The organism is Kordiimonas lacus (assembly GCF_001550055.1).
GTDB lineage: Bacteria > Pseudomonadota > Alphaproteobacteria > Sphingomonadales > Kordiimonadaceae > Kordiimonas > Kordiimonas lacus.
The window spans coordinates 452,091-509,204 of record NZ_LRUA01000002.1; the positions used below are offsets into that span (position 1 = coordinate 452,091).

55 protein-coding genes (2 of these 55 running past the window's edge) are annotated in these 57,114 nt (G+C 55.5%); 29 read left to right on the forward strand and 26 right to left on the reverse strand.

Annotation, left to right across the window (positions count from 1 at the left end; all coding sequences use genetic code 11):
• Positions 1–988: the 5' portion of a cystathionine gamma-synthase family protein gene (locus KORLAC_RS03220; protein WP_068302865.1), read on the reverse strand. It extends 305 nt beyond the left edge of the window; only the first 988 of its 1,293 coding nucleotides appear in the window; it begins with the start codon at positions 986–988; its stop codon lies beyond the left edge, outside the window.
• 271 nt (positions 989–1,259) lie between these two features.
• On the opposite strand from KORLAC_RS03220, the gene KORLAC_RS03225 reads away from it, so the two are divergent.
• The 7 genes from KORLAC_RS03225 to KORLAC_RS03255 all read left to right on the forward strand — a co-directional run bounded on the left by KORLAC_RS03225 (position 1,260) and on the right by KORLAC_RS03255 (position 9,242).
• Positions 1,260–2,147 carry a hypothetical protein gene (locus tag KORLAC_RS03225; RefSeq protein ID WP_068302868.1) on the forward strand — a complete coding sequence of 296 codons (888 nt, stop codon included), beginning with the start codon at positions 1,260–1,262 and terminating at the stop codon, positions 2,145–2,147.
• Positions 2,148–2,208: 61 nt separating this feature from the next.
• Positions 2,209–3,807, forward strand: a complete 1,599-nt coding sequence (locus tag KORLAC_RS03230) for a hypothetical protein (RefSeq protein ID WP_068302873.1) — start codon at positions 2,209–2,211, stop codon at positions 3,805–3,807.
• A 30-nt stretch (positions 3,808–3,837) separates the two neighbouring features.
• Positions 3,838–5,040: an MFS transporter gene (locus KORLAC_RS03235; protein WP_068302876.1), complete on the forward strand. Its 1,203-nt coding sequence runs from the start codon at positions 3,838–3,840 to the stop codon at positions 5,038–5,040.
• Positions 5,041–5,064: 24 nt separating this feature from the next.
• Entirely contained in the window at positions 5,065–5,835 is a 771-nt protein-coding gene (gene yaaA, locus KORLAC_RS03240; protein WP_068302881.1) for a peroxide stress protein YaaA, read from the forward strand.
• Positions 5,836–5,926: 91 nt separating this feature from the next.
• Positions 5,927–6,394, forward strand: a complete 468-nt coding sequence (locus tag KORLAC_RS03245) for a hypothetical protein (protein WP_068302883.1) — start codon at positions 5,927–5,929, stop codon at positions 6,392–6,394.
• Between the two features lie 107 nt (positions 6,395–6,501).
• Positions 6,502–6,972: a (2Fe-2S)-binding protein gene (locus tag KORLAC_RS03250; protein ID WP_068302885.1), complete on the forward strand. Its 471-nt coding sequence runs from the start codon at positions 6,502–6,504 to the stop codon at positions 6,970–6,972.
• Positions 6,969–9,242, forward strand: coding sequence for a xanthine dehydrogenase family protein molybdopterin-binding subunit (locus tag KORLAC_RS03255; RefSeq protein WP_068302886.1), 2,274 nt, complete (start codon positions 6,969–6,971; stop codon positions 9,240–9,242). Before KORLAC_RS03250 ends, KORLAC_RS03255 begins: the two co-directional genes overlap by 4 nt.
• A gap of 66 nt (positions 9,243–9,308) precedes the next feature.
• Here the strand turns inward: KORLAC_RS03255 and KORLAC_RS03260 are convergent, their stop codons facing one another.
• From KORLAC_RS03260 to KORLAC_RS03270, 3 genes are all read right to left on the reverse strand, one after another.
• Entirely contained in the window at positions 9,309–9,824 is a 516-nt protein-coding gene (locus tag KORLAC_RS03260) for an outer membrane protein (RefSeq protein ID WP_068302890.1), read from the reverse strand.
• A gap of 108 nt (positions 9,825–9,932) precedes the next feature.
• Complete coding sequence (locus KORLAC_RS03265; RefSeq protein WP_068302895.1) at positions 9,933–11,507, reverse strand: PH domain-containing protein; 1,575 nt, start codon at positions 11,505–11,507, stop codon at positions 9,933–9,935.
• Complete coding sequence (locus tag KORLAC_RS03270; RefSeq protein WP_068302900.1) at positions 11,494–12,030, reverse strand: PH domain-containing protein; 537 nt, start codon at positions 12,028–12,030, stop codon at positions 11,494–11,496. The genes KORLAC_RS03265 and KORLAC_RS03270 overlap by 14 nt, the downstream gene beginning before the upstream one ends.
• 173 nt (positions 12,031–12,203) lie before the next feature.
• On the opposite strand from KORLAC_RS03270, the gene KORLAC_RS03275 reads away from it, so the two are divergent.
• Entirely contained in the window at positions 12,204–14,024 is a 1,821-nt protein-coding gene (locus KORLAC_RS03275; RefSeq protein ID WP_068302903.1) for an ATP-binding cassette domain-containing protein, read from the forward strand.
• Positions 14,021–14,821, forward strand: a complete 801-nt coding sequence (locus KORLAC_RS03280; RefSeq protein ID WP_068302908.1) for a DUF817 domain-containing protein — start codon at positions 14,021–14,023, stop codon at positions 14,819–14,821. Before KORLAC_RS03275 ends, KORLAC_RS03280 begins: the two co-directional genes overlap by 4 nt.
• Here the strand turns inward: KORLAC_RS03280 and KORLAC_RS03285 are convergent.
• From KORLAC_RS03285 to KORLAC_RS03295, 3 genes are read right to left on the reverse strand one after another with little or no spacing between them, the layout of a single operon-like run.
• Positions 14,795–15,175: a DUF4112 domain-containing protein gene (locus KORLAC_RS03285; protein ID WP_068302909.1), complete on the reverse strand. Its 381-nt coding sequence runs from the start codon at positions 15,173–15,175 to the stop codon at positions 14,795–14,797. The genes KORLAC_RS03280 and KORLAC_RS03285 overlap by 27 nt on opposite strands.
• 13 nt (positions 15,176–15,188) lie before the next feature.
• Entirely contained in the window at positions 15,189–15,974 is a 786-nt protein-coding gene (locus KORLAC_RS03290) for a formate/nitrite transporter family protein (RefSeq protein ID WP_068302912.1), read from the reverse strand.
• An 18-nt stretch (positions 15,975–15,992) separates the two neighbouring features.
• Positions 15,993–17,420, reverse strand: a complete 1,428-nt coding sequence (locus tag KORLAC_RS03295) for a YfcC family protein (RefSeq protein ID WP_068302918.1) — start codon at positions 17,418–17,420, stop codon at positions 15,993–15,995.
• Positions 17,421–17,542: 122 nt separating this feature from the next.
• On the opposite strand from KORLAC_RS03295, the gene KORLAC_RS03300 reads away from it, so the two are divergent.
• On the forward strand, positions 17,543–18,025 hold the full coding sequence (locus KORLAC_RS03300) for a GNAT family N-acetyltransferase (protein WP_074519360.1): 483 nt from the start codon (positions 17,543–17,545) through the stop codon (positions 18,023–18,025).
• A 422-nt stretch (positions 18,026–18,447) separates the two neighbouring features.
• Here KORLAC_RS03300 and KORLAC_RS03310 read toward each other — a convergent pair whose 3' ends face one another.
• Both KORLAC_RS03310 and KORLAC_RS03315 read right to left on the reverse strand, forming a co-directional pair.
• A complete protein-coding gene (locus KORLAC_RS03310; protein WP_068302923.1) occupies positions 18,448–18,912 on the reverse strand; it encodes a hypothetical protein in 465 nt (154 codons plus the stop codon).
• A gap of 5 nt (positions 18,913–18,917) precedes the next feature.
• A complete protein-coding gene (locus KORLAC_RS03315; RefSeq protein ID WP_068302929.1) occupies positions 18,918–19,358 on the reverse strand; it encodes a GFA family protein in 441 nt (146 codons plus the stop codon).
• A gap of 233 nt (positions 19,359–19,591) precedes the next feature.
• Here KORLAC_RS03315 and KORLAC_RS03320 point away from each other — a divergent pair, with 233 nt between their 5' ends.
• The 9 genes from KORLAC_RS03320 to tolB all read left to right on the forward strand — a co-directional run bounded on the left by KORLAC_RS03320 (position 19,592) and on the right by tolB (position 26,525).
• Positions 19,592–20,344: a YebC/PmpR family DNA-binding transcriptional regulator gene (locus KORLAC_RS03320; RefSeq protein WP_068302933.1), complete on the forward strand. Its 753-nt coding sequence runs from the start codon at positions 19,592–19,594 to the stop codon at positions 20,342–20,344.
• A gap of 63 nt (positions 20,345–20,407) precedes the next feature.
• Positions 20,408–20,905: a crossover junction endodeoxyribonuclease RuvC gene (gene ruvC, locus KORLAC_RS03325; RefSeq protein WP_068302935.1), complete on the forward strand. Its 498-nt coding sequence runs from the start codon at positions 20,408–20,410 to the stop codon at positions 20,903–20,905.
• Positions 20,902–21,549: a Holliday junction branch migration protein RuvA gene (gene ruvA / locus KORLAC_RS03330; RefSeq protein ID WP_068302937.1), complete on the forward strand. Its 648-nt coding sequence runs from the start codon at positions 20,902–20,904 to the stop codon at positions 21,547–21,549. The genes ruvC and ruvA overlap by 4 nt, the downstream gene beginning before the upstream one ends.
• Complete coding sequence (gene ruvB / locus KORLAC_RS03335) at positions 21,546–22,589, forward strand: Holliday junction branch migration DNA helicase RuvB (protein ID WP_068302940.1); 1,044 nt, start codon at positions 21,546–21,548, stop codon at positions 22,587–22,589. Before ruvA ends, ruvB begins: the two co-directional genes overlap by 4 nt.
• Positions 22,589–23,068 carry a YbgC/FadM family acyl-CoA thioesterase gene (locus KORLAC_RS03340; protein ID WP_068302943.1) on the forward strand — a complete coding sequence of 160 codons (480 nt, stop codon included), beginning with the start codon at positions 22,589–22,591 and terminating at the stop codon, positions 23,066–23,068. The genes ruvB and KORLAC_RS03340 overlap by 1 nt, the downstream gene beginning before the upstream one ends.
• Before the next feature lie 18 nt (positions 23,069–23,086).
• A complete protein-coding gene (gene tolQ, locus KORLAC_RS03345; RefSeq protein WP_068302946.1) occupies positions 23,087–23,809 on the forward strand; it encodes a protein TolQ in 723 nt (240 codons plus the stop codon).
• A 2-nt stretch (positions 23,810–23,811) separates the two neighbouring features.
• Positions 23,812–24,252: a protein TolR gene (tolR, locus tag KORLAC_RS03350; protein WP_068302954.1), complete on the forward strand. Its 441-nt coding sequence runs from the start codon at positions 23,812–23,814 to the stop codon at positions 24,250–24,252.
• Positions 24,253–24,269: 17 nt separating this feature from the next.
• A complete protein-coding gene (locus tag KORLAC_RS03355) occupies positions 24,270–25,151 on the forward strand; it encodes a hypothetical protein (RefSeq protein ID WP_074519361.1) in 882 nt (293 codons plus the stop codon).
• Between the two features lie 15 nt (positions 25,152–25,166).
• Entirely contained in the window at positions 25,167–26,525 is a 1,359-nt protein-coding gene (gene tolB, locus KORLAC_RS03360; protein ID WP_068302964.1) for a Tol-Pal system beta propeller repeat protein TolB, read from the forward strand.
• Positions 26,526–26,558: 33 nt separating this feature from the next.
• On the opposite strand, the gene KORLAC_RS03365 is transcribed toward tolB, so the two are convergent.
• The gene (locus KORLAC_RS03365) at positions 26,559–28,031 is read right to left on the reverse strand and encodes a flavin-containing monooxygenase (protein WP_068302967.1); all 1,473 of its coding nucleotides are present in this window, start codon (positions 28,029–28,031) and stop codon (positions 26,559–26,561) included.
• Positions 28,032–28,249: 218 nt separating this feature from the next.
• On the opposite strand from KORLAC_RS03365, the gene KORLAC_RS03370 reads away from it, so the two are divergent.
• Complete coding sequence (locus KORLAC_RS03370; protein ID WP_068302970.1) at positions 28,250–29,542, forward strand: DUF3422 family protein; 1,293 nt, start codon at positions 28,250–28,252, stop codon at positions 29,540–29,542.
• Positions 29,543–29,557: 15 nt separating this feature from the next.
• On the opposite strand, the gene KORLAC_RS18620 is transcribed toward KORLAC_RS03370, so the two are convergent.
• The 3 genes from KORLAC_RS18620 to cysQ form a co-directional block, all read right to left on the reverse strand.
• Positions 29,558–30,289: a substrate-binding periplasmic protein gene (locus KORLAC_RS18620; RefSeq protein ID WP_074519362.1), complete on the reverse strand. Its 732-nt coding sequence runs from the start codon at positions 30,287–30,289 to the stop codon at positions 29,558–29,560.
• Between the two features lie 119 nt (positions 30,290–30,408).
• Positions 30,409–31,032, reverse strand: a complete 624-nt coding sequence (locus KORLAC_RS03380; RefSeq protein ID WP_139167525.1) for an NnrU family protein — start codon at positions 31,030–31,032, stop codon at positions 30,409–30,411.
• A gap of 44 nt (positions 31,033–31,076) precedes the next feature.
• Positions 31,077–31,892: a 3'(2'),5'-bisphosphate nucleotidase CysQ gene (cysQ, locus tag KORLAC_RS03385; protein WP_068302983.1), complete on the reverse strand. Its 816-nt coding sequence runs from the start codon at positions 31,890–31,892 to the stop codon at positions 31,077–31,079.
• A 143-nt stretch (positions 31,893–32,035) separates the two neighbouring features.
• Here cysQ and KORLAC_RS03390 point away from each other — a divergent pair, with 143 nt between their 5' ends.
• From KORLAC_RS03390 to KORLAC_RS03415, 6 genes are all read left to right on the forward strand, one after another.
• Positions 32,036–32,689, forward strand: coding sequence for a histidine phosphotransferase family protein (locus tag KORLAC_RS03390; RefSeq protein ID WP_068302986.1), 654 nt, complete (start codon positions 32,036–32,038; stop codon positions 32,687–32,689).
• Positions 32,690–32,844: 155 nt separating this feature from the next.
• Positions 32,845–35,922 carry a chemotaxis protein CheW gene (locus KORLAC_RS03395; protein ID WP_068302989.1) on the forward strand — a complete coding sequence of 1,026 codons (3,078 nt, stop codon included), beginning with the start codon at positions 32,845–32,847 and terminating at the stop codon, positions 35,920–35,922.
• On the forward strand, positions 35,919–36,404 hold the full coding sequence (locus KORLAC_RS03400) for a chemotaxis protein CheW (protein ID WP_068302992.1): 486 nt from the start codon (positions 35,919–35,921) through the stop codon (positions 36,402–36,404). Before KORLAC_RS03395 ends, KORLAC_RS03400 begins: the two co-directional genes overlap by 4 nt.
• Before the next feature lie 60 nt (positions 36,405–36,464).
• Positions 36,465–36,830, forward strand: a complete 366-nt coding sequence (locus KORLAC_RS03405; protein WP_068302995.1) for a response regulator — start codon at positions 36,465–36,467, stop codon at positions 36,828–36,830.
• 77 nt (positions 36,831–36,907) lie between these two features.
• The gene (locus KORLAC_RS03410; protein ID WP_068303171.1) at positions 36,908–38,131 is read left to right on the forward strand and encodes a protein-glutamate methylesterase/protein-glutamine glutaminase; all 1,224 of its coding nucleotides are present in this window, start codon (positions 36,908–36,910) and stop codon (positions 38,129–38,131) included.
• The gene (locus KORLAC_RS03415; RefSeq protein ID WP_074519363.1) at positions 38,128–38,970 is read left to right on the forward strand and encodes a CheR family methyltransferase; all 843 of its coding nucleotides are present in this window, start codon (positions 38,128–38,130) and stop codon (positions 38,968–38,970) included. Before KORLAC_RS03410 ends, KORLAC_RS03415 begins: the two co-directional genes overlap by 4 nt.
• A gap of 61 nt (positions 38,971–39,031) precedes the next feature.
• Here the strand turns inward: KORLAC_RS03415 and ctrA are convergent, their stop codons facing one another.
• Complete coding sequence (gene ctrA, locus KORLAC_RS03420; RefSeq protein WP_068303000.1) at positions 39,032–39,733, reverse strand: response regulator transcription factor CtrA; 702 nt, start codon at positions 39,731–39,733, stop codon at positions 39,032–39,034.
• A 331-nt stretch (positions 39,734–40,064) separates the two neighbouring features.
• On the opposite strand from ctrA, the gene fliI reads away from it, so the two are divergent.
• The 3 genes from fliI (at position 40,065) to KORLAC_RS03435 (ending at position 43,340) form a co-directional block, all read left to right on the forward strand.
• Complete coding sequence (fliI, locus tag KORLAC_RS03425) at positions 40,065–41,411, forward strand: flagellar protein export ATPase FliI (RefSeq protein ID WP_068303003.1); 1,347 nt, start codon at positions 40,065–40,067, stop codon at positions 41,409–41,411.
• 9 nt (positions 41,412–41,420) lie between these two features.
• A complete protein-coding gene (locus KORLAC_RS03430; RefSeq protein WP_068303006.1) occupies positions 41,421–41,870 on the forward strand; it encodes a flagellar export protein FliJ in 450 nt (149 codons plus the stop codon).
• A gap of 90 nt (positions 41,871–41,960) precedes the next feature.
• Entirely contained in the window at positions 41,961–43,340 is a 1,380-nt protein-coding gene (locus KORLAC_RS03435) for an aminotransferase (RefSeq protein WP_074519364.1), read from the forward strand.
• Here KORLAC_RS03435 and KORLAC_RS03440 read toward each other — a convergent pair.
• The 12 genes from KORLAC_RS03440 to sciP all read right to left on the reverse strand — a co-directional run.
• Entirely contained in the window at positions 43,337–44,239 is a 903-nt protein-coding gene (locus KORLAC_RS03440; RefSeq protein WP_068303014.1) for a DMT family transporter, read from the reverse strand. The two genes, KORLAC_RS03435 and KORLAC_RS03440, sit on opposite strands and share 4 nt — an antisense overlap.
• Before the next feature lie 81 nt (positions 44,240–44,320).
• Positions 44,321–46,561, reverse strand: coding sequence for a hypothetical protein (locus KORLAC_RS03445; RefSeq protein ID WP_068303022.1), 2,241 nt, complete (start codon positions 46,559–46,561; stop codon positions 44,321–44,323).
• 38 nt (positions 46,562–46,599) lie between these two features.
• Positions 46,600–47,388 carry a MinD/ParA family protein gene (locus tag KORLAC_RS03450; RefSeq protein WP_068303024.1) on the reverse strand — a complete coding sequence of 263 codons (789 nt, stop codon included), beginning with the start codon at positions 47,386–47,388 and terminating at the stop codon, positions 46,600–46,602.
• Complete coding sequence (locus KORLAC_RS03455) at positions 47,385–48,404, reverse strand: flagellar biosynthesis protein FlhF (RefSeq protein WP_068303026.1); 1,020 nt, start codon at positions 48,402–48,404, stop codon at positions 47,385–47,387. Before KORLAC_RS03455 ends, KORLAC_RS03450 begins: the two co-directional genes overlap by 4 nt.
• Positions 48,405–48,450: 46 nt before the next feature.
• Entirely contained in the window at positions 48,451–50,556 is a 2,106-nt protein-coding gene (flhA, locus tag KORLAC_RS03460) for a flagellar biosynthesis protein FlhA (protein WP_068303031.1), read from the reverse strand.
• A 35-nt stretch (positions 50,557–50,591) separates the two neighbouring features.
• A complete protein-coding gene (gene flbD / locus KORLAC_RS03465) occupies positions 50,592–51,992 on the reverse strand; it encodes a sigma-54-dependent transcriptional regulator FlbD (RefSeq protein ID WP_068303033.1) in 1,401 nt (466 codons plus the stop codon).
• Between the two features lie 91 nt (positions 51,993–52,083).
• Positions 52,084–52,848 carry a motility protein A gene (locus KORLAC_RS03470; protein ID WP_068303034.1) on the reverse strand — a complete coding sequence of 255 codons (765 nt, stop codon included), beginning with the start codon at positions 52,846–52,848 and terminating at the stop codon, positions 52,084–52,086.
• Between the two features lie 30 nt (positions 52,849–52,878).
• On the reverse strand, positions 52,879–53,238 hold the full coding sequence (gene fliN / locus KORLAC_RS03475; protein ID WP_068303035.1) for a flagellar motor switch protein FliN: 360 nt from the start codon (positions 53,236–53,238) through the stop codon (positions 52,879–52,881).
• An 11-nt stretch (positions 53,239–53,249) separates the two neighbouring features.
• A complete protein-coding gene (locus KORLAC_RS03480) occupies positions 53,250–53,948 on the reverse strand; it encodes a FliH/SctL family protein (RefSeq protein WP_068303036.1) in 699 nt (232 codons plus the stop codon).
• Between the two features lie 17 nt (positions 53,949–53,965).
• Positions 53,966–54,973, reverse strand: a complete 1,008-nt coding sequence (gene fliG, locus KORLAC_RS03485; protein WP_068303039.1) for a flagellar motor switch protein FliG — start codon at positions 54,971–54,973, stop codon at positions 53,966–53,968.
• 39 nt (positions 54,974–55,012) lie between these two features.
• A complete protein-coding gene (fliF, locus tag KORLAC_RS03490) occupies positions 55,013–56,788 on the reverse strand; it encodes a flagellar basal-body MS-ring/collar protein FliF (protein WP_082714483.1) in 1,776 nt (591 codons plus the stop codon).
• 103 nt (positions 56,789–56,891) lie between these two features.
• Positions 56,892–57,114, reverse strand: partial view of a CtrA inhibitor SciP gene (gene sciP, locus KORLAC_RS18625; protein WP_074519365.1) — the 3' portion only. It continues 50 nt past the right edge of the window; 223 of the gene's 273 nt are visible here — the last part of the coding sequence; its start codon lies off the right edge, out of view; it ends in the stop codon at positions 56,892–56,894.

The window sequence follows — 57,114 nt, forward strand, 5'->3', positions numbered from 1 at the left end:
GGTGGTCTTCCTTCAGGAAGCCCAGATAGTGGACCTTCTTCACCTTCGGGTGGTCGCGCAGGTAAACCGCAATCTGTTTGGCGTTCTCTGCCGCCGCAGTCATGCGCAACTTCAGCGTTTCAAGGGACCGCATCAAAAGCCAGCCGGTATGCGGGTCACACATGGTGCCCAGGATGGTACGGAAACCCATCACCGGTCCCATCACATCCATGTTGCCGATGGCCGCACCGGCCACAACGTCGGAATGGCCGCCAACATATTTTGTCAGGCTGTAGATCACGATGTCCGCGCCGTGCTCCAACGGGCTTTGCCACACAGGGCCCAGGAAGGTGTTGTCTGTCATGATCACAGGGCGGTGGCCGGTGTCTTCGCCCAGCTTGTCCGCAAGGTCGCGGCAGGTGTGCAGGTCAATCAGGCCGTTCGTCGGGTTCGCCGGTGTTTCGGTATAGATTACTGCCACGCGGCCCAGTTTCTTGGCTTCCTCGATTGCGGGTGCCAGCGTCGGCTTGTCGCCGCCAGCTTCGAATTCCACCGATTTGATGCCGAACTCAGGCAGGATGTTACGGATCAGGAATTCGGTGCCACCATAGATGGGCGCGGAATAGACAATCACATCACCCGGGCGCAGGTAGGCCCACAGGCAGGTGGAAATCGCAGCCATGCCCGAGGAGAAGGTCAGGCCTTTTTCCGCGTCTTCCCAAAGGGCCAGGCGGTCCTCAAGAACTTCGAGGTCCGGGTTGTTGATGCGGGAATAAATCAGGCCCGGTTCTTCACCTTCTGCCGCCTGGCGCTTGCCGTAGGCCAGTTCGAAAAACTCTTTGCCGTGCCTGGCGCTTTCAAACACGAATGTGGAGGTCATGAACACTGGTGGCTTCAGGGAGCCCTCGGAAAGCGCGGGGTCATAGCCATAGCCCATCATCTGTGTTTCCGGGCTCAGCTTGTGATTGCCGATCATTTTTTTGCGGTAGTTTTTCCGGCTTGCGGTCATTGGGGCGTCCTTCATCAAATTATTCTTGTGCGTCTGACGACAATTTCTTTGGCGTCTTTGTCTGCGAAAAAGGACGAATGTGCAACCAGATTTTGGAATGGCGGCCATTAAATTCGCAAGGCTGGCTGCGGCTTTGGGGATTTTAATGAAAATAAGGCGCCCGCCGCAAAATGCCGACATCATCCGATCACAATTACCCGGCATTCATGAAGGGTAACCTGTTTTGGGTGCATATCGGGGAGTTGAGAGGATGAGGCAGCTTTGGACAGCAATGGGGCGATTTTTTCAGATGCTTTTCGGGCGGTCGACCAGGGACCCGTTCCTTGACATGGCGATACGGTCGCAGTCGGGGAAGCCCATCAGAGCCGATGCTGCCCTGAAGCAAGCTGACCCGCCCATTTTTCCTGAGTTCACCGACAAGCTGATTCTCGACTTCCGCAAGAATCGCGCATGGTATCAGGACCGCAGCCATACCGATCATGCCTGGCGTCATAGTGGCGGCAAAACAGGTCTGGTTGTGCCCACAAGTGTGGAAGCGCTTGCGGCTTGCGGCCCGGAATTGCTGGCCGACCTTCAGGCCAAAGGCTTCACCGGCTGTTTGCATTTCCATGTCCTGAATGCAGAGGGCAAAACCCTGCGCCTGTGCCGTGATTTGGACCGCTGGGAGAAGCGGATTGGCCTGCCGTGTGACATCACGTTTGAAAGCAACGCCTGCGCCGTGCTGAGCGAAGCTCACTGGAACGCCGTTCTGGCTGTCACCGGCTTTGTGCATCTGGAAGCCTATCTGAAACGATATGACAGCCTATGGCTGGCGCCGCCGCTGACAGACACGCTTTCCTTGCCCAACTGGCAAAATAAAACACCGATTGAGGTTGCGGGTGCCGGCACGGACCAGATGTTTATCAAAGTTGAACAAGGCTCGCTCGGTTCACGGTTCACGGAGCTTTTGAAGGCCTATATTCTGGCGGCGATGGCGGCGAATTTGCCCGCCCGGCCCCCGGTTGGATTGGGGGCTCATGCTGTCAGGCTGTGTGCCGACCGGTTGCGCCGCAGTACCATCAGGGCAGGGGCGGGCGGGGGCCGGCGGCCTTCAGCCAGCAATGCGCCTGCCATCCCGCGCCCGTCGCACGCCTCCCATGTGGACACTAGGCAGGCGTGATCGGCTGTAGTAAAGCTGCCTCCAGAAGGCAACTTACAGCAAGATCACGTGGGGGCATTTCATGGAGCCTGTGGCAACAGGACAGATATCCGTTTTGAAACAGCAGCTGGCAGGCATCGCTGGGGGGCTGCCGGCGGCTGATGCCCTGCGGGTGCTGCATGACGCTGAACTCGGCGCGCAGGAAGCCTATGACTGGCCCTGGCAGTGCTGGCCTGTTTATGTGGCAGAGACGCCAGCGTTGGCGGATGAAGTTGCCAGGATTTTCGAGCAAGCCGACACGACGCGTTTGAACGAATTTGAACTTGGCATTTTTCGCAATGCACAAGGTCTAAGGCGCGCAGATCCGGACCTGCAGGCTCTGGGGAATTTCCTGGGAAATCCGGGCTTTGTGCTTGGGCAGATCGGCACGTTGGCCCCTGCTTTCCTGGTTGAGCTGGCGCAAATGGCATTTGCCGAGAAGCGCTGGCGGATTGTTGCGGCGGCGGCGGGAAAGCTTCTGAGGGAGCGCCCGTGGGCGGAGCAAAGCCCGCAGATGGCGCGGCTGCTGGACCTGCTGTTCGAGATGCTGTTTTTCGCCACCTACCGACCCGCGATGCCGCTCTATATTCGCGACCCCAGCGTGCTGCTGGGGCAGTTGGATGCGCTTGCCGCCGCGCCGCACCTCCAGGATATCCTCGCTCGGGACAGCATAACCGCACATGTGTTTCGCGCCGGGCGGCTGGCGCTTGAAGGCAAGCTGGATGAAGCCCTGCCGCTTTATACCAAAGCCAACAACAAGCGGGGCTTTTCCACTCCTGTGATCCGGCAGTATCAGACGGTTCTGGAAACCGGTGCCATAGAGGGGGATGAGGCTGCGGCCCTTGAAAGCTGGTACGCCGGCAGATCCCATGTCCGGCATATGTTCCGGCACGAGGGGGCCAAGCATGCGCTTCTGGTCGGCTGTAACCAGCATTATTTTGATCTCTATGCCGCGCTGTATCTGGAAAGCGTTGGCGTGATGAGCCCAGGGGCGCTGGTGCATCTTCATATTTTGAATGGCGACATGGCACCTGCGGACCTTGAAGCGCAATTGGACGCGTGGGAGGCAGCTTATGGTGTGCAGCTCAACTATAGCCTTGAGGCGAATGAGATTGCGGCTGATCAGCCGGAGTATGTGCCCGCCATCAGTGCCTGCGCGCGGTATCTCTCGCTGCCTGATTTCCTGGATGCATACGACACTGTCACTATCACCGATATTGACGGCTGGGTTGATGCGCCGCACTCAAGCATGACGGTGGACGAAGGCGATGTCCGCATCAGCAGCTGGATCTGGCGCAAAGGGGGCGGCTATTGGCGGCTGCCCTGGAGCAATTTGGCGGCCGGGCTTTTGTCGGTCAAGGCAACCGAAGCGGGATGTGCTTTCGCGCGCCGGGTGCGGCATTATCTCATAAATGTGACCCGTACTAATGTGGCGCTTGGGCGCCAACTGTTTTACATGGATCAGGTCGCGCTATTCCTGACACTCAGACAGATGGCTGACGCGGGGGATATTCACGTCGGCTTCCTGCGGGGTGGGTTTGAGCAAAGCGAGGAGCAGCGCTTCGGGGTGCGTCACGAGGGCAAGCGTCAGGCCATGGTCAAAAAGATTGAAGAACTGCGCCAGCAGGTGAGTACCAACTAGCGCCTGAAGGCGGTCAGCGAAGGACAGTGTGTGGATCAGTACCGGAATGTGATTTTATTGGCTATGGCGCAAGCCTGTTTCCTGGCCACCAGCATGACAATGGTGACCTTCGCAGGGCTGGCGGGGATTGCGTCCGCGCCCGACCCGAAGTTCGCCACACTTCCGGTGACGCTGGCGATCGTCTCAACTGCGCTGACTACCGCGCCCATGTCCATGATCATGCAGCGCACATCGCGCCGCTTCGGCTTCCGCTTGGGCGCTACCATCGGGCTCATGTCTGCACTGATGATGGCCTATGCGGTCCTCAGCGCCAGTTTTATCCTGCTGTGCGTGGGTGCGCTGATGGTTGGGCCTTTCCAGTCCAGCGCGCAATATTACCGCTTCGCGGCCGCGGAAAGCGTGCCGCCCGCCATGTCGCCAAGGGCGATTTCGCTCGTCCTCATTGGTGGGCTGGTGGCGTCGTTCTTCGTGCCAACCCTGTGGCGCTTCTTCGGTGGCCTGTTCGAGGGTGTCGACTATCTGGGCGCCTTCATTTTCGCAGCTGTTGCCATAGGCTGCGTGTTTGTGCCTGTGGCCTTCCTGCGGCCACTGGATGAAGCCTTTCATGTGGACGATGGCGAAGGGGTGCCCGCGGATGCCCGCCCGATGAGTGCCATTGTGCGCCAGCCTGGGTTTATTGTTGCGGTGATCAATGCGGCGCTCGGCTACGCGATGATGAGCTTCGTGATGACGGCAACACCGCTCGCCATGGAGATTTGCAGGATTGGCGAGGCAAGCCCCGAGGTCATCCAGCAGCATGTGATTGCCATGTTCCTGCCCAGCTTGTTCAGTGGCTTCCTGATCCAGCGCTTCGGCCTGTTCCCCATTCTTGTGGTGGGGCATATGGCCTTTGCCGTGGCCTTCATGACGGCCTTGTCGGGCATCGAAGTGATGCATTTTTCCGTGGCGCTGATCGCGCTTGGGCTTGGCTGGAACTTGTGTTTCGTTGGCGGCACCACACTGCTTACCCGCGTGCACACCCAGGCCGAGAAGGGCCGGGTGCAGGGTTTGAATGAATTTCTGGTTTTCTCCACCACCGGGGTTGCGTCCTTCGCCGCGGGCCTTATCTTGAACCTCTATGGCTGGCAGACCGTGAACCAGGCCGCCTTCGTCATGCTTGTGATCGCTTCCAGCATCACACTCGTATGGGGTTTGGCCGGGCGGGTACGCAAGGTTCGCGGGCCACAGCCATAAGTATTTGTTTCAGGGAGCTTTTTTATGATCATCGTTCTGTCACCGGCCAAGAAGCTTGATTTCGAAAGCGAAAACATGGCGTCTGACGCCGGCACGCCGACATTGATGGCTGAAGCTGAGGAGCTGGCGAGCTATGCCAAGAAGCTGAAGGCGCATGACCTGAAGGCGATGATGGGCATTTCCGATAATCTGGCGGACCTGAATGTGGCGCGCTTCAAAGCGTTCGAGACGCCCTTCACACCTGCCAATGCCCGCCCGGCACTCGATGCCTTCCAGGGCGATGTTTATGTGGGGCTTGACGCGAAATCGCTCAGTGAGGACGACCGTGCCTTCGCGAATGATCATGTGCGCATCCTGTCGGGCCTGTATGGCGTTCTGAAGCCCTTGGACCTGATGCAGGCTTACCGGCTGGAGATGGGTACCAAGTTCAAGACCAAAAAAGGCCCGAACCTCTACAGTTTCTGGGACACCAAGATTGCCGAAGCGCTGAATGAAGACCTTGATGGTAAAGACGACGTGCTGATCAACCTGGCTTCGAACGAGTATTTCAAGGCGGTGAAGCAGAAGGCGCTCAAGGCCCGGGTGATCACGCCTGTGTTCAAGGAAATCAAGGAAGGCCGCGCGCGCGTAGTTTCCTTCATGGCCAAGAAAGCACGCGGTTTGATGACCCGCTTTGTCATCGATAACCGGTTGACCAACCCTGAAGACCTGAAGAAATTCACCGTCGGCGGTTACCAGTATGACGCCACCGCTTCGACGGACGACCAATGGGTCTTTTCGCGCCCACAACCGTGACGGTGGCTTTATCGTCCTGCACACAAAAAGAAGCTGCAATCTGCGATAGCTTGTTATAACGTCCCACCAGTAATTTGGCTTGGGGGTAAGCATGAACAAAAAAGGTCTTCTTTTCGGAGCGGCATTGGCCCTGGTTGCGTTACCGGTTTTTGTTGCGCTGTCCGAGCTGCCTGAGCCTGCACCTGTCACAGAGGAAACACGCGACAGTTACCGCGCCAAGATCGCTATCGAAGGCCTTTTTGCGGGGCGGGGCACAGCGGGTGAGCAGGCAGGTATGCCGCTGGTATGGTTCAAGTTGCGGAATAATGGCCAGCGCACAGTGACCGAAGTGCGCGTTCATGTGAATTTTCTGAACGAACACGGCGATATTGTGCATGAGGCCGATTTTTACCCCGTGCATGAAGACGATTATGGCATCGACCGGAACAACAAGCCATTGGGACCAGGCGATGTGTGGCAGATGTCGAACATCCGCTACTATATGCCCCAGGGGGTTCCCCACACTTGGAAGCCTGGTGCTGTGACTGCCCATGTGGAAAGCATCCGTCTCAAGGATTAAGTCGGTTCGTCGCAGCAGGTGCTCGAGTAAACAATTGTTGTTTAGACAGCTCAATCCTGAGCGTTATACTCCCGCTCACGAACAAAGAATCAGTGAGGGGAATTCCAATGGACTTTAAGTTGAATGGCCAAACCGTCTCGTTCGACGGTGACGGCGAGATGCCGCTTCTGTGGTATCTGCGCGACCTGGCGGGCATGACAGGGACGAAGTTCGGCTGCGGTGCCGGGCTGTGTGGCGCCTGTACAGTACATGTAGACGGCATGGCGGCTCGCTCTTGCCAGACCTGGATGGAAGACGTTGCAGGCACAGAGGTCACAACCATCGAAGGCCTCGGCGACGGCGATACACTTCATGCGCTGCAGATCGCCTGGGCCGAAAATGACGTACCTCAGTGCGGTTATTGCCAGTCTGGCCAGATCATGCAGGCTGCGTCCCTGTTGAAGGACAACCCCAACCCGACGGACGCCGACATTGATCAAGCCATGTACGGCAACATCTGTCGTTGCGGCACCTACCAGCGGATCAAGAAAGCCATCCGCGACGTGGCGTCGGGCAAAGTCAAGGGAGGCCAGCTATGAGCATTGCACTTGAAAATATCTCCCGCCGGGCCGCGCTGAAAACCCTCGGCATTGCCTCCGGCCTGGTGGTTGCAGCCCCGATTTTTGCCAAAGGCGTGCGGGCAGAAGCCATGGGCACAGCTGGCCAGCTTGAAAATTCCGCGTACCTGACGATTGATCCCGACGGCACTGTGCATATTTTTATTCACCGGGTGGAAATGGGCCAAGGCAGCCGCACCGGCCTGCCGCAGATTATTGCCGATGAGCTCGAGGCTGATTGGTCGCGTATCGTTTTCGAGCCGGCTTTTGGTGATCGCAAGTTTGGCGACCAGAATACGGATGGCTCAACATCAATCCGCAAATTCTATGATGCCTTCCGCGCGGCAGGTGCCGGCGCTCGCCACATGCTGGAACAGGCGGCAGCAAACCAGTGGGGCGTAGCAGCCAGTGACGTGGAGGCGAAAAATCACCGCGTCCACAATAAGGTGACTGGTGCGTCGGAAGATTTTAGCGCCTTTGTTAAGGCCGCATCGAAGCTTAAGGCACCAGCAGGTGAGGCGCTCAAGCTCAAGTCCAAGCCGGATTGGAAGCTGATCGGCAAGCCTGTACGCAATATCTATATGAAAGACATCGTGACGGGGTCCAGCACGTTCGGGCAGGACGTGCGGCGTGAGGGCATGCTGTTTGCTGTGGCGGCGCGCCCGCCTGTAGTTGGCGGCAAGGTCACAAGCTATGACAAAGGCGCCGCCATGGCGGTCAAGGGCGTCGTGGATGTGGTGGAACTGCCTGAGCTTTCCCTGCCAGCATCCTTCAAGCCGCTTGGCGGTGTGGCAGTTCTGGCAACCAATACTTGGGCAGCGATGAAGGGCCGCGAGGCACTAGAGGCTCAGTTTGAAGGTGGTCAGAACAGCACGTACGACACCACCGAATATGAAAAGACTCTGTGGGCTTCCATTGACGGCGCGGACACCACCCACCTGAACAGGGGTGACGCGGCAGCGGCGATTGAAGCTGCCGACAAGGTGGTGAGTGCCGACTATTTCGTGGCACACCAGCACCATATGACCATGGAACCACCTGCCGCGACGGCGGAATGGCAAGGCGAAGACCTCAAGATGTGGGTCTGCTGCCAGGACCCGCAATCGGTTCAACAGACAGTTGCCGGCTTTGTTGGCAAGAAGCCTGACGAAATCTATGTGGAAGCAACGCTTCTTGGTGGAGCGTTTGGCCGAAAGTCGAAACCGGATTTTGCCGCCGAAGCAGCCATTCTGGCGAAGCATGCGAAGAAGCCGGTCAAGATGGTCTGGACCCGTGAAGATGACGTGCATCATGGTTACTATCACACGATCGCCGCCCAGCGGGTTACTGCAGGTTTGACAGGCGCCGGCAAGGTGACCGCCTGGAAACACAAGGCTGCTTATCCATCCATTGGTGGCACCTTCAATCCGGCGGCCGACGGCCCTGGTAGTTTCGAGCTCGGCCTTGGCTTGCTGGACTTGCCGTTCGAGGTTGAAAACCTGCGAGTGGATGCTGGGTCCGCCAAAGCACATGCCCGCATCGGTTGGCTGAGGTCTGTGGCAAATATCCAGCAGGCGTTCGCCACAGGCTCCTTTGTCGACGAGCTTGCCCAGGAAAGCGGTAAAAGCACCGTCGACATGTGGATGGAGCTTATCGGCAGTGACCGGCAGATGAACCCAACCGAAGACATGCCGAACCTGATGCAGGGCGAGCAGAGGTCCAGCTATTCCAACTATGGGGAACAGCTTGACCGTCACCCGGTAGACACTGCCCGCCTCAAAGCTGCGCTTCGGAAAGTGGCTGACATGTCCGGCTATGGCAAGAAGATGCCGAAAGGCAGGGGCATGGGCATCAGTGTGCACCGTAGCTTCGTGTCATATGTGGCCTGCGCCATGGAAGTCGAAGTGTCTGATGGCGGTGCGCTCAAGGTGCACAACGCCTGGATGGCGGTGGATTGCGGCGTAGCCGTGAACCCGGACCGGGTCAAGGCCCAGATGGAAGGCGCCGTTGTGTTTGCGCTGTCGCATGCTTTGCATGGCGAGATCACCTTTGAAAATGGCGCGGTGGTGCAGGGTAATTTCGACGGCTATCCCGTCTGCCGGATCGACGAGGCCCCTCATGTAGAGACGGTGATCCTGGAGTCTGACCATGTGCCTGGTGGTGTGGGTGAACCAGGTGTGCCGCCAGTGGCACCAGCGCTTGCGAATGCCATTTTCGCTGCAACTGGAAAACGCATCCGTCGCCTGCCGGTGAAGGATCAGTTGATAGCCTAGGCCCCAAAAAAACAGACGAGGAAAAAGGCGCCAAATGGCGCCTTTTTCAGTTGAGCCGGAGATGCCTCAGAAGCGGAAGACAAAGCCCAGGCTTGGAATGAACTGCTTGAATTCATAGGTGACCACGCGGGCCCGCAGGCTGATAAGGTCGTCAAACGCATGCTCATATCCCACCATGCCAGCGACTACGCCATAGGAGGCGTCAGTACTCTCGCCGCCATAGACATAGGATGAGTTGGCACGCGCATACCCGCCACCGACGACGAACAGGTTGCGGCCGTTGGCGTATCCTGCGGTAGCGAGCGCCGTCCACTGGCTTTTATAGAAATCTTCGGAATCGGACTCGTCATAGTAAGTCCCAACGGACGTGGTCCCGAACGAGCCCTCAAGGCCGAAAACGAAATTATTGTTGTCCTGCCACCGGAAGCCGGCAAAGCCGCCATAGTAGGCGCCGTCTGGCCCATCGCCGGTCAGGTAACCGCCTTCACCTGCGATATAGCCACCATCAAAATGTTTGGTGTCGTCCGCGTGTGCGGTGGTGGCAGCGGCCAGAATGGCCCCTGTTGTCAAAAAGAGTTTCATCAGATTTCCCCAAAAATCGTGCATCAGTAGATAAGGGACGTTGCCGCTTGGCAGTACCCGCCACAGAAAACACAGTCATAGGGAGTATTTTTTCCGTAAAGAGGGATTTTACATCCACGCCTTCCTTGATGTCTCCACTTCATAAAGGATGCGGTCCCGCCATGCTTCGGCGTCGGCAAGCGGCATGTAGGGAATGGTCAGTGTCTGTCCCGCCAGTTGAACCTTCAGCGTTGCCAGTTGCCAGCGGCGCTGGCTTGGGCTTTGCGTCAGGGAGACGGTCTGGGCTTTATGAAACGGGAAGACAGTCATGCGTGTCCCCACAAAGCCCTGCCGGACAACAGCGACCTTGCCGTCGCTCCAGTAGCCGAAGCGCGCGTGGCGAAGTATTACGAAGGGAATTGCCAAGAAGGGAAGGAGTAGCGGTGCCAGCCCGGCCATGCCGACATTGGCAGCGAGTGGAATGGTCGCCAACATGGCAGGCAGCAGGGCAAAATAGAAAACGGTCTTCCAGACATAGAAGCGCGAAATGGCGCGCAACTGCATCGTCTGCCAATCCATTTGCCCAAACAGCCTGTTGGAAAGTGCCTGGTAGAAGGCTGGCAGCACGCTGGGGATAATGAAGTTCGATTTACGGTTCTGCGCCGGGTTGTTTGTGCCACCAAAGCCGACTTGTTTCATCACCAGGTGCCAGCGCCCCAGCAGCAGCGCCGGCCAGGGCTGGTTGATTTGCAGGCTTTGCACCTTGGTTTCGGGCACGCTGGTTTCAAGCCGCTCGAACAGGCCGGTTTCCCGGTGGTAACGTCCGTCCGCATAGGAAAGCCTGAAGCGGTAATAGACAATGATCGCACCAACGACTGAAAAGAGGGTCAGCAACAGCAGCACCGTGACCAGTCCAGCGGCAAACAAAAGCCCGAGGACGGTAGAATCATCGCCCGTTACCGGTATAACCGACGCTTCGATAAAGGCTTCGGCGTCCTCTTCCCAGGCGTCAAACTGCTGGAAGATCGCACCAACCACGATACCTGCAACCACCCAGATATTGTTGTTCGACAGGCCATAGCGCGCCAGCTCTGACACAGGCTGTGCCAACAGTAGTTCGCTGTCTTCAGTCTTGGTCTGGGGCGCTACATCGGGACCTTTGCTTTCACTGCGCTCAGATGTGGGCGCGGTCGCGGCGGGCTTGCTGCGGCGCTCCAGCACCGCGCGGCGGATGTCCTGCGCGAGCGATGTAGGAATGCCTGCCAGACTGACTTCTTCATCGCTTGAGCCCGCGCTTTCCAGCGCCAGTGCAACAAGGCCGAAGGGGCGGAAATAGAAGGGTTCCTTGACCACCACATTCTGGATGCGGTCAAATGACAGGGTCAGTCGCTTCTTGTTCAAGACCCCACGGTGGATCAGGAAGGTCTGGCCATCAAGGCGGAAGCGGAAATTGAGGTAACTGAGGATGCCTCCGACCAGGAGGGCTGCACCCGCAACAGCAGCGATCGCGCCCAGGATGAACCACCGGTTGTCGCCGGTGAAAATAGCGATACCGCCGAGGTAGGCCACATTCTGGATGCCGTTTTTGGCAAAGCCGATAACAAACTTGATAATGAAATGGATAATGGCCGCTGGCGCAAGCCGGTTCCATGCCTCGCCGCTCAGGCTTTCAAGTGTTGCAGCCTGTTGCTCAGGCGCGGTCATCGGTTTCACCCGCGAGCTTCAGCACAAAGGATTTCAGGTCTGTGGCCTGCTGTTCGCCCAGCGCCGGGATTTTCATGTCGGCAGACCCACCGCCGGCGGTGAAGAACTTCAGCGTCGACAAGCCAAAGGCCCGTTCAATGGGGTTGCGTTCGATTTCAATATGCTGGATGCGGTTGAACGGGAGCGCCACGCGCTTCCGCCAGATGACACCTGTCTTGAAATGGATGTCATGGGTGCGCGCGGCAAAGCCGCTGTGCTTGGCCTGTAGCAGACAGGCAATGAAGATGATCGGCAAGACGGCCAGCGGCAGTAAAAAGCCCCACGGGGCGCTCAGGAAACTGCTTTCAATCTTGCCGAGCGCCAGAAGAACGGTGAAAGCCACGCTCGGGACCGCCCATACCAGAAGGGACTCGGTGATCAAAAGGAGGGCATGCCGTTGGTGTAGCGGTTCGAAGGCGATTGTGCCCGCAGATGGAATGTCCTGCGTCTGTACCTGCGCGTTTGAAAAAGCCTCATGTGTCACTATGCTGTCCCCCATCTGCCCGACTTTCCTGCCTGCTCCCCAGCGGCAAGGTGCCAGATTTTATTGGCCGGATTTTATTGGTCTGAATGCATCCGTACTTGAATGCGTCTTCTATAGCTGGGTATAAGGCACGGAAAGCGCAAGGGGCGCAAGACACCTGGTAAAGAGACATCATGGCACCACCGATTTTGAGCTTGAAAGACATTGACCTGCACTGGGGCGCGGACCCGGTGCTGGATAAGCTTGAAATGCATATCGGCTATGACGAACGTCTCTGCCTGGTGGGCCGTAACGGTACCGGCAAATCGACGCTGCTGAAACTGGTGGCTGGGATCATCGAAGCTGACGGCGGTGAACGCTGGGTCCAGCCCGGCGCACGCATCGCTTACCTGCCGCAGGAACCCGACGCCAGCCAGTATGCCACGCTGAAGGATTATATCGTCGCTGGCCTGCCCGCGGATGAGCAGGACCAGACCTACCGCGCAGACGTGCTGATTGAAGACCTGAGCGTGGTGGGCGACGCCGACCCCAAGACAGCTTCCGGCGGGGAGCTGAGGCGCGCAGCACTGGCACGTACGCTGATCGGCGAGCCTGACCTGCTGCTGCTGGATGAGCCGACAAACCATATGGATATTGCGACCATCGAATGGCTTGAAGGGTACTTGAAGGCCTGGCGCGGTGCGATGGTGCTGATCAGCCACGACCGGACCTTCCTGAATAACCTGGCGACCGCCTGCCTGTGGCTTGACCGCGGCAAGATCCGGCGGCTTGATGAGGGCTTCGACAAGTTCGAGGCCTGGCAGGAAAAGGTTTATGGCGAAGAGGCAGAGTCGCTGAAGAAGCTGGATAAATTCATCAAGGAAGAAACCCGCTGGTCGGTTGAAGGCATCAGTGCCCGCCGCACCCGGAACCAGGGCCGCATGCGCCGTCTGCAGGGTCTTCGACAGGAACGCCGCGGCGTGATCAAGGCCACGGGCCAGGTGAATATCTCGCTCGCGGGCGCTGACAAGTCCGGCGCGCGGGTGATTGAGGCCAAGGGCATTTCCAAGGCTTTTGAGGGTCGGACGCTGTTTGAAGATTTCTCCATCCGCATCAACCGGGGAGACCGGGTTGGCATCATCGGGCCGAACGGCGTGGGCAAGTCCACGCTTCTCAAGGTGCTGATCGGCGAAATGGCGCCCGACAGCGGCGACATCAAGCGTGGCACCAACCTTGAGACGCTGGTGATTGACCAGAAGCGCGCCGACCTGAAGGACGATATGACTATCACAGATGTGCTGACGGGCGGCCGCGGCGAATGGGTCCATATCGGGGATGAGACCAAACACATCATGTCCTACCTGAAGGACTTCCTGTTCGATCCTTCCGTCGCTCACACTCCTGTGTCGGCGCTTTCGGGCGGGGAGCGAAACCGGCTGCTGATTGCCAAGAATTTCGCCCGGCCATCAAACCTGATGATCCTTGACGAGCCCACCAACGACCTGGACATGGACACGCTGGATCTTCTGCAGGAAGTGCTGGCGGACTATAAAGGCACGATCCTTCTGGTCAGCCACGACCGGGACTTCCTTGACCGGGTAGTCACCAGCTCCATCGTGCTCGAGGGCGACGGCACGGCCACCGAATATGCCGGTGGCTACACTGATTATCTGGCGCAGAAGAAGCTTTCGGGGGCGCCCAAGGCAGAACCGAAAGCGGAAAAGACCAAGGTTGTTTCCATCAAGGATGCGCCCCAGAATGCGAACCGCAAGAAGGCCACCAAGCTTTCCTACAAGGACCAGCGGGAGCTGGATCACCTGCCGGCTGAGGTGGAAAGCCTGAGCCAACAGATGCAGCAGATGGAAGCCGAGCTTTCGGACCCAAGCCTTTATGCCAAGGACCCGGCCCGCTTCAATGCGCTCAGCAAGGAGCTTGAAGCCCGGCGGGATGAACTGGACGCCAAGGAACTGCGCTGGCTGGAACTTGAAGAGCTGAAGGAAAGCCTTGAAGGATGAGACGCGGTCTGGCCGAATTGGGATGGTTTGGCCTGATGCAGGCCAGGGCCTGCCTGTTCGGCGCGCTGCTCATCATCCTGATCCTGCTGACCCGCTATTTCTGGCCAGAAAATGCCATGCTTGCGCGCTATGATTTTCTGTTTCTGGCGGCCCTCCTGATCCAGGTGTTGATGCTCAGGTTCCGGCTGGAGACCTGGGATGAGGCCAAGGTGATCCTTGTGTTTCACATCGTCGGCACGGTTATGGAACTCTATAAAACCGCAAGCGGGTCCTGGACCTACCCGGAGGATAATCTGATCCGCATAGCCGGTGTTCCGCTGTTCTCGGGGTTCATGTATGCGTCTGTTGGCAGCTATTTTGCCCGGGTATGGCGGCTGTTTGACTTCCGGTTCACAGGCTATCCGCCTTTTTGGGCGACGGTGATCTTGTCGGCTCTCATCTATGTGAATTTCTTTACCCACGAATTTTTCTATGATCTGCGGCACCTGCTGTTTTTGGCGGTGATCATTCTGTTTGGCCGAACCTGGGTCTATTTCACCGTACCAACCGGCCACCGCCGCCGCTTGCCATTGATGTTTGCACTGGTGTGTATTGCCACGGTGATTTGGGGGGCTGAGAACTTCAGCACCTTTGGCCGTATCTGGATTTATCCGCATCAGACAGATGGTTGGGATTTTGTACCAGCCTCGAAATTGGGTTCCTGGTTCCTGCTGATGATTATCTCAGGCGTGCTTGTAAGCCTTGTGCAGCGCCCGAAGGCAGAAGTGCGCTTAGAGGTCCGCGAGCGCGACGTCTAAATCTCGCTCAATCAACCGGATATTACGCTGGTTGGCCTTGAAGCCGACGTCGAACAGGTCGCCAATCACGGGGATGGAGCCAATCACCCAGTCAATTACCAGATTGCCCAGCATGCGAACGATGATGGTGCGGCGAACCCCGATCCGGAAGGCTTCAAAGATGATATAGGCGGCCATGGTGGCTGTGACGGTATCACCCGCCACAGGCAGAAGCCCGACGATGCTATCCAGACCAAAACGGATATTGGTGCCGGGGATGCGGAACTGGCTGTCCAGCAGGCGGGCCAGCCGGTGCACGCGCTTCAGGCGTCTGCGATCAAGGTCTGTCAGTCTGTTGTGGCCTGGTGTTGCCATACGTATCCCACACTTAGGTGGCGCGGCCATATACCAACCAGTAGACAAGGGCAACCAGCCCGCCGCCGCCAACAATGTTTCCTGCCGTAACCCAGGCAAGATTGGCAATCAGGCCTGCGCCGTCCCAGCCGATGGTGCCGTCCAGCATCGCGACCGGGATAACATACATATTGGCGACCGAGTGTTCGAATCCAAGGGCTACAAACGCTGAGATTGGCAGTACAATGGCCAGGATCTTGTCCGTGACGCTGTGGGCGGCGAAACAAAGCCATACAGCAAGGCACACAAGGACATTGCAGAGCACACCCCGGAAAAAGGCCTGGTTCGCGGGCAGGGCCAACTTGGACGCGGCGATCGAGGCTGCGGTTTCGCCAACCGCGCCGCCCGCCATGTCATAGATGCTTGAAAGCACAACAAGCACCGCAGTGCCCAAGGCGCCTATGAGGTTCCCTATATAAACGATGCCCCAGTTTCTCAGGAGCGCCCAGAGGGTCACCCGGCGGTCCGCCCAGGCCATGACAATCAAATTGTTACCTGTGAACAGTTCAGCGCCTGCAACGATCACAAGGATCAGGCCGGTGGAAAATACCAGGCCGCCCAGGACGCGCGCAGGGCCAAAGCCCAGCGGGCTGCCTGTCATTGCCAGCGTATAGAAGACGGCGCCAAGAGAGATGAAGGCACCCGCGAGGATGGCCAGAACAAGGGTTTTCCCGGCTGGCATGCCAACCTTCGCTACCCCGACGTCTTCTACTCGTTTGGCGATTTCCGTCGGGGAATAGGCATCGAGATTATAACCCATGTCTGGCCTCCTTGGCGGTTAGTTGGCGAAGCCCACCAGCTCCCCGAAGTGAACGGTGAACACAAGCGCCGCTGCCGCCAGCGTGAACAGCTTCAAAAGAAGCGGCATCACGAATTTGACCCACTGCACATAAGGGATTTTCCCCAGCGCAAGTGTGCCCACCACCAGTGCGCTTGTGGGCACCACCATGTTGGTGAAGCCGTCGCCGAACTGGTAGGCCAGAACGGCGGTCTGCTGGCTCACGCCTGTCAGTTCCGCCAGCGGTGACATGATAGGCATGGTGACAAACGCCTGACCCGAACCCGACGGAATGAAGAAGTTGGTGATGGTCTGCACCGCCAGCATGCCAAGGGCAGAAACACTTGGGCCCGTGCCTTCAAGTAGGCTCGCAATCGCATTGATGATGGTGTCGATGATCATGCCGTCGGTCAGCACCACCTCGATGGTGCGTGCGAACCCGATCAGGAGCGCCGCCGCGGTCATTTCAGCCGCACCATCGATGAAGGTCTTGGACGCATCATTCGGCGCCATGCGTGAAATCAGCATGGTCAGCACGCCGATGGCCAGGAAGATGGTGTTCAGCTCGCCGATATACCAGTCCATCGTTTGGGCGCCATAAACGAACAGGACAATGCCCCCGATGAAGACCGTCAGGATCAGTGCCCGCTGCCACGTCATGGCGACATCGTGCGGCAAGTCAAAGCCCTTGGAATAATCCACATGGGATACTAGGCTTTTTGATGGGTCTGCTTTGATCTTGCGGGCATAGGCATAGATATGCTGGAAGGCAATCAACAGGCAGAGCACAAACAGCACGATCCGGAACCCAAGGCCGGATGTGGCCGGAAGGCCGGCAATATTCTGTGCGATCAACAGCCCGAACGGGTTGGTGCCCGCCGTGGCCCAGCCCACGCCGTAACTGGCCCACAGGATGCCCATGGCGACAATGCTGTCCAGCTTCATCGCCAGGCACATGGTCACCAGAATGGGGATCAGCGGCATATATTCCTCGCCCATGCCGATGGTGAAAGCCCCCATGCCGAAAAGCGTCAGCGTGCCGGCAATCAATATGCCGGGATTGCCGTCAAAGGTGCGCACGGCGCGAAACAGCAGCGCATCAATGGCGCCTGACGCGCGCAAAAGCGCAATCACACCGCCTACAAGGAACACCAGAAAAATGATGTCCTGCGCGGCTTCGAGCCCGCGTGGGATGGCCGACAGAAAATGCCAGACATCCAGTGTGGGCGCTTCTGCGACCGGGCCGTAAGTGCCCGGCACCACCATGTCGCGGCTTTCGTTAAATGGTGCCGGCGCGCGTTCGAACGTGCCTGACGGAATCACGTAGCTGAGGAGCTGCGCGATGATAATCATTGAAAAAATCAGAACCAGCGAATCCGGAAAACGGCTTTTCTTCGCCGGGACCGCCTGATCGGTTACCGAAGCCATGTGCTTCCTCCCTTACCCCTTAAGTCTCAAGTGTCTGTTTTGCCAGCCGACACTTGTTGCTATGGTTTTACGAAGCAGGGTGCGAAAAAGCGAGCCTTTCTTTTGTGGAGCCGGGAGCGACCGTGAAGAACATCAATCTGGAAATCAAAGCCGAAGAGGACGCTGTGCCTTTCATGGACCTTCTGTTGCTGGCGGACCCGTCCCCCGCCATGATCATGGACTATCTGGCGGACGGTACGCTCTTCAGCGCCAGGTGGGATGGTGTTGTGGTGGGCGTGTTCGTGCTGATGCACATTGACGACGTGAAGTGGGAGCTCAAGAATATCGCGGTGGCGCCGGAGTGGCAGAAGAAGGGTGTCGGCAAGGCGCTTTTGCAGGCCGCCATTGAAGAAGCGCGCAGGGAAGGCGCAAAACTTCTGGATGTGGGGACGGGGAATTCGAGCATCGACCAGCTCGCCTTCTACCAGAAGATGGGCTTCCGCATGCGCCGTATTGCCAAGAACTATTATACGCTCAATTACCCTGAACCGATCTATGAGAATGGCATCCAGTGCCGCGACATGGTGGTGCTGACGCTGGAGTTGACAGAAGGTGGCGACGGCTGATCCCCGTGTCCTTGGACTCCTGACGCTTCAGCGCAGAGTGCGCCGGAGTCGCCGCAGGCCTGCCGGCGAAACCCGCCTGCGCATGTCTTTTGTTTAGCCGCACATAACCCTGAATGGGTGGATACAACCCGTCTGGTTGAATTTATGGCCTTTAGGTCTGATTAAGCTTGTCACCGCCGTGTGGCGCGGTACCCTTTAAGGGCCGGTGTGGGGCGTGTGTGTGAGGTGGATAGATGGCCAGAGGCAGCAGCAAGGCAGCAGTGGAAAAGGGTGCAGAAGCACCGGAAACCCAAGTCGAAAATCCAGGTGGGGCAAAGCCCAAGAAAGCCAGCAAAAAAGGTGGCAGCCTGTTTACGTGGATATTGGTGTCACTCGCCGCTTCCGCGCTCTGGTGGGCCCAGTACACAATGGCTTGATTTTCACTACTCAGCTGAAATTTCCTGGCCGCACAGGGTTGGCGCGGTGTCTGTGTGCCATGTGCCATAGGAGACTCTGACCCCCCCGTCTGGCTGTACCCAGAACATTGCATGGGTATTGCTAAGGTCGAAGTCATAAGTTCCGGTAGTGATGTATCCGAAGCTACACCCTATTTTGCGCCCCTCGAGCGTTGCAGAAAAGCCGAGCGCTCCCTCTGTGTCGTTGACCGCGACGAAGCTCAAGGTCGCGGAGGGGCCTATGTTGTTTGTGCTGTAGGTTTCGCGACCGATAGTGATTTTGACATCCGTAAGTCGTGACTTTGTTTCATTGATGATGGCGACCCGGTGCGTGTCGGTATCAGTACTGAAGCCCAGTCCGTGATAGGCCGCAACAAATAAACCGAAAAAGGCAAACCCATATAGGGTTAGGGCGGCCAACCATTTGATGACTTTTCTGAAGGCCGGGTGCATGGCCTTTAAAGCCCTACGTCCCAGCAGTCCTTGATCCGCACATTGCCGATCCACAGCTTGTTCCAGCGGGCGAGCTTTTCTTCCTTGCCCAAAAGCTTCGGCGAAGCGGGTTCTGTGGGGGCGAACTCGTCCCGGCAGTCCATGATGCGGGCATTGAAAGCGCCCTTGCGCGTCCCCTCGATATCGCAAGTCACGGCCGTCACCACGCCGCAGCGCTGGCACAGCCAGAAGCGCGCGCTTTCGGACCCCTGCTCATAAAGGCTGATGGCGGCCTCATTCTGGATTTCGATTTCCATGCTGGCCACAGGGGTGGAGACCCAGGCGGCGCCATTCATGGTGCAGAAGTTACAGTCGCAGGCGCGGGGTGTCAGGTTGCTGGCGGTCTCGTCGCAGGTCACACGCACGGCAATATTGCCGCAGTAACAGCTGCCTTCCATATGTGTCATCGCTCGCTCCCGTCCGTTCGATTGTGTGTGGCTAAACTTTACATGGATTATAGGGCGCGGCCAGAGGGAAAATGCCGCAATTTTCCCTGTTCAAGTGCTTTAAATCTGCTAAGAAGAGGGCCACCAACGGCTGGCTGCATCCGCGCCGCCAGGCATCAATGTGTATTCAAGGGCTTCGCGGGACCCGTGTCCCCGGCCGAAGAGCCCTTCAAAGGGACTATCAGAGGGTAACCATGGCAGGTCATTCCAAGTTTAAAAACATCATGCACCGCAAAGGTGCGCAGGACAAAAAGCGTTCCAAGATTTTCTCCAAGCTGAGCCGTGAGATCACGGTAGCTGCGAAAATGGGCGGCGAAGACGTGGATACCAACCCACGCCTGCGCCTGGCTGTGGCCAACGCCAAATCCCAGTCCATGCCGAAAGACAATATCGAACGCGCTATCGCCAAGGCTTCCGGCGGCGACGCGGAAAACTATGACGAGATGCGCTACGAGGGCTACGGCTCTGGCGGCGTTGGTGTGATTGTTGAGGCGCTGACGGACAACCGCAACCGCACCGCATCCGACGTGCGCACCATCTTCAACAAGGCGGGCGGCAACCTGGGCGAAAGCGGCTCGGTTGGTTTCATGTTCGACCGTGTCGGCGAAATCACCTATCCGGCTGACGTGGCTGACGCCGACGCCATGTTCGAAGCGGCGCTCGAAGCCGGCGCGGACGAAGTGGAAAGCGACGAGGACGGCCACGCCATCTATACCGAAGCGTCTGACCTGAACGCTGTTGTCGAAGCGCTGACGGAAGCGCTGGGCAAGGAGCCTGAGAACGCAAACCTGATCTGGAAGCCGAAAGAGCCGATTGAGCTCGACAAAGACGGCGCCGAGAAGATGATGCGCCTGATCGATGCGCTTGAAGACAATGACGATGTCCAGACCGTGTACGGCAACTACACGATCCCGGAAAACGTTCTGGCTGAGCTTGAAGCCGAGTAAAATATTCCGGCCCGCGCCTTCACCGGGGCGGGCCTTCTTTGCTACCAAGGGGGACCACCGCGCATGAGGCTGCTGGGGCTTGATCCCGGTCTTAGAAATACAGGCTGGGGCATCGTTGAAAGCGTAGGCACGCGGCTCTCGCATGTCGCCAACGGCGTCGTGAAATCCGATCCCAAGAAATCGCTGGCCGAACGGCTGGTGGAACTGGCCGAAGGCCTCGAAGAGGTCATCGCCGAATGGCAGCCGCAGTCCTGTGCGGTGGAAGAAACCTTCGTCAACAAGAACCCCACCTCGACCCTCAAGCTGGGCCAGGCGCGCGGCATTGCGCTGTTGATCCCTGCGCGCGCGGGGATGCCAGTTGCCGAATATACGCCGAACCATGTGAAGAAATCTGTCGTGGGGGTGGGGCATGCGGCCAAGGAGCAGGTAGACGCCATGGTGCAGGTGCTTTTGCCCGGCGTGAAAATTAATGGCCCGGATGCGGCAGATGCGCTTGCAGTTGCCATCTGTCATGCGCATCATGTCAGCACAATGAAAAATCTCGGGGGGATCAAATATTGATCGCGAAACTGACAGGTCTGCTGGATAGCGTTGGCGACGACTGGGCCATCATCGATGTGGGTGGGGTAGGGTATCTGGTGCACAGCTCCAGCCGCAGCCTTTCGTCGCTGCCTGCGCGCGGTGAGGTTGCTCGCATGCATATCGAGACCGTCGTGCGCGAAGACGCCATCACCCTGTTTGGTTTTGTCGATGTGGTTGAGCGGGACATGTTCCGGCTTCTGACATCCGTTCAGGGCGTTGGTGCGAAAGTCGGCCTCGCGATCCTGTCGGCGCTGTCGCCTACTGATCTCCAGAACGCCATCGCAGCCCAGGACAAAACAGCGGTGTCACGTGCCAAGGGTGTTGGCCCGAAAGTGGCAACGCGGATTGTGACCGAACTGAAGGACAAGGTGACCGGCCTCGTATTTAGCCCCAAGGGCGTGGAAATGGGCACTATGGGTGTGCCCCAAAGTGCCCAAACGGGTGGTAGTGCCCAGAGTGCCCAACAGAGTGCCCTTGAGGACGCAGTGTCCGCGCTCGTGAACCTCGGCTACAAGCGTGTGGAAGCGCACGGGGCTGTGGCGAAAGTGATGGCAGACTTTGGCGAGGACGCCACTGTGGCAGCGCTGGTGCCCGCCGCGCTGAAGGAGCTGAGTAGCCTATGAGTGAGCTCGAAGAAGACCGGTTGGTTGATCGCTCAGAGACGGGCGGGGACACGCTTGATGTGGGGCTAAGACCCCAGAATCTAAAGGAATTTATCGGCCAGAAGCAGGCGCGGGAGAACCTTGAGGTATTCATCGGCGCCGCGCGCACCCGCGCCGAAGCTATGGACCATGTGCTGTTTTTCGGCCCGCCGGGGCTGGGTAAAACCACGCTGGCGCAGATTGTGGCGCGTGAGCTGGGTGTGAACTTCCGGGCGACCAGTGGCCCGGTGATCTCGAAAGCTGGCGATCTGGCCGCGCTTCTCACCAACCTGCAGGAACGCGATGTCCTGTTTATTGATGAAATTCATAGGCTTAACCCGGCTGTGGAGGAAGTCCTCTATCCGGCGATGGAAGATTTCCAACTGGACCTGATCATCGGCGAAGGCCCGGCCGCGCGCTCGGTGCGCATTGACCTGCCGCCTTTCACGCTGGTGGGGGCCACCACCCGGTCTGGCCTGATCACCAAGCCGCTCAGGGATCGTTTCGGTATCCCAACGAGATTGGAATTCTACACCACCGACGAACTCACGGAAGTGGTGCGGCGCGGTGCGCGGCTGCTGGAACTGAATATGACAGAGGAGGGCGCCCGGGAAGTGGCGGCCCGGTCGCGCGGGACGCCCCGGATTGCTGGCAGGCTGCTGCGCCGTGTGCGGGATTTTGCGCTGGTGGCCGAAAAGGACGTGGTGGACGCGCCGCACGCAGATGCTGCGCTCACCCGCCTGCAGGTGGATAACCTGGGCCTGGATACCATGGACCGACGCTATCTGCACTGTATCGGTGTTACCTACACAGGCGGGCCGGTGGGCATTGAAACTCTGGCTGCCGCGCTCAGCGAACCACGCGACGCAATTGAGGATATTATCGAGCCCTATCTGATGCAGATTGGCCTGGTGCAGCGCACGCCGCGGGGGCGGATGCTGTCCCCCGACGGCTGGAAGCATCTGGGAATCGCACCGCCACCGGGCAAGGAAAGCGGCCAGTTGGATATGTTAGGCAAGTAATGAACACACCACAAACAGCAGAAGGCGCCTGGCAGGACGGCGTATTCCAGTTCCCTATCCGGGTTTATTATGAAGACACGGACGTCGGTGGCATGGTTTACCATGGCCGGTATGTGAGCTTCTTCGAACGCGTTCGCACCGAAAGCATCCGGAACTCGGCAGCCGATGTTAACTATCTGTTTGACCTTGCGGAATCCGAAGGTGGGCCGTTGACCTACGTGGTATCGAATATCAATATCCGCTACCACCGGCAGGCAAAGATCGGCGATGTGCTGATGGGGCATTCGATGGTTACCCGCGTGCGCGCTGCGGCGATCGAAGTCAAGCAGTGGATCACGCGGGACGGTGAAATGGTGGCCGAAGCCGATGTGCTGGTTGCTGTTATCGGAAATGACGGTCGGCCACGTCGTTGGCCTAATTCTGCCAAAAAGTGCTGGCAGGACTGGATGGAAGCGGCAGCCGCCGCCCAGAAAAATTAAAGTTTCGGGGAGAGTTTGATGCAGGTTCAGACAGTGGAATCAGTCCAGCTTGGTGGCAATGCACCTGATTTTTCAATATTGGGCATGTTCCTCCAGGCAGACTTCATCGTGCAGGCTGTGATGATCATGCTGATTGCAGCCAGCCTCTGGAGCTGGTCGATCATCTTCAACACATGGGCGCGCCTCAAGGAAGCCCGGTCAAAGGCCAATGACTTCGAAGACCGCTTCTGGTCCGGCGGCAGCCTGGACGAGCTGTATAACGGCTTGAAGGCATCACCCACCCACCCCATTGCCGCTGTGTTTGTGGCAGCGATGCGGGAATGGCAGCGCAGCCTGGCAAAGCGCTCCATGGGCGTGGACAAGCTGACAGTGCAGGACCGCATCTACAAGGCCATGCATGTCACCACAAGCCGCGAAATGGACCGGCTGGAGGGGCAGGTGGGCTATCTGGCTACCATCGGATCTGCCGCGCCCTTTGTGGGCCTGTTCGGCACCGTGTGGGGCATCATGAACAGCTTCACCTCCATCGCGGTGGCAAGCGATACGTCGTTGGCAACAGTGGCGCCGGGGATCGCCGAAGCACTGCTGGCGACAGCGCTCGGGCTCGTGGCGGCCATTCCGGCAGTGATTGGCTACAACAAGCTGTCGACGGATCTGGGCCGGTACGCAGGCCGCGTCGAGGGGTTTTCGGACGAATTCGCTGCGATCCTGTCGCGCCAGCTTGACGAACAGGGGCATTAGAGATGGGCGCTACCGTTACTTCAGGCGGCCGGGTTGAAGGCGCACGCCGCAGGCGGGGCAGGTATCAGCCGCTCGCTGAGATCAACGTGACACCCTTTGTGGACGTGATGCTGGTGCTGTTGATTGTCTTCATGGTGACCGCACCTCTATTGACTGCGGGGGTGCCGGTGGATCTGCCTAAAGCGGCGGCCAAGCCTTTGCCGCAAGACAGCAAGCCGCTTGAGATTTCGATCAATCAAAATGGTGCCATATTCATTGTCGACACTGAGACCAGCCTTGATGAGCTGATCCCACGCCTGACAGCCATTTCGGGCGAGAGCCGGGAAACCCGCATTTACGTACGTGGGGACACCAAACTGGATTATGGCAGGGTTATGGAAGTGATCGGCGCGATCAATGCAGCTGGTTACACCAAGGTAGCCTTGGTGGCCGAACAGAAATAAGTCTGGATAGCGTACCTGTGTCGAAGTCTGAAACAATCGGATGGATGCTCTCAGCCTCGCTGCACCTCGGTGTGGTAACGGTTGCATTGGTTGGGCTCCCCGATTGGTCCAAAGACCGCCCGACACCGCCGCCGCCGATCGCGATTGAGTTCGTCAAGATTGATGACAAGACGCAGGTGGCTGCGCCCGAACCGGAAGAACAGACGCAGGAACAGACAGTTACGGAGAAACCGCAGCCCAACTATGCCCGCGAGGAAGTTGTAGCGGAAGCACCGGCAGAGGCCGTGCCGCTACCGGATGCAAAACCGGAGAGAAAAGTTACGGAGGCGAAACCAAAACCAGCGCCGAAACCGGAAATCAGCGAACGCGACAGGCTGATTGCGCGCACGGCGCCGCAGTCAAAGCCGAAGCCGCCATCAAGGCTGAAGTCCAACCGGATTGCGGCCCTGATTGACCGTTCCATCAAGGAAGAGCAGGAACAGGCGCCGAAGGACGAAGAAAAGAAAGAAGAGAAGGTTGAGCAGAAAAAGGAAGAGGCAAAGCCTGATCCATTTGCCGGCCTGAGGGGTAAGATCGCGACAGCAACCTTGAAAGATGCGCTGCAGCAAAAACTCAGCGGTTGTTGGAACTTCCCGGGCGGCGCCAAGGGCGTTGAGAACATGCAGGTTCTGGTGCGCATTTGGATCGGTTCTGAAGGCAACCTGATGCGACGGCCTGAATTCTTGAACGCAGGTGACCTCAATGACCCAGACCGCGCTTATTTCCGGGTTTTTGCTGAAAGCGCACGAAGGGCAGTACAGCTTTGTGCCCCCTACCCGGAGGCGACGGAATATATGCGAACAGGAAATCTCGAGTATATTGACTTCAATTTTAATGGCGCTGACTTCGTTGGCGGATAAAAGAGAGACGGCAGAATGTTTGGACGTTTAGGACTCATCTTTTCGGTACTGGTTTTGATCGTAACCGCGGGGGCAAATGCCCAGCTGGTGGTGGATGTGAACCGCGGGAATGTGGAACCTGTGCCTATTGCGGTGCCTGAATTCGCGCCAGTGGTGGACGTGGAAACGCCGACCGGGAAACTGTCGGACATTGGCGCCAGTATTTCCGACGTAATCACCTCCAATCTGGTGTCCACCGGTCTGTTCCGGGCTGTGGACCGCAACGCCTTCATTGAGAAAATAACCGCAGCGCCCACGCGCCCACGTTTCGCCGCCTGGCGCCCTCTTGCCGTGCAGGGCCTTGTGACCGGACGCCTCAATATGCTGCCGAACGGGAACCTGAGGGTGGAGTTCCGCCTGTGGGACGTGGTGGCAGAAGTGCAGATGGAAGGTGTGGGCTACACCACGCCTGTGTCCAACTGGCGCCGTATTGCCCATGTGATTTCTGACCGCATCTACAGCCGCCTGACCGGCGAAGAAGGATATTTTGATACCCGGATCGTGTATATCGCTGAGCAGGGCGATCCCCTCAACCGGATCAAGAGACTGGCCATCATGGACCAGGATGGTGCCAACCAGCAGTTCCTGACCGACGGCAGCTACCTGGTGCTGACACCGCGGTTCTCGCCAAACCGGCAGGAAATTACCTACCTGAGCTATTTCAATGATCGCCCGCGGGTGTATCTCTACAATATCCTGTCGAACAAATTTGAGGTGCTTGGGGATTTCCCGAACATGACCTTTGCGCCGCGTTTCTCACCGGACGGCAACAAGGTGATCATGAGCCTGGCAGAAAACGGAAACTCCGACATCTATGTGATGGACCTCAGGACCCGCAAGGTAACGCGGCTGACGGATGATCCAGGCATTGATACATCGCCTTCCTATTCGCCGGACGGTAGCCGTATTGTATTCAACTCTGACCGTGGCGGCACCCAGCAGCTCTATGTGATGGATGCGGACGGCTCTGACGTCCAGCGGATCAGCTTCGGGCGCGGGCGGTATGCCACCCCTGTTTGGTCCCCTCGTGGTGACCTCGTCGCCTTCACAAAAATTGGCGAAGGCAAGTTCCGGATTGGTGTGATGCGGCCAGACGGCAGCGGCGAACGTCTACTGACCAATGCCTATCAGGATGAAGGGCCGACATGGTCACCGAACGGGCGTGTGTTGATGTTCTTCCGCACGCCACCCTATAACCAGGGTGCCAATGGTGGGAAACCAGCGCTGTGGAGTGTGGACCTGACGGGCTATAATGAGCGGCAGGTGCCAACGCCGTTCGATGCGTCCGACCCGGCCTGGTCACCGCCTTTGCCGGTTACCACAAGGCAACAGTGAACCAATGCGAAAGGGGCCAAATGGCCCCTTTTTTTATTTTTCAAATTCATATTCCCGGCTTTTGAACCGCTTCATTTCACGGCGGTAGCGGAGGGTTGACCACGGCCAGAGTGTGTAGATGCGGCCGTCATCACCCTGATACCAGCTTTTGCAGTGCCCTGCCCAGACGGTGCCCTGAAGGTCCTTCTGGATTTGGGCGTCAAAAGCGTCCGCTTCCTGTTCCTTGACTTCAACAGACGTTGCGCCTTTGGCTGTCATTTCCTTCAGGGCAGCAATGATATAACCAACCTGTGCCTCGATCATCACGATGACGCTATTGTGTCCCAGCCCGCTGTTCGGCCCAAGAAGCATGAATAGGTTTGGGAAACCGGGCATCGCCACCGTGCGGTGGGCGCGGATGCCGTCCGCCAGGTAACTGTTCATGTCCAAGCCGTTCTTGCCCTTGATTGTCAAACCGTCCATCTGGTCCCATGGCTTGAAGCCAGTGGCGTAAATGATGGTGTCAACCGGTCGGACCGTGCCGTCGTGTGACGCGATACCTTCGGGACGGATCTCGGCAATGCCGTCAGTAATCAGCGAAACATGATCCTGTTGCAGGGCAGGGAAATAGGTGTCTGAAGCCAAAATGCGTTTACAGCCAATCGGATAATCCGGCGTGAGCTTGGTCCTCAGGTCTGGGTCTTGGACCTGGGCTGCAAGGTGCTTCATAAACATTCTGGTGGCGCGTTTGGCGAAGAACTTGCCCTGCCGGAACAAGGGAAAGCGCATCTCGAATGTCAGGTAAATCTGCAGCCGGTGCAGTTTTTCGAGCCAGGGAAAACGCTTGAAGCGTTGTTTCCATTTTTCCGAATAGGCCATATAGGGGCGGGAGACGATCCAGTTTGGCGTGCGCTGATAAACGTCCAGATGCTCAACCTTGCCCACAATTTCCGGGATCAGCTGGATCGCGCTCGCCGCTGTGCCAATGACGGCAACCCGTTTGCCTGAAAGGTTGTGCTCGTGGTTCCAGCGTGCGGTGTGAAAGCTGGTGCCCTTGAAGCTCTGCTGGCCAGGGATGTCAGGATAGTTGGGGATATGAAGGCCGCCCATGCAGTTGACCAGAAAGTCGGTCTGATGGGTCTGGCCATTAGCGAATGTCAGGTGCCACCGGTTGTCACGCCACACTGCATCTTTCAGTTCTGCACCGAATACCAGATGCTTGCCCAACTGATGGCGTTCTGTGACATCTGTTATATAATCCTGGATTTCTCCGCCGGGGCTAAAGACCATCGACCAATCGGCCTTGGGCTCGAAAGAATAGCTGTAGAGGTGGCTTGGGACATCGCAGGCTACCCCTGGATAGGTATTGTCGCGCCAGGTGCCGCCGACGGCTTCGGCCTTTTCAAAAATGTGAAAATCGGCAAAGCCTGCCTCTTTGAGTTTGATGGCCATGCACAGGCCGGATAGGCCAGCGCCAATGATGGCAATTGTTGGCTTGCTTTTCCCAAATGTCGACCCGTCAGCCACGCTTGTCTCCCCTTATTGCCTGCTATGATTAATTGAAAACATTAATTTGTAAAGCAGCATGTCACACTCGTCTGCGAAGGCAGAGGTGACTAAGGGAAGGTTACCTGCGGCGTTAGAAAAAGCCGTGATTGCATATGGGCCCAATGGGATAAAGTGCGCCTGGGCTTGTTTTGAGACTTTTGGGGTAGGGCTCTCTCACATTTGTGACGAGAGTGACGATGGATATATCAAGTGTTTCCGACCCATTGCGGGTTGAGTTGAATAAAGAATTGCATGGGCGCCCGGCCATCAGCCTGGGTGCCCCGGCACGTGTCAGTCATTTTGCCTACCTGTCGGGTGAAGACGGCGGCAGAGCCGATCGCAAACATTTGCAGGCTCTGTGTGATCGTTATGGCATGACGCGGCCTCCAGCCGTCGGGCGGCATTATATGGCTGACTTCGGTCCCTTCTTTTTAAAGTGGGAGCGCCATACAGAATTCACGACCTATACGGTGGCGGTCAGGAGCGGCAAAGACGTGCCCTTCACAATCGCTGCGGTAGAGGCTATGCCACGAGACTGGGTGGAGTCCATTCCAGGGCGGATGTTGGTTGCGCTGAATATTGAGCTTGTCGACGCCAATGACCAGACGGCTAAAGAGGCGTGTTTCACACCCTTCTGGCACAAGGATGTGGCAGGCAGCAAAGTGGCAGGCGGCCGCACGTCGGTCTGGAGCGATTTCCGTATACATGATGACAGCTTTATGCGGCTTGCCATTCTTGCCGATGATTTATCTGAAGGTCGGGCAGGCCGCCTTGTTCAGAGGCTTGTTGAGATTTTCACCTATAGTCATATGGCGTTGATGGCGTTGCCAGAAGCTCGAGCCGTGATGGCCCAGTCATCAGAGATTGAGAAGCGCCTGGAGCAGACGGTTTCAGAGATGTCGCACACCAAGGCCGGATCAGAGGCGGAGCATCACCTTGATACGCTGCTTGGATTGGCGGCACGAACCGAGCATCAAGTGGCACAGTCCAGCTTCCGGTTCTCTGCGGCAAAGGCTTATCATTCACTTGTGGAACGGCGGTTTGAGGAAATGCGTGAGTCTCGCATTCCCGGGAGCCAGAGGCTTTCCAATTTTCTCGACCGACATTTAGCCCCGGCAATGCGGACATGTGAGGCCGCGGCAAAACGCTTGAATGATTTGGCCCTGCGGGTGGACCGCGCTGCTGGACTGTTGCGCACGCAAGTGGATCTTGACTCACAGCGTCAGAACAAGGCGCTCCTGATGTCAATGAACCAGCGGGCACAGTTACAGCTTAGGCTTCAGGAAACGGTGGAAGGCTTGTCGGTGGTTGCAATCAGCTATTACACCATTGGCATCATCAGTTCGGGATTTAAGGCTGCAAAGGCCGCAGGTTATCCCGTTGATGCAGGGCTGTTTACGGGGCTTAGCATCCCAATCGTCATGCTTGGTGCCTTCCTGCTTGTCCGCCGAATTCGAAAGTCGGTCATGAAGGTTTCGGTGGAGGCCTGATGTGGCACAGGTGAGCTAGTTTTGCTTTCCGACCTCGCCACCGTGGCGAGCCAGAATGCTTTTTCGCAATGCATCAAGAGAGCTGTTGATGGCATTCAATCTGGCAATGAGGTCAGGGTCTGTCGCCTTGGAACAGGCCATCGAAAGGTCGGCTTTTTTCCATAAAAGGGCCAAGGCAGGTGCCGGAAGGTTTGCGGCTTTCGCAGCCAGGGGGGCATCGATCACGCCAGAAACCCAAAAATCGGCGCGTCCATGAAACAGCATTTTGGCGGCTGTTTCGTCATTGACGGTCCTGGTGACCTTAATCCCTGCCTGTTCCTCGATGTCATCGACTGACGCACTGCCTGATTTTCCAACCACGGTATAGCGCTGGAGGTCTTTTGGCGTATCTATCATCGCTGTGCTGTCGGGGCGTTTGAAAACTGCCCAGCCACCTTCCAGCAAGGGGCCAACCCATTGAAACAATGGCTCCCTGGCAGGTGTTCTGTTCGTAATAAAGACGCAAGTGTTTGCGTTGCTTTGAGCCCTTCGGTAAGCCCGTTGCCAGGGCAGGGACTGGATAGAGTAAGAAACGCCTGACTGTGCCATTATTTCTCTGACAATACCTACGCCGGTCCCGGTAACCTCCCCGCTTGACGTATCGGTGTAGCTGTAAGGGTGGTTCTCTTCCGTCAATAAGTGCAAGGTTGTTTCGGCGTCGTCCGCTGCCGAAACAGGTACTGCACAGGAGGCAAAGACCAGAACCATCCAGCTTAACCGAAGCAATGAATCAATCCTCCAGAGACGATGATAACGGGATACATTGAATATGCGTCATGCCATCACCCATCTTCATATCTTCAAATCGTAAAGAAAAAGTATGGGCGTTAGGCGGGCGGCATGGGGCTGACACCAATCAGCCATTCATGGACCCACACTGCGAAGACGCCATACAACACCAGCGCAATCAAAACCGTGACAACGTCTTTTAGGGTACTAACGCGTTCCGGCTTTTCCCATTCACCATCGCGATGATTGCTGCCCAGTATGGAAATGAGCGACCAGATCAGAAAACCGCCGAAAAGCAGTAGGGACCGGGTCTCGCCGTTCACCATCATGTGGCCTGCGGACCAAAGGATAATGGATGTGAGTTGTGGGTGGCGAATGATGCGTCTGATATTTGTTGGCGCGTTACTCGCAATGAACAGAATAAATCCAAGAAGAACCAATAGCGCGGTGAGGTGATAAGCCCACCGGGGTGCTTCATATACAAAAACCGGATCCGTCAGGGTCCAACCTTTATAAACCAGGAACAGGGATGAAATGGAAGCAAGTGCAAACAGCCCCTTGTAGGGCAAGGCGCCGATCCGAGAGATAACGCTGCTACGGGCTTCTCGCGCGAAAATTGGCACCAGATGCAACAGGAAAAATAGGGCGAGGCCCAGCACAAGTAAGGTCATCATTTCCTCCCTCAGTTTCGAATAACCTAACCGAGGATTGAAAAATTCCAAAGCATTGTGTTGGGCAGATGGATACCGCCTAAGTCAATGAATTATCAAGAAGCAAGGTCCGGCGTATCAAAACTGGGATCAGCTTTACATAGGAACCAGGGATTAAGGAATGTCGTGAGGTCCTTGCCGTATGTCAGTGGCGTGCCGCCCGCAACTTCAACGGACCCGCCAGCTGCCAACAGGACGGCGTGGGCTGCAGCGGTATCCCACTCGCACGTAGGGCCCAGGCGCGGGTATAGATCCGCTTCGCCTGTGGCCAGAAGACAAAGCTTCAGGCTGGAGCCGATCGAAACATGGTCGGCGCTCGGGAAATGAGAAAGCCATGCTTCGAGTTCTTGCGACCGGTGCGATTTCGAAGCAACGATTGTCAGCTTATCGCCAATGCTGGGGCGTGTTGCAACGGGGCGTTCGTTCACCAATTCGCCATCCTCGACGTCTGCAATCCAGGCGCCTTGGCCAACATTGCCCCAATAAAGCTTGTTCATTGCTGGCGCGAGGACCAGGCCCATAACGGGGTTGCCGCCCTTTATCAGGCCGATGTTGACAGTGAAATCAGACCCTTTTTTTATGAACTCCTTGGTGCCGTCCAGTGGGTCGACCAGCCAGAAGGTGCCGCCAGAAATGTCAGGACATTTGCCTTCTGATTTTGCTTCCTCGCCGACAATCGGAATATCAGGGGCCAGTTCCTTCAGGGCAGCCTCGATGATTTCCTCGCCGCGACGGTCAGCTTCCGTGACCGGAGATTGATCGGCTTTTCCGTATACTTCGAAGTCCGAGTGATAGACCGCCATCACAGTTTCGCCCGCACGCAGGATGGTCGATTGAAGGGCTGGAATCATTGAGGCGAGGTCGTGCGACATGGGGATCCTTAAAAAATATGTGATTGGCCGCTTGGCGCTGGGCTTACAGTTGGCTATGGTTCTGCCATGATTGAGAAAAATCGCAAGTATTAATCGCGAGAAAAGCTGAAGCCGGGTGGGGTTTCACCATAGCGGAGGGGCATATGGCTAATATTGATTTTGCGGCGTTGTTGTGTTCGCGCCTTTGTCACGATCTTGTAAGCCCTGTCGGAGCGATAAACAACGGCTTGGAGGTGTTGCAGGACGAGCAGGAAGCCTCCATGCGGGAAGCCGTTTTGGACCTCATTGAAAAGTCAACGCGCCAAACAAGTAACAAGCTACAATTCTTCCGGCTTGCCTTCGGGGCAGGCGGTGGTTTTTCCGCTCAGTTGGATGTTCGCGAGTGTGAAAAAGCGATGCGCTCCTTTCTTTCAGGCAGTCGCGTTGATCTTGATTGGCAAGTGAATTTGGAAAGTGCGCCGAAAACCCTTGTTAAGGTGTTGCTGAATGTTGGTTTGGTGGTGTCAGAGTCACTTATTCGCGGCGGCAAGATGAAGCTGTCAACCGAGCAGTCAGGAAACACCGTTACCGTTTCTGTCGTAGGCGAGGGGCAAAGGGTGATTTTGCAAAAGCCGGTTCGGGAGGCGATGGAAGGCAACCTTGCTGAAGAGGATTTGGACCCTCGGGCTGCTCCAGCATTTCTTGCTTCTGCTGTTGCAAAAGAAACAGGTGGGAATATTGTGGTTGAAGCCATCGGGGAAACAAACATTGCAGTATCGGCAACCCTTGTTTTTCCAGCAGAAGCGAACGCGGAATAAAGAAAGTTTTACACGTTCTTAACTCTTTTTGGCCAAGGTGCAAGGAGTGGGATTTTGTGAGGGTTCGGTTTCAGTTGAACCTACATAGTGCCCCGCCAAAGTTGCCAGTTTGATTTAGCCGGACAGTGCCGAACACCCCTCCAGGGAAATTGGATATGGATGATCTATTAAACGAATTTCTTACCGAAACTGCGGAAAGCATCGACGTTGTAGATGTTGAGCTGGTGAAGCTGGAGCAGGATCCCAACAACAAAGAGGTGTTGGATAATATCTTTCGGCTTGTTCACACCATCAAGGGCACGTGTGGTTTCCTTGGTTTACCACGGCTTGAATCTGTCGCGCACTCGTCAGAAAACGTTCTCGGCAAGTTCCGAGATGGCGAGTTGGAGGTTTCCGAGCATGCCGTAACAGTCATCCTGGAGAGCCTTGACCGCATTAAGGAAATTCTAGCTGGACTTGAAGCGACCGAGGAAGAACCTGAGGGTGACGACAGCGAACTGATCGGCAGGCTTGATGCAATTGCAGAAGGGGCGCTGGCGCAGCAGCCTGACCCTGAACCTGACACGATCGAAGGGGAAATTGTCGACCCGGGCCTTGGGCGTCCACTCAAGCCCGGTGAGGTTTCGCTGGCGGAGCTCGAAGCGGCATTTGAAAACGCGCCTGGGCCAGAAGAATTAGCTGAGCCTGACATGCCGACATCAGAGCCGGCCGCAGCTTCTGCAAGCCAGGAAGGTGGCCTGTTTGACCGTATCGGTGGCGAAGACACGCTCGCCGTTGCCGCTCATCTGATTGCACAGCGCCTGGAAACCGATGAAAAACTAGCCAAATTCTTTGCGGGCACAACGGTGGAGCAGCGTAAGGGCCGCTTCATGGGCCTGATGCTTGCGCTGTTCAAAGATGACCTAGATGCAGCAGACAATGTTGGTCGCCAATTGGTGACGGTTGCTGGTTTCGCTGACGCCAACTTCGACCAGTTGCTGACGTTGATTAAGTCGGTCCTGGAAGAATGTCAGGTGAACGGGGACACCTGTGATGAAGCCGTGATGACTTTCGAACTGGTCCGTGAAGCCGTTGTGACTGCCGCCAAGGCAATTGCCAAGGCCGAGACCAATAAGGCAGGCACGTCTCAGGGCGCGCAACAGCAAAGCGGTGCCCGCGAGCAGAAAAAGGTTACTCAGTCCATTCGGGTTAGCGTGGACCTGCTTGAAGATCTGATGAACATGGTGTCAGAGCTGGTGCTGACCCGGAACCAGCTTCTGCAGATCACGCGCAACATGGAGAACTCCGAACTTGGTGTCCCGCTTCAGCGGTTGAGCCAGTGTACGACGGAACTCCAAGAGAATGTCATGAAAACCCGGATGCAGCCAATTGGCAACGCATGGGCCAAGCTTCCACGTATTGTTCGGGATTTGACGGTGGAACTGGACAAGAAGATCGACCTGGACATGCGTGGTGCCGACACTGAGCTGGACCGCCAGGTTCTGGAGTTGATCAAAGACCCGTTGACCCACATGGTGCGAAACTCGGCCGACCACGGCATTGAAACTCCAGCGGAGCGGATGGCTGCTGGCAAGCCCGAGAATGGCACAATCATCCTGAATGCTTACCATGAGGGCGGGCATATCATTATCGAGATCAAAGATGATGGTCGAGGCATTTCTGCAGCCAAGCTGAGCAACAAGATTTTGGAAAAGGGTCTCGCAACCCAAGCAGAACTGTCGGACATGTCCGATGCGCAGATCCAGAAGTTCATTTTCCACCCGGGCTTTTCCACTGCGGAAAAAATTACCAGCGTATCCGGCCGCGGTGTAGGTATGGACGTGGTTCGCTCAAACATCGAGAAAATCGGCGGCACGATCGACATGAATTCGGTGGAGGGCAAGGGTAGTACCTTCCAGATCAAAATTCCTCTCACGCTGGCCATTGTTGCTGGTCTTATTGTCAAGGCAGAGGAAGAGCGGTATGCGATCCCACAAATCAGCGTGCTGGAGCTGGTGCGTGCCTCACAGAATTCGGAACACAAGATCGAGACCATCAAGGATACGCCTGTTCTACGCCTGAGGAACAGGCTGCTTCCGCTTGTCTATCTCAATGAAATCCTTGGGTTTATGACCAGGGATGAGATCGATGCCCGCGAAAACGTGGATGACTTCATTGTCGTAACCCAGGTGGGAACCTTTACGTTCGGTATTGTAGTAGACCAGGTCTTTGATACAGAAGAGATTGTGGTCAAACCGGTTGCACCAATCCTCAAGGACCTGGAGATCTATTCCGGGAACACTATCCTCGGGGATGGCAGTGTTATCATGATCCTTGATCCCAATGGTATCGCATCGCTGGCGAACTCCGGTGTTGGTGATCACGAACATGAAGAGGCCGCTGCGGAGGATCTTGTGAAACGGTCCGTTGGCGATGAAAAAGAGAGCATGCTTGTCTTCCGGGCCGGCAGTGAGAATCCGAAAGCTGTACCACTTGCCTTGGTTGCCCGTTTGGAAGAAGTCGAGGTTGATACCATCGAGCTCTCCGACGGCAAGCATATGGTCCAGTATCGCGGTGCCTTGATGCCTCTCATTATGGCCCACCCTGAAATGAAGTTCCGTGAAGAAGGGCGTCAGCCGGTTCTCGTGTTCACGGATCGCGAGTATACGATGGGCCTCGCGGTCGACGAGATTCTCGATATTGTTGAAGAGGAACTCACGATCAAGCTTGCTTCCAACAAATCAGGTGTGGTTGGTTCCGCAATCATTAATGGCAAGGCTTCCGAAGTTATTGACGTTTCCTACTATCTCGGTTTGGCATTCGCAGACTGGCTGCGAAGCCGCGATCTTTCCGAAGACGTTGCACCCTCTGCTGGCGCCAAGGTGCTGCTGATCGATGATAGCGATTTTTTCCGTAACATGTTGCGCCCGGTATTGACTGTGGCCGGGTACCGTGTGCGGGCCGTGTCCAGTGCGGCTGCAGCCCTTGCACTTATGGAAGAGGGGGAAATGTTTGATTTGATCATATCCGACATTGAAATGCCGGATATGAACGGGTTTGATTTTGCGAAAGAGGTCAAGAAAGACAGCCGCTGGTCGGATACCGCGCTGGTCGCTCTTTCTTCGCTTGCGACAGAACGAGATATCAATCGTGGGCACGAAGCCGGCTTCGACGATTATATCGCCAAGTTTGACAAAGAAACGCTTCTGCGCAGCCTGGCTCAACAGCTGAAGATTAAGGGAGATGCAGCATGAGTGATCTTGTTGTCAGAGACGACCTGAGCCTTGTTGCCACAGGTACCCAGGATTTTGTCACTGTTCGTTTGGCTGGACAAACCCTGGGTATTCCGGTCCTCGGCGTGCATGATGTGTTGAACCCGCAAAAGATTACCAAGATTCCGTTGGCGCCAGAGTGGGTGTCTGGTGTTTTGAACTTGCGCGGGAAGATTGTGACGGCGATTGATCTCCGCCAGCGCCTAGGTCTGCCGCCACTTGAGCAGGGCAAGCAAAGCATGTCTGTTGTAGTGGAGCACAATGATGAGCCCTACAGCCTGCAAATTGATACGGTGGGCGAGGTTTTGTCCCTGGATGATCAGGACTTTGAACGAAACCCTGTCACGCTTGATCCCCGTTGGCGAGAAGTGAGTCGTGGGATCTATCGTCTAAAGAATGAATTGTTGCCTATTTTGGACGTAGATAAGCTTCTGCGCTTTGAAAGTAGCAACAAAGCTGCGTAAATACATGGAAACACCAAAACACTTGTCACCAATAGGGGTGGAGTTGGGAGACATTCGCAAATGAAACTATGTCTTGTCGTCGATGATTCAAAGGTAATCCGGAAGGTTGCCCGGCGCATTCTGGAAGAGCTGAACTTCGACATCGAAGAGGCAGTCGATGGCCAGGATGCCTTGGATGCCTGTGACCGAAACATGCCAGACGTGGTTCTTCTGGACTGGAACATGCCGGTCATGGATGGATTGGAATTTCTGAAAGCCATCCGGTCACGCGAAGGCGTCGAGCAGCCGATCGTTGTTTTCTGTACGACTGAAAACGATATGGCTCACATTCGTACGGCGATCGAAGCCGGTGCCAACGAATATATTATGAAGCCGTTCGATCGCGAAATCATCGAAGCGAAGTTTACGCAAGTCGGCTTAATGTAATTGAGGAAGAACGGGTGAGCTCAGCTGCCTCCAAATCTACGAATACTGCCTCGCAAAAAGGTGGCCCATATCGGGTGATGGTTGTCGATGACAGTGCCATCATTCGTGGCTTCCTTTGCCGCTATCTTTCCGAAGACCCTGATATCGAAGTGGTGACCACTGCGAACAATGGTGTTGTGGCACTTAGGCAATTGGCGACTAACGATATTGAGGTGGTGGTACTTGATATTGAGATGCCTGAAATGGATGGGCTAACCGCCTTGCCAAAGATGATCGATATGATCCCGGATTTGCAGGTTGTGATGGCATCAACATTGACGCGCAAAAATGCGGAAGTCAGCTTGCGATCCCTGCAGATGGGGGCAGTTGATTATGTACCAAAACCTGAAACAGCTCGTTCGGTAAACGCCAATATCGATTTTCGACGTGAGCTGGTCGACAAGGTTAAGGCATGGGCTTCACGGCGTCGCAAGAAAAGAGGCGAAGAGCTACCGCGTTCCGATGAGACAGGTCCTAGCGGTAGCCCAGTTGCGTCTGCATCAGGGCACGCCGCGAGGGTTGTGTCGCCGCGATCCTCAGGGGCTCCGGCAGGGTTTGTAACTGCGCGACGCCCAGCAGCGCCGGTTTCAGTTGCATCGGCTCGGCAAGCAACGGTTTCAGATCCGATCAAGGATGTCCCGACGGAAAAGGACATCAAGCTTCGTACCGGTTCGTTCAGGCGGCCAAAGATTTTGGTCGTCGGGTCTTCAACTGGTGGCCCGCAGGCTTTGATGAAATTCTTTTCTGGCTTCAAAAAGCCACCTGCTGTGCCGGTTTTGATCACGCAGCATATGCCAGCGACCTTTACAGCTATTCTTGCAGAACACCTGGGGCAGGCTACAGGCTGGCCTTCGCAGGAAGGCAGAGAAGGCATGCCGATCCGACCTGGCGAAATCTATGTCGCACCCGGCGGTAGGCATATGGAAGTTGCGAACGATGGTGGTACGATGAAGATCCGCTTGACGGATGAGCCGCCGGAGAATTTCTGTAGGCCAGCGGTCGATCCTTTGTTCCGGAGCGTTGCCGCACTGTATGGCGAAAATGTCCTGGCGGTCATTCTGACCGGTATGGGGCACGATGGTCTGAAAGGTTCCAGGGAGTTGACGCGCCAAGGCGCAACGGTATTGGCTCAGGACGAAGCATCCAGTGTTGTTTGGGGTATGCCTGGTGCCGTCGCAACAGCAGGGCTTTGTACAGAAGTTCTTCCCGTTCTTGAACTTGGAGCGGCAACAGCCACACGATTGCAAGGAGGCGTCGGTTGAAAACGGAAGATTTTGAATTCCTTGCCGGGCTGTTGAAAGAGCGTTCAGGCCTGATGCTTACGCCAGACAAGGTCTACTTGTTGGAAAGCAGGCTGACACCCTTGGCGCGGAAGCGTGGCCTGGATACGCTTGATGCTCTGGTGCAGAAATTACGTCTGAGCAGGGACGAGGCGCTATGCGTGGATGTGACTGAAGCAATGACGACGAATGAGTCGTTCTTCTTCCGGGACAACACCCCTTTTGATCTGTTCAAAAATCACGTGCTGCCCGCAATGGAAAAGTCGCGTGGGGGGCAAAAGCGCCTGCGTATCTGGTGTGCGGCAGCGTCTACTGGCCAGGAGCCTTATTCGCTGGCGATTTTGCTACGCGAAAACTGGATGAAATGGCAGAACTGGAAGATCGAGATTATCGGTACCGATATCTGCACCCAGGTTCTGGAAAAGGCAAAAGCCGGGACATATAGCCAGTTTGAGGTTCAGCGGGGCCTGCCCATCCAGATGCTGATCAAGTATTTCACCCAGGAAGGCGATACCTGGCAGCTTAATAATGACATTCGCAATATGGTGACCTTCCGGTCCTTTAATCTGTTGAACAATTTTATCGGGCTTGGGTCCTTTGATGTGATCTATTGCCGGAACGTTCTAATTTATTTTGACCAGAATACGAAGAAGCAAGTTCTGGAACGCATGCGGAAGGTTTTGTCGGATGACGGCACCTTGTTCCTTGGGGCAGCAGAAACCGTCCTTGGTATTACCGATGCCTTCAGGCCTGTGCGAGGCCAGCGCGGCATGTATGTGCCCAGCGATGGGTCGGCGGAAAAGCTCATGGGGCTTGGCTAAGACCAAAAGAAAAGGCGGCACCGGTGCCGCCTTTTACCTTTTATAGATTGCTGTGGATTGGTTAGCTAGCAGCGGCTTCCGTCTCTTCAGAAGGATTCCGCAGCACATAGCCTCGACCCCAGACGGTCTCGATATAGTTTTCTCCGTCGGACGCTGCGGCCAGCTTCTTCCGCAATTTGCAGATAAAGACGTCGATAATTTTCAGCTCAGGCTCATCAATACCGCCATATAGGTGGTTCAGGAACATTTCTTTGGTCAAGGTACTGCCCTTCCGTAAAGACAGCAACTCAAGCATTGCATATTCCTTGCCGGTCAGATGAACGCGCTGATTATCAACTTCAACTGTTTTAGTGTCCAGGTTGACGGCCAATTTACCGGTCTTGATGATCGACTGCGAATGGCCCTTGGAGCGCCGAACGATCGCATGAATACGGGCGACCATCTCTTCCTTGTGGAAAGGCTTGGTCATATAGTCGTCAGCGCCAAACCCAAGCCCCTTGACCTTGTTTTCCATCTCAGTAAGGCCAGACAGGATTAGAATAGGTGTGTTGACCTTGGCTGTCCGAAGCTTTTTCAAGACATCATAGCCATGCATGTCGGGCAGGTTCAGGTCGAGGAGGATAATGTCATAGTCATAGAGTTTGCCCAAATCCAGACCCTCTTCGCCCAGATCGGTGCTATAGACATTAAACCCTTCCGCATTGAGCATCAATTCGATGCTGCGGGTCATAGTTGGGTCATCTTCGATTAGAAGAACACGCATAATTATTCCCCATGGATTCTAGAGGGAAGACGATTGCCAGGATCGCGCATTCCCCCAAATTCTTCCTGTTGAAACACTTCCGGGAACCCAAAAATACGGCGACCCCATCCCCGGATGGCGCATGTTTCTATGGTTAATGTTAACGAAGGTTAACGAATTGTCCAAGAAAAATCGAGTGAAGTGCAAAGAGGTTTGACTAGTTAACCATGGGCTTTTACCAATCTTTAAAGTGATTGAGCCATTATAATCGCTGCCAGTTGAGAGAACTGCCATAGACTAGGGGTAGTCTGGCCAGATGGGCTATCAGGCAGTTGGGGTTACACGAGGGACAATGCGCAGTCTAATTCAGGAAATTGAGCGAGTTCAGACCGAACGTCGTTATGGACGTGTTACTGGTGTTCGCGGCCTGTTGGTGGAGCTGGCAGGTATCGGGCAGCATATCTCGATTGGGTCGCGGCTTGAGGTAGAGACCCGTAGTTACCGCAAGGTTCCTGTTGAAGTTGTCGGCTTTCGCCATGAGACAGCACTGGCCATGCCATTTGATGCCCTGGAAGGTGTTGGTGTTGGCTGCCGTGCAGTCCTGACCCAAAGCGAACCGGTCGTCTTCCCGTCAAAAGCATGGCTCGGCCGTGTTGTGAACGCGCTGGGCGAACCGATCGACGGTAAAGGGCCAATCCAGCATGGCACCCGGCCTTCGCTGCTCAGAGGAAGCCCGCCACCGGCGCATAGCCGGCAACGTGTGGGCGGTAAAGTTGATGTAGGCGTCAGGGCACTGAATACCTTTATCACCTGTTGTCGCGGTCAGCGACTTGGCATCTTTGCCGGGTCAGGCGTCGGTAAATCAGTTCTTCTGTCGATGGTTGCGCGGCATTCTTCCGCAGATGTCAGCATTATCGGCCTGATTGGTGAACGGGGGCGTGAAGTACAGGAGTTTATCGAGGACGATTTGGGTGAAGATGGCCTGGCAAAATCTGTTGTTGTTGTAGCGACATCTGATGAATCGGCTTTAATGCGCCGTCAGGCAGCTCATCTTACCATGACCCTGGCAGAATATTTCCGCGATGGCGGGGCCGAAGTGATGTGTATGATGGACAGCGTCACTCGCTTTGCAATGGCACAGCGTGAAATCGGCCTGGCCGGTGGCGAGCCGCCCACCAGCAAGGGTTATACTCCAACTGTGTTTACCGAATTGCCAAAGCTGCTTGAGCGTGCAGGGCCCGGGCCTCGGGGCTCTGGAAATGTGACAGGATTGTTTTCTGTGCTTGTTGAAGGTGATGACCACAACGAACCGGTCGCGGATGCCGTTAGGGGTATTCTGGATGGCCACATCATTATGGAACGGGCCATTGCCGAGCGCGGGCGGTTTCCCGCAATTAATGTCCTGAAGTCGATTTCCAGGACCATGCCGCGCTGTAACTCTGACGACGAAAACTTGATCGTGCGTGAAGCAAAAAAATTCATGTCCACGTATGCGGATATGGAAGAAATGATCCGATTGGGGGCATACCGGCGGGGAAGCAACCCTGATGTCGACGCAGCAATCGGATATCATGATTCCTTTGAAGAGTTTCTAAGCCAATGGAAAGACGACAAGACGTCACTTGCTGACGGCTATCTTCAGCTTAAGCAAATTCTCGAAACAGGACCCGCGCAACTGAACCTGTCCGGCGCAGCATAAAGGATAGCTGTGAGCAAACTGGCAAATATTATTAGGCTGAGAAAGTGGGAGCTGGATGAAAAGCGTCGGCGCCTAGCTGACCTCCAGGGCGAGCGGGAAGAAATAGTCTCAGCTATTGATGCCATGGAAGCGGAGGTAATCGAGCAGTCTCGCAACAGTGGGCTGGAAGTTTCGGCAGTGGCCATAGGTGCTTACATGGAAGGTGTTCGGATTCGTCAGGATCAGCTTTCCCAAATGTTGGCTGCAAAAGAACGGGAAGTCAGCAAGCATCAGGATATTGTGGCTGAGGGGTTTCGCGAGCTAAAGACCTTCGAGATTGCACAAAGCCGGGAAAAAGCCAGGGTCGTTGCAGCCGAAGCTAAAGTGGAACAGGATGCTTTTGACGAACTCGGGATTCAGAACCATGCGCGGGAGGAAGCTCTGGCTGATCCGCGCTATGTCAACATGCGCCGAAGATAAGCTTTTCCCTGAAGAGCCATCCTGAAATTCCCAGTAGAATCATTTTCTTACGTCACTGTTTCTGGTATTAGGAAAGGAACAGGGGAGAAAATGATGAGCCTTTCGGATCAGGCAATATTGGAACAGCTGCAAGCGCTGGACCGGATGCATCACCTGCATCCCTTTACCGACCCCCAAGCAGTGAAGAAGGCCGCCCCATTCGTAATTGAGCAGGCCAAAGGTGCGTATATCACCGGGCAAGAAATACGGCTGCTTGATGCCATGGCCGGGCTAGGTTGTGTAAATATCGGGTATGGCCGGGAAGAAATGGCTGACGTCGCAGCCGAAGCGATCCGAACGCTCAGCTATTATCATAGCTTTTCAGCTGTTTCTAACCCTTATGCTGCTGCGCTTGCGGGTAAAATTGCGGCGCTTGCTCCAGGTGACCTGAACAAGGTTTTTTTCGCTAACTCAGGTTCCGAGGCTAATGAGACCCTGATGAAGCTGGCGTATCTCTATTGGCGGCGGAAGGGGAGGCCCAACAAGCGTATCCTCATTTCGCGAGAATATTCCTATCACGGCAGCACATTGGCGACCACGCGGTTGAACGGCAACAGGCCAATGATTGAGGACTTCGGTCTCGATGGCGGTGCGGATGTCATCAAAGCAATCTCACCCTTCTGGTACCGTTGCGGTGGCGACCTGGAGCCAGAAGAGTTTGGCGTTCACGCAGCGAAAGAGATTGAAAAAAAGATTTTAGCTGCCGGCGCCGACAATGTTGCCGCCGTGATTGCAGAGCCTGTTCAAGGCACGATGGGCGCCGTCGTGCCGCCCCAGAGCTATTGGCCAGAGGTCGCCCGCATATGCAAGGAGCATGATGTCCTTTTAATCGCTGACGAAGTGGTGACTGGTTTTGGCCGGACGGGAAACTGGTTTGCGCAGGAAACCTTTGGTTTCCAGGCTGACATGATGACCCTGGCAAAAGGTCTGTCTTCCGGGTATGCGCCCATTTCGGCATCCGTGGTATCAGATGAGATCGCTGACGTTATTGAAGGGCAGAGCGGCGTACTACAGCATGGTTTCACCACGTCAGGGCACCCCTTGGCATCTGCATTGGCACTTAAGAATATCGAAATTATCGGAACCGAAGACCATGTTACGAGGGTGCGGACGGATATCGGCCCATACTTTGCTAAGGCACTGAAATCACTTGAAGATCATCCCCTTGTCGGGGAGGTGCGTGTATCTGGCCTGATCGCAGGCATAGAGCTGGCGAAGGATAAGGAAACCAGAGAGCAATACCCATTGGAGGCAAACATATGTAACCATGTTAGCCAGATGGCATTGGTTCGAGGTTTGATCGTTCGACCTGCAGGTAATGTCGTGGTTTTATGTCCGCCTTTCGTTATCACCCACGCAGAGATCGACTTTATGGTCGGTGTTATGCGGGATGCCCTTGATGAAACCTATAAGGCCATTCATCAGTCTTAGGGTTTCACGGGTTGCGCTTGTGCCGTTTTGCCGCGGCTCCAGGCGACCAGCAAGTTGCCGCCCATCACTAGCGCAAGGCCGACAAAAGCATACATATTCCAGATGTATCCTTCGAACACCGTCGAAATAAGAAGGGCAATCACCGGCGTTAGTACGCTCATGTATGCAGCACGGCCAATACCAATTTGTTCAATCAGCCAGATATACATAGAAAAGGCGATTACTGTACCAACAATGGCTAGATATAGCAGTGACCCTACATAGGACACTGTTGGGTCAAATCCCGCTGGCTTGCCGCTATACAAGGCATAAATGACATTGAATAGCGCGCCATAACCCAATGCCCAGGCGTTGAAAGAAAACAAGGGCATCTGCCGCGAGCCACTCGTTCCCGCAAAAGTGTTGCCGAATGAGCAAACAATCGCTGCGCCAAGGCACAAGAGCAGGCCGCGAAAGGCCTCATCATCCAAAGTGAAGCTGTCAATTTCCGGTTTGAAAATAAGGACTAGGCCGAGGATGCCGAGCAAGGCTGCAACCAGTGCGCTGGGCTTTATCGTGTTTCCCAGAAATAGCCGCCCATTGATAATATTCAGGAAGGAAAGCAGCGCAAACGTGATAGCTACAAGTCCGGAAGTGAGATATTCAGCGCCGCTATATGTCAGCACGTAGGTCGCAGAAAACAGAAATAAGCCGGTACACGCTGGCCACAGGTGCTGGTGCAGCGGGAACCTTAATCGTTCCTTCCTAATCAGGCAGACGAGGAAGAGCGTGCTTGAAGCGATGCCAAAGCGGTAAACAAGCGACCATTCCTTAGGAACGACACCGAGCTGTAGCTCAATCGCGTACCAGGTAGACCCCCAAATCAATACACAACCAATAAATGCCAATGTTACGCGCACATCAGTACCCCTAAAAGAACCTTAATTTGAGATACGCTAATTTGTGAATGGTTCAAGTCAGTTATTTCTAGGCAGCCAGTTTTATGCCGACTGTAGCAGGGCTTCTATCTCTACGGGGAAAGGTTGTGCTTCGGTGATGGTCAACTGCCCGTTATAGCCATTTGCGGCCAGGGCAGAATTGAACAGGTCAGAAGCTTCATGGCGGAGCGCCGCCGGCAGAGGCTTTTCTGATCGCATCGCAAGGTCGAAACGATTCTCTCTGACAAGGCCATCCAGCTGAATGGCGCCAAGAATGGAGAATTGGACTTCGACGACGAAACGCTGGGCATCTCCATTTTCATCGTCCTCGCCACTCATATTGTCTTTGCCGCTACCTGTACCCTCTTCTCTCGGCGGCGGTCCGAACAAGAAGGCTACCAACGGCATGTCAGGAAAGCGCAACTCTAGAGGAATTAGCATGGGCCTCCATTCACGCGTCGTGTCAGTGGCAGCAAGCATCAAGCGGCTCAGCTCTGACTTCATTGCGTCAAAAAGTGACTTGTTGGCCTGTTCCAGAGCCCGGGATGCCTCTTGCCCCAACCAAGCTTCGGGGCTGCCACGTCCGGCTGCACTCAGGAAAAATAGCAGGCTGTTCACCAATTTCCCGCCGCCTTGGGCACCTTTGCTTGCGAGTTGGCCGGCCAAGGCAGGGTCAGCACCCAATACAGTGGCAAAGCTTTGCTCGAGCGTGGGCCATTGATGGGCCCCCAATGTGCTGAGGGCGGAGCCTGCGGCCAGTTGGGAGGCCACGTCTACCAGGGGCGTAGGTAGTGGGCCGTGCTGCAATTGTGTGGCTTGGCCGGGCAAGATGGTAATCAGGTCTTCGGTGGTGGGGCGCATGCCGTTGGGCATTGTCAGAAACAGGTCACCGCGCGTAGTTTCTATACGGAAATCAGCGCTGGGGCCTTTTGGGGTCAGAAAGGCTCTGACTGTGTGCACGGCCTTGACCTGGGCTTCTCCTGGCGCGCCCGTTGGAGAGGTGTTCTGGCTGACCGTGATCCTTACGGGCCTGCGCTGGCCAGAGCCCGGCGAAGCCAATATTGCATTGAATGTCGCCTGTTTGGTTTGCTGTGCCGTGACTTGGGATTCCTCAGCGACTGATACCTTTATCTGTTCGCCAGAAAGGTTTTGAGCCTGGGCCAGTGGGATTATAAAATTTCCTTTTGACGTTTCGATGGTCGCAAGCGTTCCTGCTGAGGGACCAAATGCGGATATGGCCAACGGAAGGGTCTTAGCCTCATCTGGCGGCAGTGGGCGAACCGACAGAACTGTCGCGACTTGTGCTGGCGAGACCTGACTTATCCTGGCATCCATCACCTGAAGAGAAAGCGCTTGGCCTGACGCTGAAAATGCCTTGATCGATGGCCCCAGGCCATCTTGAGGTCCAGGTGTGCTGATTTCAGTGAGGGATGATCTGGGAATAAAATGGCTGGGGTCAAAGGCTTTTGGCAGGCCTATCTCCTGGCCTCCTGCTCGCATGTATCCTGCGCCTTTGTTGTTACCCTGCTGGGCTGCGATCAGAGTGGCCAGGTCTGGACTACTGTTGCGACTTGCGAGGAAATCTGGATTCCCAGTCTGTCCCGGGTTCGACCCGCTTTTTTGGGTTGAAGCTGTGGCATTATCTTCCGTCGAAACACTGGATATCGATTGATTGGCGTTCAAGGAAGCCGAGTTGCTTGATTGCGGGGTGCGTCCCAGCACATTCACCAGTGTGTCTGTAGGTGCCAGTGAGCTTGATTTTGTTTGGGCGGTAGGTCCATATCCAGTTTTGGTGGGCAGCGGTGCGGTGTTCGGTACTTGTTGGTCCGACGCCGGAGTTGATGGCTGTTGTGGTACATGAATGGCAATGACGATTAAAGAAAGCCTTACCGGAGGGTCAATGATTAGACCGTTTCGCTCGTGGAGGTCTGCGGATACTTTGTGTCCAGCTTCAACGATTTCCAGTTTAACGTCATCTCCGGGACGCAATCCGGCATCAGGTCGCAGAGCGAAGGTTGCTGTCTCGGTTACAATGATTGGCCGGCCTTCGTTATCGATCTTGCTGACCTGTTCCTTGAGGCGTTCGCCAACTTCCAGGTGGGCTGCAGTTGCAGAGATTGAAACGGCGGGTTCGCGGCCCCGCAGTTGTTCGGCCTGTTCATTTTTTGCGGACTGATCGCCCTTGTGCTCGCGCGCTTGTGTTTGCGCCTGCTGCGGATCCCTGGACACACTGCTGGTTTTGCCGGTCGTTCTCGCGACCGGTTCGACGGGTTTTGGCAGGGGTGGCCCGGAGATATCACTCATTCCGCAGTCCTTTTAACCCGGGCTGCTGAAAGGACGGTTTATCGTCCGGTAATTGCTGCAGCCAGAGCTTTGATGTCCGTTGCCGCCTCCGATTGAGGGTGTCTAATCAGAAGAGGCACTTGGGACCTTATCGCGTCAACGACTTTTGGGTCATTTTTGATAATACCGCTAAGTGGTGGTGAAATCTTCAAAAAACCTTCGCAAGCTCGTTTGATGGCTGCAAAGGCTTTCTCGCCTTCCTTCTTGGATGCGACGTTGTTGACCACAATTGAAATGTCAGCTGTAGGGTTGCGCATATGAGTTACTTTGATGAATGCATAGGCGTCTGTCAGGGATGTCGGATCTGCGGTCATAACAACAAGAACGCGCCCCTTGTGCTTGGATAGCGTGGTCACAGAAGGGTCAATGCCCGCGGCCAAGTCCAGCAAGACATGGTCATAATTGTCTGCGAGACGGGTCAGGTCGCTACGCATGCCGACAAGTGTTTCCTTGGACAGTGATCCAAGAGCTCCTGACCCGGATTTACCGGGAAGAACATCAAATCCGGCGCCTGCAGTATCTTTAAAGGGCGTAATGATATCTGCCATCGCAGCATCTTTTGTGATCACTTGGCCGAGGTCTTTGTCTGGCATCATCCCCAATTGGATATCGACGTTGGCTAGACCCAAATCACCATCAAACAACAGAACCTTCTTGCCGGCATGCGAGAGGGCGTGGGCCAGTGAAACCGAAACCCAGGTTTTACCAACACCACCTTTACCCGACGCAATTGTGATCAAGCGTCGCTCCAACGTTTCTTTGCGATCTGTAGTCACAGGGTCATTCATGATTTCTTATCCGTCAGTGGGTCGGTTTTGCTACGACGAGGTAGGGCTGTAATCAGCTTGGAAAGCGCCATCGGTGTGGCCGGATCAAGGCCATCAGCCACAAATGGACTTCTGCTGAGTGCTGCCAGGGATAGGTGGCCGGGCCGAGCGGCCATGATGATGCTGGCGTAGCGACGCGAAGCATCCAGGCGAGTGGCAATAAAGCGCTGGCAGCCCAGCCGGGAAAATACACCTGCAATTTCCTGGGCATCCAGCGCATCAAGCCCAGCCGGCATCACCAGTACGGGCTCAGCGTCTACGGATCTTATGAAGCTCAATATTTCGCGTAGATCGTCCATATCGAACGGGTTGGTTCCTGGGGTATCAATGATAGTCAGCCCGCTTTTATTACTGCTTGAGCGGACCACAGCGCTTAGTTCTTCCGGCGAAGCCGCAGTTGAAACCGTTTGTTTCATTAGCTGAGCAAAGTGATCCAGTTGCTGGATACCTGACGCCTTCACGGTGTCTGTGGAGATGAGCTTTACGGGGCGTTCATGAAGAACGGCATCTGCTGTAAGTTTGGCTGCGCAGATAGTTTTCCCAGCCCCGGGTGGGCCTACAAGCATGATTGGCCGCGTGGTGCTATCCGTCAGTGGGCTGAAACGAATGGATGTCTCAAGGGCAACGGAAAAGGCGTCAATAAGGCTTCCACCATCAACCGCGCGGGCAGCCTCGCTTATATGAGATGCCGTTTCAAACGGGAGTCCATGATGGTTCAGTACTGCGTTTATGTCAGCTACATCAAAATCCCGAGATTGCGGGACTGGGTGCGAAATCTCGAACGCGGCAGGCGTTTGTTTAGGTTCGGGAGCCGTCTCAGGTGGTGCAGGTGTTGCTCCCGCTTCTAGTGCCGCCGTCACTCGTACGCCACTCTTGCCTTCCTCTATCTGAATGATAATGGCATCCGGCCCCAGTTCGTTCCGGACCAGCCCCATTACCTCGGACATTGTCTTGGCATGAAAGGTTTTTAACCGCATCGCGTTTGTTTGTCCTTGTGCGAGCCGACCTAGGCTCAGCTATCGCTTAAATTTGGCCGAGAGTTCGAATTTTTGCCTGCGGATGAATTTCGTTCTGGCTCATCACAACGGTGGCGGGTCGGAAACGCTCAACAATTGACCGAACATATGGGCGAACCAGTGGGCTTGTAAGCAGGACAGGCGCTTCACCGCGTTCTGCTTGCTGGTCATATACCATACGAACTGAATTGATAAACTCTTGCAGCCGTGTAGGGGCCATCGCCAATTGCTTTTCTTCGCCCTGGCCTACAAGGCTTTCTGCGAAAGCCTGCTCCCACTCTGTTGAGAGGGTGATGAGGGGTACCAGACCTTCCACATTTGAATAGGCTGCGCAAAGCTGTCGCGCCAGTCGCGTACGGACGTGCTCGGTGATGGAAACGATGTTTTGCGTGAAGCCTGTAGCCTCGGCGACGCCTTCGAGAATTGTAGGAAGGTCGCGAATCGAGATCCGTTCGGTGAGCAGGGATTGCAGAACCCTTTGGATGCCAGACGTTGTGATTTGATTTGGCACAATATCGGCCACCAACTTTTGGTGATCTGATGGCAGGTCGTCCAGCAACTTCTGAGTTTCCGCATAAGACAGCAAGTCAGACATATTGTCCTTGATAACCTCTGTCAGGTGAGTGGTGATCACCGTAGCCGCGTCTACTACTGTGTAGCCACGGAAGCTGGCCTCTTCGCGTGCGCCGGAGTCCACCCAGGTGGCAGGTAGGCCGAACGCAGGCTCGGTTGTCGCCTCGCCTGGAATCTGAACCGGTTGGCCCTGAGGGTCCATGACCAAAAGCATACCCGGCCGGATATCACCGCGGCCAACTTCGGTTTCTTTTACACGCAAAACGTAGGTGTTCGCCGGTAGCTGCATATTATCCAGAATACGGACAGAAGGCATTACAAAGCCCATTTCTGTCGCCAGCTGGCGCCTAAGGGCTTTGATCTGGTCTGTTAGCCTGAAACCGCTATCGTCATTGATCAGCGTGAGCAAGCCATAGCCAAGCTCAAGCCTGAGCTGGTCAATGGCAAGTGCTGACGAGATTGGCTCCTCGGCCGGGACGGCAGATTTCTTTTCTGCATCCTCTGCAATTGCAACTTGTTGGGCTTCAACAGTCTTCTTGTTCGTCAGCATAAATGCTGAAACGCCCAGGATGGAGCCGAACAAGGCAAACGGCAGAAGTGGCAGGCCTGGCATCAAACCCATTGCGAGCAACAGTCCACTCGAAACGCCCAAAGCCCTAGGGTAGCCGCTGAGTTGGCCAAACAAGGCTTTGTCTGTCGCGCCGGAGATACCTGCTTTCGTCACAAGAAGCCCCGCAGAGGTAGACACGATAAGAGCGGGAATTTGTGAGACAAGGCCGTCACCAACCGTCAGGATCGTGTATCGATTAACGGCATCACCGAAGCTAATATCGTTGATGACCACACCTACAATGATCCCGCCGACGATATTAATGATGGTAATCAGGAGGCCGGCGATGGCATCACCGCGTACGAACTTCGCGGCACCGTCCATCGAGCCGAAGAAAGTGCTTTCGTCCTCCAGTTCTTGCCGTCTGCGCCGCGCTTCGGGTTCATCGATCAAGCCGGCGGACATATCGGCATCAATGGCCATCTGTTTGCCAGGCATGGCGTCCAGGCTGAAGCGTGCCGCTACTTCTGCGATCCTTCCCGAGCCCTTCGTGATAACCACAAAATTCACAATGACGAGGATGGCAAAAACAATGATGCCAATGACAACTTGTCCTCCCATCAGGAAGTTACCAAAAGCCTCGATCACTTTCCCAGCAGCATCTGTACCTGTGTGGCCTTCAGCCAAGATCAACCGTGTGGATGCCAGGTTCAGGGATAGCCGCAGCATGGTGGCAATAAGCAGAATGGTCGGAAAACTGCTCATTTGCAGCGGCTTCTGGATAAACAGGGTTGTCATCATCACCATGACCGAGAAGGTGATTGATGCCGCCAGCATGATGTCGAGCAACCAGCCAGGCATCGGCATGATCAACATCATAATGATGGTAACCATTCCAAGGGCAAAGGCGATGTCGGAGCTCTTCAGGCCGGCCATCACTGTGCTGAAGCTCATTCCGCCTTGCTGCCCACCTGGAGCTGAATCATTCATTTGCTACCACTCATTCAGTTGCCCAAAACCCTGCACTAGACAGAGGCCCGATGGTTGCTATCACCGGGTTGTGGAATCGAAACACCGTCTGCATGATATTGGTTCAATTTATTTCTGAGTGTTCTGATGGAAATTCCCAAAATATTCGCAGCATGGGTACGGTTGCCAAGGCAATGCTTCAGGGTATCGATGATGAGGTCTCTTTCAACTTCAGCGACAGTTTTGCCAACCAGAGTTGCTGAAACTTCAGGGTCCACGCCGCTATCGTCGTTGGTATCACCATAGGCAGGCCCTTCCGGAGCACGACTTTCGCCAGACCCAGTAACCGCGAGATTGCCACTTGCATCCGGTAAAAGAACTGCAGCGGCGGAGATCTCATCACCTGACGCCAGCAGTACTGAACGGTGCATCGTATTTTCCAGTTCACGAACATTCCCGGGCCAGTTATGGGCTTTCAGAACCTTCATTGCATCCGCGCCGATGGGCCGCTCTTCAACTTGGTTCACTTCCGCATATTTCTTGGCGAAATATTCAGCCAAGGCCTGGATGTCTGAAGGGCGCTCCCGCAATGGGGGCACCCGCAGATTGACCACATTGAGGCGGAAGAAAAGGTCTTCGCGGAACTTGCCGTCTTTAACCTCTTGTTGCAGATTTCGGTTGGACGTCGCGACAATTCGAATGTTGACATTCACCAACTTCGAGCCGCCGACACGGTCTATCTGGCGCTCTTGGATGGCGCGTAAAAGCTTGGCCTGCAGACGAACATCCATTTCCGAAATCTCGTCCAGCAACAGCGTGCCGCCGTCAGCTTCCTCGAACTTGCCAATCCGCCGTGCAACAGCACCGGTAAAGGCCCCTTTTTCATGGCCGAATAGTTCTGATTCCAGAAGGTTTTCTGGGATTGCAGCACAGTTTACAGCGACAAAGGGTTTGTTCGCTCTGCGGCTCTTCTGGTGCACAAAGCGCGCCATGACCTCTTTACCTGTACCGGATTCGCCGGTGATCAGGATGCTGGCTTCCGATGGCGCAACTTGTTCCGCGAGCGCTGCTACATTTTTCATGACGGCATCACGGTAAATGAAAGACTGACTATCCTCAGCAACGGCTTCCAGAACTGCGGCAATCAGTTCAGCATCTGGTGGCAACGGAATATACTCTTTCGCGCCCCCACGAATGGCGGCGGCGGCCGTCTTTGGATCCGTCCCAATGCCGCAGGCAACAACGGGGATTGAGAAATGTTCTGCCCGGAGTTTTGGGATGAGCGAGGGGATATCCAGAGAGATTTCAACCATCAATAAGTCTGCGCCACGGCTCCGCAATATCGATAGGGCGGTATCCGTGTCCGGCGCGTGGGTGACTTGGGCACCACGATCCATTGCAATCTGGCTGGCCGCACCCAATTGGCCATTAAGCGTTCCTACAATCAGCAGTCGCATTTTATAGTCTCCGTTACGTCAATCCACACACTAAGCGGATCACACGCTTCATAGCTGTTATTGCCTGGGCAATTGACGTTTTCGCAAATGATCATTTGAAAAATGTTATCCTTTGGGCAGGCGGTAAAACGGTATTCAGGAGCATCTCAAGGCGCCGCGGATTTTCCTTGCGACGAATAGATGTTGCTCCCATGGCATAAAGGTTGTTCACCAGTGCTTCTTCGTCTGTACAGTGCTCGGTCTTCGCCGCGAGCGGGATGAAGAAAAGATGAGCCATCAGGGCACCGTAAAATGTAGTCAGCAAGGCGACTGCCATGGCGGGGCCAATCTGTGCAGGGTTATCCAAATTACCCAACATCCGCACCAGTCCGATAAGCGTTCCGATCAATCCCATTGCCGGAGCAACATCTCCAGCGCGCCGAAGAAAGTCGACTGACCTCATGTGGCGTGAAGAAGCCGTGCTTGCCTCACGTCTAAGGATCTGTTCGATCTCTTCCGGTTCAGTAGCGTCCACCACCAACTGAATGGCTTTCATCAGAAAAGGTGTGTCTTTTAACTTGGGCAATAAACGTTCCAGTAACAAAATATCATTGTGTTTCCGAGCTTCCACAGCGATCTTCATGATCTTGATGGCTTCTTCGGAGGGGTCGCGTTGGCCATGACGAAGCAGCGTCCATATGTTGACTGGCAATGTCATCATTTCCTGAAAGCGGAAGCTTATGGCTGTAACAGCAAAGGTTCCCAGGACGACGATCATGACTCCCTGGAGGTTGATGAAGGCCCATGGCGACCCACCAAGCCAAATGGCGCCTGCAACCAACAGGAAGGCTGTCAACATACCTAAAATCGTGCTCATAAGCCGTCTGTCCCCCTTGAAATCACGAACTTAGTTCGCGCCGCCGTCCAGCTTGATGATTTCTGTCATGGTCACGCCCAAGTGGTCTTCTACGAGCACGACCTCTCCGCGGGCTACCAGCCGGTTATTCACATAGATATCAATTGCTTCGCCGACTTTTCGGTCCAGTTCGACGACCGCTCCCGGCGCTAGTTTCAGCAGTTGGCTCACCTCAAGGGTCGATTTGCCAAGGACAGCCTGAACCCTAACGGGTACGTCAAAGACGGGTTCCAATTCCTGGGCGGACCGGACCTGTCCATCTTCTTTGGGGGCAAGGTCAGGACTGCGGCTGGATCCATCGTCCAGATTTTGCAAGCCAACGTCGCCTGAATTTTCGTCTTCGTTTGCCATTCAGTAATTCCTTATTCAGGTCCACCCGATGCTACTGGTTCAGCAGCGTCGTCATTCTCAATGATTGGTTCTTTTCCGGCTTCAGCCTGTGAGCCGCTGTCTGCATCAGACATGACGAAACGTTGTACGGCTGTTTCTACTTCTCTCATGATGGTGTCATGTTTTCTTTCCGTGCCGCCGTCAGGCCATTCAACTCTGCAATCCTGCGGGCCTAGCCCAGGTTCTCCGATCAGCACGATATCGCCCGGAAAGCCAGTTGATGCCTTCAGGTCTTCCAGCCGTTCGTTTACCGGGTCCAGCAGTGCCTCGGATACCCGCACAACCAATCTGGGCTCCTTGTGGGTTGTCGCCAGACAGTCTTCAATCAGGGCTTCGATTTCAGCCATCGGGTGTGCCCGGATCAATGCAGGAGATAATTTTGAAGCAATTGCATATGCCAGTTGAACCATGTCCTGCTTGATGCCGGACTCGAGCTGAGACTTCTGCGAAAAGAGTGCATGGGCACCTTGAGCAATCTGGCTCAGGGTTTCCTTCGTTGCAGCTTCAATATCCTGCAGCGCCTGATTGCGGCCTTCTTCGAAGCCGTGGGCATATGCCTCCGACTTGATCGTTTCAGCATCCGCGCGCAGCCGTTCAAGCTCCTCATCGAAGCGGCTTTTGGCACCGCCATCAAAGGCTTGATCAAATCGATATTTTACAGGTTCAGCCATTCGTCATCATATCGCTTCTAATAGATCAATTCGTCTTCGCCTTTGTTATCCGACAGCAGAATTTCACCTGCTTCAGCCAGATCCTTGGCTTTGTTTACCATATCCATTTGGGCTTCATCCACATCCCGCAGGCGTACAGGACCCATGGCTTCCATGTCTTCCCGAAGGATTTTCGCGGCCCGCTCCGACATATTGGAGAAGAACAGATCCCGCAGGGTGTCGGATGCGCCTTTCATTGCGAGAGCCAGTTTGTCCTTGTCCACATTTCTGAGGAGTGTCTGAACGCCACTTGGGTCCAGATTGGCAAGGTCTTCAAATGTGAACATCAGCGCACGGATACGCTCTGCAGAGTCTCTGTTTCGGTCCTCGAGAGCAGCCAGGAACCGGGATTCTGCGCTGCGATCAAGGAAGTTGAAGATCTCCGCGATGGTTTCGTGACTGTCGCGGCGACTGGTTCGCGCCAGATTGTTCATAAACTCGACGCGAAGGGTTTGTTCAACCTTGTCCAGAATATCCTTCTGAACGGCCTCCATTCGAAGCATCCGCATGATGACTTCCATCGAGAAATCCTCAGGCAACACAGACAGGACGCGGGCTGCGTGTTCAGCTTTAATCTTTTGAAGAACAACAGCAACCGTTTGCGGATATTCATTCTTGAGATAGCTGGCGAGAACGACCTCGTTCACATTGCCAAGCTTGTCCCACATGGTGCGGCCAGCTGGCCCCCGGATTTCATCCATAATCTGCTGCACGCGGTCGCCGGGCAGCATTTTCGCAAGCAGCCTTTCCGTGCTGTCAAACGACCCGTTCAAGTTCCCAACGGTTGAAACTTTGGACGCGAATTCAACAAAAAGTTCCTCGACATCCGTTGCCGCGACTGTGCCCAAAGTCGACATATGTTGCGACAGTTCCTTGATCTCGTCTTCCGACAGACCTTCCCAGATGTTCCGCCCATGCTCATCACCGATCGCCAGCATAAAGGCTGCGGCTTTCTGGGCTCCGGACATTTTGGTCAATTCTGGCATTTTTACACCTGTTTCAATTTAAGTCGCAGGGTAGCGATATCATTCGGCATAGAGCCACGTCTTAACAATTGCTATTGATTCATCCGGATTGGACCTGATGATGTCAGCGACCTTCTTGATCGCAGACTCCTGAATACGGCCTTCAACCTGGGCTACATCAATTTTGGCGTCTGTGCGCATGTCGTCACGCACTAGTGCGCCGGTCTGCTGGGCGTATCTTACTGCAGCGGCAGCGTCTTCGTCGCCAGCAGCGGCAGCGGCCATAACTTCAGCAGTCACTGCACTGCCAGGGCCCATAATTGCAGGCGCTTCTTTCGTCCGGTCTTCTATCTGTCCAGGATCGGGCTGCGCAGGCGCGTCGGGAATTGCTTCAACCAGGCGCATAACCAATGGCCGGACGACCATCAAAATCACCAGGATGATTGAGATAATGACGCCGCCTTGGGTAACAATATCAAGCAAGTCCTGTTTATTCAGGCCCAGTAGGCTGAATTCCTGTGTGGCCTGTGTGATGGGTGCAGGATCGACAAACCGCATTGATGTAACCGTCACTTCATCGCTCCGGCCAATACTGGCATCGTCAACGAACGGAATAGCGGTCAAAACCAAACTGCGGAGCTGATCAATTTCGGCCTCGGGCCGCTCTTGATAACTCACGGTATTGCCTTCTTCGTCCAACTCGCGAATGCCATCAACCAAAACGGCCACCCGAAGCTGGGTTATTTCCCCCGGCTCTTTGATTGTTACGGTTTCTGTTTTCGAGTTTTCGAAGTTTGTGACTTCTTCTGTCTTGCTGGCCGTGTTTGACGGCGAGGAGCCAATCCCTTGTGCGTCAGGAAGATTGTTGGCCGTGGTTACTTGTCCGCCTACCTGGTCCGTCTCACGCGATTCTTCCTCGACAACATTTTGGGACAGAATGACCTGATTGTCTGGGTCAAACCTGACGGCGTTGGTTGTGGTTCTGCTCATATCCATTTGAACGGAAACTTCAGCACGCACGCGACCGTCCCCGACCCGGCGGGCCAACAGTTGTTCGATTTTATTGCGGTACATGCGTTCTTTTGCGAGGCGTGCTTCCTCAAGACTTGTAAAGCTGGAAAACTCGCCTTGCTCGCTGGCACCGTCCACAAGTAGGCGGCCCGAGGTGTCTGAAATTGTAACCCGCTCGGGAGAAAGGCCCGGAACTGCGGTTGCTACCAGCGACTGGATTGCCTGAGCTTCGCGTCGGCCGAGGCCTGCGCCGGTCGTGCGGATCAGGATTGAAGCTGTAGGTTCAGATGCTTCGCGCTCAAAGGGGCGCCGTTCCGGCATCACGATATGGACACGGGCTTCGCTGACAGAACCCAAATACTTGATGGTTCTGGCGATTTCGCCTTCTACCGCTCGCACATAGTTTACATTCAGTTCGAAGCTTGTGCGGCCAAAGCTGCTTTCCTGGTCAAAGATTTCTTTGCCAACAACACCACCCGTTAGACCATCACCAGCCAGGGTCAAGCGCAACCGGTCAACCTGATCGCGCGGTACCTTCAGAACCCGACCACCTGCGTCAGTCTCATAGGGGATGCCCTCAGCTTCCAGGCGTTGTGCGATCGTCGAAGCATTCGCTGGGTCCAGGTCAGTATATAGCACTGTCATGGGCGCGTTTTGCCAACGGCCCACAATGGCAATGAAAAAGAAAACCGTCAGGGCACCTACTAGGCCGATAAGGATCAGCCGACCGGTGCCGAGATTTCGAAGAAATTGCAGAAAATTTTCCAACGCCCACCTCGGATACAAACACCCAATGGGGATACTCGCCCCAAGTTCACTCTTCAAATTAGTCTGTCAGAGTAAACAGATAGTTAAATCTAGGCAATTTTTGCCTATAATTGTAAAGGAAAAAGTCGAGATGCGTTGAAATTTGTCGATGGATGGGCGGCTAATCAGTTCGATATTGCTGTACGCGGGTGGCCCGAAGCCCGGGCAGGCCGTTCTTGGTGATGGCTTGTTGCCACGAGAGGAATTCTTCAACCGAGAGAGAATAGCGGTTGCAGGCTTCTTCCAGGCTCAGCAAGCCGCCTTGCACCGCAGCTACCACTTCGGCCTTGCGGCGGATAACCCATCTCTGGGTATTAGCCTTCGGGAGATCGGCAAGGGTTAGG

Bases quoted from the DNA above. Each gene is read 5' to 3' on its own strand.
- KORLAC_RS03410 (WP_068303171.1), top strand. From the start codon at position 36,908: ATGGTTGTCGATGACAGTGCCATCATTCGTGGCTTCCTTTGCCGCTAT.
- KORLAC_RS03280 (WP_068302908.1), top strand. From the start codon at position 14,021: ATGAGACGCGGTCTGGCCGAATTGGGATGGTTTGGCCTGATGCAGGCC.
- KORLAC_RS03315 (WP_068302929.1), bottom strand. From the start codon at position 19,358: ATGACACATATGGAAGGCAGCTGTTACTGCGGCAATATTGCCGTGCGT.
- KORLAC_RS03225 (WP_068302868.1), top strand. From the start codon at position 1,260: ATGGGGCGATTTTTTCAGATGCTTTTCGGGCGGTCGACCAGGGACCCG.
- KORLAC_RS03445 (WP_068303022.1), bottom strand. From the start codon at position 46,561: ATGAGTGATATCTCCGGGCCACCCCTGCCAAAACCCGTCGAACCGGTC.
- KORLAC_RS03260 (WP_068302890.1), bottom strand. From the start codon at position 9,824: ATGAAACTCTTTTTGACAACAGGGGCCATTCTGGCCGCTGCCACCACC.
- KORLAC_RS03405 (WP_068302995.1), top strand. From the start codon at position 36,465: ATGAAACTATGTCTTGTCGTCGATGATTCAAAGGTAATCCGGAAGGTT.
- KORLAC_RS03455 (WP_068303026.1), bottom strand. From the start codon at position 48,404: ATGCGGTTAAAAACCTTTCATGCCAAGACAATGTCCGAGGTAATGGGG.
- tolB (WP_068302964.1), top strand. From the start codon at position 25,167: ATGTTTGGACGTTTAGGACTCATCTTTTCGGTACTGGTTTTGATCGTA.
- KORLAC_RS03295 (WP_068302918.1), bottom strand. From the start codon at position 17,420: ATGGCTTCGGTAACCGATCAGGCGGTCCCGGCGAAGAAAAGCCGTTTT.
- KORLAC_RS03435 (WP_074519364.1), top strand. From the start codon at position 41,961: ATGATGAGCCTTTCGGATCAGGCAATATTGGAACAGCTGCAAGCGCTG.
- yaaA (WP_068302881.1), top strand. From the start codon at position 5,065: ATGATCATCGTTCTGTCACCGGCCAAGAAGCTTGATTTCGAAAGCGAA.
- KORLAC_RS03255 (WP_068302886.1), top strand. From the start codon at position 6,969: ATGAGCATTGCACTTGAAAATATCTCCCGCCGGGCCGCGCTGAAAACC.
- KORLAC_RS03265 (WP_068302895.1), bottom strand. From the start codon at position 11,507: ATGACCGCGCCTGAGCAACAGGCTGCAACACTTGAAAGCCTGAGCGGC.
- KORLAC_RS03230 (WP_068302873.1), top strand. From the start codon at position 2,209: ATGGAGCCTGTGGCAACAGGACAGATATCCGTTTTGAAACAGCAGCTG.
- KORLAC_RS03310 (WP_068302923.1), bottom strand. From the start codon at position 18,912: ATGCACCCGGCCTTCAGAAAAGTCATCAAATGGTTGGCCGCCCTAACC.
- KORLAC_RS03395 (WP_068302989.1), top strand. From the start codon at position 32,845: ATGGATGATCTATTAAACGAATTTCTTACCGAAACTGCGGAAAGCATC.
- KORLAC_RS03390 (WP_068302986.1), top strand. From the start codon at position 32,036: ATGGCTAATATTGATTTTGCGGCGTTGTTGTGTTCGCGCCTTTGTCAC.
- KORLAC_RS03480 (WP_068303036.1), bottom strand. From the start codon at position 53,948: ATGGCTGAACCTGTAAAATATCGATTTGATCAAGCCTTTGATGGCGGT.
- KORLAC_RS03250 (WP_068302885.1), top strand. From the start codon at position 6,502: ATGGACTTTAAGTTGAATGGCCAAACCGTCTCGTTCGACGGTGACGGC.
- fliG (WP_068303039.1), bottom strand. From the start codon at position 54,973: ATGCCAGAATTGACCAAAATGTCCGGAGCCCAGAAAGCCGCAGCCTTT.
- tolR (WP_068302954.1), top strand. From the start codon at position 23,812: ATGGGCGCTACCGTTACTTCAGGCGGCCGGGTTGAAGGCGCACGCCGC.
- KORLAC_RS03320 (WP_068302933.1), top strand. From the start codon at position 19,592: ATGGCAGGTCATTCCAAGTTTAAAAACATCATGCACCGCAAAGGTGCG.
- ruvB (WP_068302940.1), top strand. From the start codon at position 21,546: ATGAGTGAGCTCGAAGAAGACCGGTTGGTTGATCGCTCAGAGACGGGC.
- fliI (WP_068303003.1), top strand. From the start codon at position 40,065: ATGCGCAGTCTAATTCAGGAAATTGAGCGAGTTCAGACCGAACGTCGT.
- KORLAC_RS03370 (WP_068302970.1), top strand. From the start codon at position 28,250: ATGGATATATCAAGTGTTTCCGACCCATTGCGGGTTGAGTTGAATAAA.
- cysQ (WP_068302983.1), bottom strand. From the start codon at position 31,892: ATGTCGCACGACCTCGCCTCAATGATTCCAGCCCTTCAATCGACCATC.
- KORLAC_RS03290 (WP_068302912.1), bottom strand. From the start codon at position 15,974: ATGGGTTATAATCTCGATGCCTATTCCCCGACGGAAATCGCCAAACGA.
- KORLAC_RS03285 (WP_068302909.1), bottom strand. From the start codon at position 15,175: ATGGCAACACCAGGCCACAACAGACTGACAGACCTTGATCGCAGACGC.
- KORLAC_RS03450 (WP_068303024.1), bottom strand. From the start codon at position 47,388: ATGAATGACCCTGTGACTACAGATCGCAAAGAAACGTTGGAGCGACGC.
- KORLAC_RS18620 (WP_074519362.1), bottom strand. From the start codon at position 30,289: ATGGTTCTGGTCTTTGCCTCCTGTGCAGTACCTGTTTCGGCAGCGGAC.
- KORLAC_RS03275 (WP_068302903.1), top strand. From the start codon at position 12,204: ATGGCACCACCGATTTTGAGCTTGAAAGACATTGACCTGCACTGGGGC.
- flbD (WP_068303033.1), bottom strand. From the start codon at position 51,992: ATGCGACTGCTGATTGTAGGAACGCTTAATGGCCAATTGGGTGCGGCC.
- ctrA (WP_068303000.1), bottom strand. From the start codon at position 39,733: ATGCGTGTTCTTCTAATCGAAGATGACCCAACTATGACCCGCAGCATC.
- flhA (WP_068303031.1), bottom strand. From the start codon at position 50,556: ATGAATGATTCAGCTCCAGGTGGGCAGCAAGGCGGAATGAGCTTCAGC.
- fliN (WP_068303035.1), bottom strand. From the start codon at position 53,238: ATGGCAAACGAAGACGAAAATTCAGGCGACGTTGGCTTGCAAAATCTG.
- KORLAC_RS03400 (WP_068302992.1), top strand. From the start codon at position 35,919: ATGAGTGATCTTGTTGTCAGAGACGACCTGAGCCTTGTTGCCACAGGT.
- ruvC (WP_068302935.1), top strand. From the start codon at position 20,408: ATGAGGCTGCTGGGGCTTGATCCCGGTCTTAGAAATACAGGCTGGGGC.
- KORLAC_RS03245 (WP_068302883.1), top strand. From the start codon at position 5,927: ATGAACAAAAAAGGTCTTCTTTTCGGAGCGGCATTGGCCCTGGTTGCG.
- tolQ (WP_068302946.1), top strand. From the start codon at position 23,087: ATGCAGGTTCAGACAGTGGAATCAGTCCAGCTTGGTGGCAATGCACCT.
- KORLAC_RS03340 (WP_068302943.1), top strand. From the start codon at position 22,589: ATGAACACACCACAAACAGCAGAAGGCGCCTGGCAGGACGGCGTATTC.
- KORLAC_RS03470 (WP_068303034.1), bottom strand. From the start codon at position 52,848: ATGAGCACGATTTTAGGTATGTTGACAGCCTTCCTGTTGGTTGCAGGC.